This window comes from Flavobacterium sp. UBA6135 (assembly GCF_002428305.1).
Lineage (GTDB): Bacteria > Bacteroidota > Bacteroidia > Flavobacteriales > Flavobacteriaceae > Flavobacterium.
In genome coordinates, this window is sequence record NZ_DIVJ01000037.1 from 1 (window position 1) to 57,671 (window position 57,671).

At 34.3% G+C, this 57,671-nt stretch carries 48 protein-coding genes, 2 pseudogenes and 1 riboswitch (1 of these 51 running past the window's edge); of the genes and pseudogenes, 30 read left to right on the plus strand and 20 right to left on the minus strand.

From position 1 onward, the window contains the following. Positions 1-106: 106 nt before the first annotated feature. Together B3L86_RS09250 and B3L86_RS09255 are read right to left on the minus strand one after the other, a co-directional pair. A pseudogene (locus B3L86_RS09250) lies at positions 107-496 on the minus strand (ankyrin repeat domain-containing protein); the annotation flags it as partial. A 4-nt stretch (positions 497-500) separates the two neighbouring features. After that, on the minus strand, positions 501-908 hold the full coding sequence (locus tag B3L86_RS09255) for an OB-fold protein (protein WP_291118061.1): 408 nt from the start codon (positions 906-908) through the stop codon (positions 501-503). 72 nt (positions 909-980) lie between these two features. Here B3L86_RS09255 and B3L86_RS09260 point away from each other — a divergent pair, with 72 nt between their 5' ends. Then, positions 981-1,340: a hypothetical protein gene (locus B3L86_RS09260; protein ID WP_291118063.1), complete on the plus strand. Its 360-nt coding sequence runs from the start codon at positions 981-983 to the stop codon at positions 1,338-1,340. A 13-nt stretch (positions 1,341-1,353) separates the two neighbouring features. Further along, positions 1,354-1,893, plus strand: a complete 540-nt coding sequence (locus tag B3L86_RS09265) for a YceI family protein (protein ID WP_291118065.1) — start codon at positions 1,354-1,356, stop codon at positions 1,891-1,893. A gap of 49 nt (positions 1,894-1,942) precedes the next feature. Here the strand turns inward: B3L86_RS09265 and carB are convergent, their stop codons facing one another. Then, positions 1,943-4,795, minus strand: a complete 2,853-nt coding sequence (carB, locus tag B3L86_RS09270; RefSeq protein ID WP_291118067.1) for a carbamoyl-phosphate synthase large subunit — start codon at positions 4,793-4,795, stop codon at positions 1,943-1,945. A 112-nt stretch (positions 4,796-4,907) separates the two neighbouring features. Further along, positions 4,908-5,069: a 50S ribosomal protein L34 gene (rpmH, locus tag B3L86_RS09275; RefSeq protein ID WP_026710894.1), complete on the minus strand. Its 162-nt coding sequence runs from the start codon at positions 5,067-5,069 to the stop codon at positions 4,908-4,910. A gap of 158 nt (positions 5,070-5,227) precedes the next feature. Here rpmH and B3L86_RS09280 point away from each other — a divergent pair, with 158 nt between their 5' ends. From B3L86_RS09280 to B3L86_RS09335, 12 genes are all read left to right on the plus strand, one after another. Then, positions 5,228-5,743 carry a DUF2892 domain-containing protein gene (locus B3L86_RS09280; protein ID WP_291118070.1) on the plus strand — a complete coding sequence of 172 codons (516 nt, stop codon included), beginning with the start codon at positions 5,228-5,230 and terminating at the stop codon, positions 5,741-5,743. A 412-nt stretch (positions 5,744-6,155) separates the two neighbouring features. Beyond that, positions 6,156-7,961 carry a T9SS type A sorting domain-containing protein gene (locus tag B3L86_RS09285; RefSeq protein ID WP_291118072.1) on the plus strand — a complete coding sequence of 602 codons (1,806 nt, stop codon included), beginning with the start codon at positions 6,156-6,158 and terminating at the stop codon, positions 7,959-7,961. A gap of 897 nt (positions 7,962-8,858) precedes the next feature. Next, on the plus strand, positions 8,859-11,978 hold the full coding sequence (locus tag B3L86_RS09290; protein WP_291118075.1) for a glycosidase: 3,120 nt from the start codon (positions 8,859-8,861) through the stop codon (positions 11,976-11,978). Positions 11,979-11,996: 18 nt separating this feature from the next. Continuing rightward, entirely contained in the window at positions 11,997-13,412 is a 1,416-nt protein-coding gene (locus B3L86_RS09295; protein ID WP_291118079.1) for an Ig-like domain-containing protein, read from the plus strand. Between the two features lie 149 nt (positions 13,413-13,561). Then, positions 13,562-14,260: a glycoside hydrolase family 16 protein gene (locus tag B3L86_RS09300; protein WP_349679489.1), complete on the plus strand. Its 699-nt coding sequence runs from the start codon at positions 13,562-13,564 to the stop codon at positions 14,258-14,260. A gap of 53 nt (positions 14,261-14,313) precedes the next feature. Next, entirely contained in the window at positions 14,314-17,766 is a 3,453-nt protein-coding gene (locus B3L86_RS09305; protein WP_291118082.1) for a hypothetical protein, read from the plus strand. Beyond that, entirely contained in the window at positions 17,766-19,016 is a 1,251-nt protein-coding gene (locus tag B3L86_RS09310) for a glycosyl hydrolase family 17 (RefSeq protein WP_291118086.1), read from the plus strand. The genes B3L86_RS09305 and B3L86_RS09310 overlap by 1 nt, the downstream gene beginning before the upstream one ends. Positions 19,017-19,088: 72 nt before the next feature. Beyond that, positions 19,089-20,531 (plus strand): glycoside hydrolase family 30 protein, encoded by a 1,443-nt coding sequence (locus B3L86_RS09315; RefSeq protein ID WP_291118330.1) that lies wholly within the window; start codon positions 19,089-19,091, stop codon positions 20,529-20,531. 10 nt (positions 20,532-20,541) lie between these two features. Beyond that, the gene (locus tag B3L86_RS09320; protein WP_291118089.1) at positions 20,542-22,125 is read left to right on the plus strand and encodes an MFS transporter; all 1,584 of its coding nucleotides are present in this window, start codon (positions 20,542-20,544) and stop codon (positions 22,123-22,125) included. A 12-nt stretch (positions 22,126-22,137) separates the two neighbouring features. Then, entirely contained in the window at positions 22,138-23,073 is a 936-nt protein-coding gene (locus B3L86_RS09325) for a glycosyl hydrolase family 17 protein (protein WP_291118092.1), read from the plus strand. Positions 23,074-23,137: 64 nt separating this feature from the next. Continuing rightward, entirely contained in the window at positions 23,138-24,832 is a 1,695-nt protein-coding gene (locus tag B3L86_RS09330) for a family 16 glycosylhydrolase (protein WP_291118095.1), read from the plus strand. A gap of 140 nt (positions 24,833-24,972) precedes the next feature. Next, a complete protein-coding gene (locus B3L86_RS09335) occupies positions 24,973-25,677 on the plus strand; it encodes a TlpA family protein disulfide reductase (protein ID WP_291118098.1) in 705 nt (234 codons plus the stop codon). Here the strand turns inward: B3L86_RS09335 and B3L86_RS09340 are convergent, their stop codons facing one another. From B3L86_RS09340 to B3L86_RS09350, 3 genes are read right to left on the minus strand one after another with little or no spacing between them, the layout of a single operon-like run. After that, positions 25,678-26,052 carry a sulfite exporter TauE/SafE family protein gene (locus tag B3L86_RS09340; RefSeq protein ID WP_349679490.1) on the minus strand — a complete coding sequence of 125 codons (375 nt, stop codon included), beginning with the start codon at positions 26,050-26,052 and terminating at the stop codon, positions 25,678-25,680. A gap of 10 nt (positions 26,053-26,062) precedes the next feature. Further along, positions 26,063-26,950 (minus strand): lytic transglycosylase domain-containing protein, encoded by an 888-nt coding sequence (locus B3L86_RS09345; protein WP_291118101.1) that lies wholly within the window; start codon positions 26,948-26,950, stop codon positions 26,063-26,065. 47 nt (positions 26,951-26,997) lie between these two features. After that, positions 26,998-27,657, minus strand: a complete 660-nt coding sequence (locus B3L86_RS09350) for an alpha/beta fold hydrolase (RefSeq protein WP_291118104.1) — start codon at positions 27,655-27,657, stop codon at positions 26,998-27,000. Positions 27,658-27,833: 176 nt separating this feature from the next. On the opposite strand from B3L86_RS09350, the gene B3L86_RS09355 reads away from it, so the two are divergent. Both B3L86_RS09355 and B3L86_RS09360 read left to right on the plus strand, forming a co-directional pair. Then, complete coding sequence (locus B3L86_RS09355) at positions 27,834-28,115, plus strand: GNAT family N-acetyltransferase (RefSeq protein WP_291118107.1); 282 nt, start codon at positions 27,834-27,836, stop codon at positions 28,113-28,115. Continuing rightward, positions 28,112-28,738 (plus strand): class I SAM-dependent methyltransferase, encoded by a 627-nt coding sequence (locus tag B3L86_RS09360; RefSeq protein WP_291118110.1) that lies wholly within the window; start codon positions 28,112-28,114, stop codon positions 28,736-28,738. The genes B3L86_RS09355 and B3L86_RS09360 overlap by 4 nt, the downstream gene beginning before the upstream one ends. A 10-nt stretch (positions 28,739-28,748) precedes the next feature. On the opposite strand, the gene mtaB is transcribed toward B3L86_RS09360, so the two are convergent. After that, positions 28,749-30,086, minus strand: a complete 1,338-nt coding sequence (gene mtaB / locus B3L86_RS09365; RefSeq protein WP_291118113.1) for a tRNA (N(6)-L-threonylcarbamoyladenosine(37)-C(2))-methylthiotransferase MtaB — start codon at positions 30,084-30,086, stop codon at positions 28,749-28,751. A gap of 91 nt (positions 30,087-30,177) precedes the next feature. Here mtaB and B3L86_RS09370 point away from each other — a divergent pair, with 91 nt between their 5' ends. Next, positions 30,178-31,782, plus strand: coding sequence for an ABC transporter substrate-binding protein (locus tag B3L86_RS09370; protein WP_291118116.1), 1,605 nt, complete (start codon positions 30,178-30,180; stop codon positions 31,780-31,782). Between the two features lie 111 nt (positions 31,783-31,893). Here B3L86_RS09370 and B3L86_RS09375 read toward each other — a convergent pair whose 3' ends face one another. The 4 genes from B3L86_RS09375 to rmuC form a co-directional block, all read right to left on the minus strand. Next, on the minus strand, positions 31,894-33,069 hold the full coding sequence (locus B3L86_RS09375) for a GlmU family protein (protein ID WP_291118119.1): 1,176 nt from the start codon (positions 33,067-33,069) through the stop codon (positions 31,894-31,896). Between the two features lie 80 nt (positions 33,070-33,149). Continuing rightward, on the minus strand, positions 33,150-35,183 hold the full coding sequence (locus B3L86_RS09380; RefSeq protein WP_291118121.1) for an FG-GAP-like repeat-containing protein: 2,034 nt from the start codon (positions 35,181-35,183) through the stop codon (positions 33,150-33,152). Positions 35,184-35,195: 12 nt separating this feature from the next. Beyond that, a complete protein-coding gene (locus B3L86_RS09385; RefSeq protein WP_291118124.1) occupies positions 35,196-36,287 on the minus strand; it encodes a hypothetical protein in 1,092 nt (363 codons plus the stop codon). 114 nt (positions 36,288-36,401) lie between these two features. Further along, positions 36,402-37,778: a DNA recombination protein RmuC gene (rmuC, locus tag B3L86_RS09390; RefSeq protein ID WP_291118127.1), complete on the minus strand. Its 1,377-nt coding sequence runs from the start codon at positions 37,776-37,778 to the stop codon at positions 36,402-36,404. 110 nt (positions 37,779-37,888) lie between these two features. Between rmuC and B3L86_RS09395 the strand changes: the two genes are divergently transcribed. Next, complete coding sequence (locus B3L86_RS09395; protein ID WP_291118130.1) at positions 37,889-39,499, plus strand: class I SAM-dependent methyltransferase; 1,611 nt, start codon at positions 37,889-37,891, stop codon at positions 39,497-39,499. Here B3L86_RS09395 and B3L86_RS09400 read toward each other — a convergent pair. The 4 genes and pseudogenes from B3L86_RS09400 to B3L86_RS09415 form a co-directional block, all read right to left on the minus strand. After that, positions 39,496-40,266 carry an ABC transporter ATP-binding protein gene (locus tag B3L86_RS09400; RefSeq protein WP_291118133.1) on the minus strand — a complete coding sequence of 257 codons (771 nt, stop codon included), beginning with the start codon at positions 40,264-40,266 and terminating at the stop codon, positions 39,496-39,498. The two genes, B3L86_RS09395 and B3L86_RS09400, sit on opposite strands and share 4 nt — an antisense overlap. Positions 40,267-40,312: 46 nt before the next feature. After that, a complete protein-coding gene (locus B3L86_RS09405; protein WP_291118135.1) occupies positions 40,313-41,326 on the minus strand; it encodes an iron ABC transporter permease in 1,014 nt (337 codons plus the stop codon). 52 nt (positions 41,327-41,378) lie between these two features. Continuing rightward, a pseudogene (locus B3L86_RS09410) lies at positions 41,379-41,879 on the minus strand (DUF1016 N-terminal domain-containing protein). A gap of 64 nt (positions 41,880-41,943) precedes the next feature. Further along, entirely contained in the window at positions 41,944-43,074 is a 1,131-nt protein-coding gene (locus B3L86_RS09415) for an ABC transporter substrate-binding protein (RefSeq protein WP_291118138.1), read from the minus strand. Positions 43,075-43,322: 248 nt separating this feature from the next. Continuing rightward, positions 43,323-43,575, plus strand: a riboswitch (cobalamin riboswitch). A 77-nt stretch (positions 43,576-43,652) separates the two neighbouring features. Between B3L86_RS09415 and B3L86_RS09420 the strand changes: the two genes are divergently transcribed. Next, on the plus strand, positions 43,653-45,581 hold the full coding sequence (locus B3L86_RS09420) for a TonB-dependent receptor plug domain-containing protein (protein WP_291118141.1): 1,929 nt from the start codon (positions 43,653-43,655) through the stop codon (positions 45,579-45,581). 31 nt (positions 45,582-45,612) lie between these two features. Here B3L86_RS09420 and B3L86_RS09425 read toward each other — a convergent pair whose 3' ends face one another. Beyond that, entirely contained in the window at positions 45,613-47,073 is a 1,461-nt protein-coding gene (locus B3L86_RS09425; protein WP_291118144.1) for a S41 family peptidase, read from the minus strand. A gap of 108 nt (positions 47,074-47,181) precedes the next feature. Here B3L86_RS09425 and B3L86_RS09430 point away from each other — a divergent pair, with 108 nt between their 5' ends. The 4 genes from B3L86_RS09430 to B3L86_RS09445 are packed head-to-tail and all read left to right on the plus strand — an operon-like array spanning position 47,182 to position 49,197. Continuing rightward, entirely contained in the window at positions 47,182-47,697 is a 516-nt protein-coding gene (locus tag B3L86_RS09430) for an RNA polymerase sigma factor (protein ID WP_291118147.1), read from the plus strand. After that, positions 47,678-48,118, plus strand: a complete 441-nt coding sequence (locus tag B3L86_RS09435) for a hypothetical protein (protein WP_291118150.1) — start codon at positions 47,678-47,680, stop codon at positions 48,116-48,118. Before B3L86_RS09430 ends, B3L86_RS09435 begins: the two co-directional genes overlap by 20 nt. Before the next feature lie 5 nt (positions 48,119-48,123). Next, positions 48,124-48,657 carry a DUF4252 domain-containing protein gene (locus B3L86_RS09440; RefSeq protein WP_291118153.1) on the plus strand — a complete coding sequence of 178 codons (534 nt, stop codon included), beginning with the start codon at positions 48,124-48,126 and terminating at the stop codon, positions 48,655-48,657. Positions 48,658-48,660: 3 nt separating this feature from the next. Further along, positions 48,661-49,197 (plus strand): DUF4252 domain-containing protein, encoded by a 537-nt coding sequence (locus B3L86_RS09445; RefSeq protein ID WP_291118156.1) that lies wholly within the window; start codon positions 48,661-48,663, stop codon positions 49,195-49,197. A gap of 67 nt (positions 49,198-49,264) precedes the next feature. On the opposite strand, the gene B3L86_RS09450 is transcribed toward B3L86_RS09445, so the two are convergent. Next, complete coding sequence (locus B3L86_RS09450) at positions 49,265-49,516, minus strand: type B 50S ribosomal protein L31 (protein WP_188362402.1); 252 nt, start codon at positions 49,514-49,516, stop codon at positions 49,265-49,267. Positions 49,517-49,753: 237 nt separating this feature from the next. On the opposite strand from B3L86_RS09450, the gene B3L86_RS09455 reads away from it, so the two are divergent. Genes B3L86_RS09455 through B3L86_RS09485 form a run of 7 tightly spaced genes read left to right on the plus strand, consistent with a single transcriptional unit; the run spans position 49,754 to position 56,315 of the window. Beyond that, entirely contained in the window at positions 49,754-50,266 is a 513-nt protein-coding gene (locus B3L86_RS09455) for a DUF4199 domain-containing protein (protein ID WP_291118160.1), read from the plus strand. 47 nt (positions 50,267-50,313) lie between these two features. After that, complete coding sequence (locus tag B3L86_RS09460) at positions 50,314-51,273, plus strand: glycosyltransferase family 2 protein (protein WP_291118163.1); 960 nt, start codon at positions 50,314-50,316, stop codon at positions 51,271-51,273. 39 nt (positions 51,274-51,312) lie between these two features. Next, complete coding sequence (locus B3L86_RS09465) at positions 51,313-51,801, plus strand: ORF6N domain-containing protein (protein WP_291118166.1); 489 nt, start codon at positions 51,313-51,315, stop codon at positions 51,799-51,801. Positions 51,802-51,805: 4 nt separating this feature from the next. Continuing rightward, positions 51,806-53,533 carry a phospho-sugar mutase gene (locus B3L86_RS09470; RefSeq protein ID WP_291118169.1) on the plus strand — a complete coding sequence of 576 codons (1,728 nt, stop codon included), beginning with the start codon at positions 51,806-51,808 and terminating at the stop codon, positions 53,531-53,533. Continuing rightward, positions 53,534-55,360: an ABC transporter ATP-binding protein gene (locus B3L86_RS09475; RefSeq protein ID WP_291118172.1), complete on the plus strand. Its 1,827-nt coding sequence runs from the start codon at positions 53,534-53,536 to the stop codon at positions 55,358-55,360. Positions 55,361-55,406: 46 nt separating this feature from the next. Then, a complete protein-coding gene (locus B3L86_RS09480) occupies positions 55,407-55,604 on the plus strand; it encodes a hypothetical protein (protein WP_291118175.1) in 198 nt (65 codons plus the stop codon). A 9-nt stretch (positions 55,605-55,613) separates the two neighbouring features. Continuing rightward, complete coding sequence (locus B3L86_RS09485) at positions 55,614-56,315, plus strand: DUF2971 domain-containing protein (protein WP_291118178.1); 702 nt, start codon at positions 55,614-55,616, stop codon at positions 56,313-56,315. On the opposite strand, the gene B3L86_RS09490 is transcribed toward B3L86_RS09485, so the two are convergent. Next, complete coding sequence (locus tag B3L86_RS09490) at positions 56,312-57,037, minus strand: hypothetical protein (protein WP_291118180.1); 726 nt, start codon at positions 57,035-57,037, stop codon at positions 56,312-56,314. The two genes, B3L86_RS09485 and B3L86_RS09490, sit on opposite strands and share 4 nt — an antisense overlap. 44 nt (positions 57,038-57,081) lie before the next feature. After that, a protein-coding gene (locus tag B3L86_RS09495) for a TonB-dependent receptor (RefSeq protein ID WP_291118183.1) crosses the window boundary here: on the minus strand, positions 57,082-57,671 show its 3' portion. It continues 1,876 nt past the right edge of the window; the window shows 590 of its 2,466 coding nt (coding positions 1,877-2,466); the start codon falls outside the window, past its right edge — the gene reads right to left on this strand; it ends in the stop codon at positions 57,082-57,084.

A 57,671-nucleotide genomic window follows, 5' to 3' on the forward strand; every position in this document is an offset into this window, starting at 1 on the left:
GATGTCTCGGGCGAAGGCGTGCAACAGGCGCTGCTCAAGATTCTCGAAGGCACGACGTGCAATGTTCCTCCGCAGCATTATGTTCTAATAGCAATTGAACAAACCTTACATTTCTGAATTGAACCGCATACATTAATGCTGTTGTACCTTTTTCATCTGTAACATTAGGATTTGCTCCTCTGCTTAACAATGCTTGAGCTAAATCTGTATACCCTTTTACTGCAACAGCCATTAAAGGTGTTCCCATTGAACTTTGTGCATTAACATCTTTTACATTTTCAATTAAAAATTTTGCTACTTCTACATTTCCACGATAACACGCTAAAATTAAAGGTGTAAATCCCTCTTTTGTTTGATCATCAATAGCATTTGGATTTTCTTTTAAATAAACTTTCATTTCCTCTAAAGTTCCGTTTCGAGCTATTGAAAAAACATCACTTTGTGAAAATACAAAATTGGAATAGACAACAAAAAGCAATAAAATAAGTCGCTTCATATATTTATTTTTTAATACGAATACATTGATCCATTTTTAATTCTTCTAATAAATCATCAAACCCAACAAATCTTCCTTTAAATGTATGCTTCTCTCCAACATTTAATATTTGAAACTCAATTTTTTCTCCATTTAACAATAACTGCTCGTTAAGAACTATTATTTGATTTTCTAAATCTAATGTTGTAATTGTTCCGTATATCTCAATAGTTTTGTTGGCGTATTTGGCGTTTGAAGTTTCTTGATTGATCAAAAATTCTTGAAATAATTCACTTACTTCTATAGAATAAACAGCCTCTTCAGAACTTATATTTCGGTGGTTTTTATAAACATAATTATATGCAATTGCTGAAATTATAGCCAACAAAACAACATATAATAATAACACGTTTTTAAATTTATTAGATTTCATATTAGAACAAATTTATTCATTTATATTAATATATTTTTAACTAAACAGTTAATTCTTTAATTTTACATCAAGATGAAAACAAAATACCTTATTATTATTGCCTTTAGCCTGCTGTTACACGGTTGTTCTTCAGAGAGTATTTCTGACTTAATTGATGTGCCAACAGTTGATATTATAACTTATGAAGCTAATGTGAAAGTCATAATCAACCCAAATTGTCTCAACTGTCATGGAGCTACACCTTCAAATGGAGCACCAATGTCATTAACAACGTACGAAAATGTTAGAGATGCGGTTTTAAACAGAGGTCTTTTGGATAGAATTTCAAGAGTTGAAGGAGCTCCGGGAGCTATGCCATTGGGAGGACCTCGTTTACCGCAAAATCAAATCAACATAATTGAAAAATGGAATATTGACGGATTATTAGAATAAAATAAATGAAATCATGAAAACAAGGTTACTCGGAATCCTTTTGATACTAACCCAAATTGGATTTGCTCAAGAAAAAATAATTACAAAATCAGGAACCATTTTATTTGAAGCTTCCGTACCTTCTTTTGAAGAAGTTAAAGCAAAAAACGAAAGTGTTTCTTGTGTAATCAATACAAAAACCGGAGAAATTGCATCATTGGCTTTAATGAAAGGATTTCGATTTAAAATTGCTTTGATGGAAGAACATTTTAATGAAAATTATGTGGAGAGTGACTCCTATCCAAAAGCCACTTTTAAAGGGAAAATTGAAAACTTTGATTTTAATAAAATTGACCAAAACGTTAGAGAATACAATGTGAAAGGCACCATGGAAATGCACGGAGAGCGTAAGGAAATTTCAATAATTGCAAAAATTAAAAAAACTACAAACGGATTGGAATTTGTATCAAATTTTGATTTGAATGCTGATGATTTCAACATTAAAATTCCAAGTATTGTAAGTAAAAAAGTTTCGAAAAAAGTAAATGTCGACTTAAATTTTAATTTAAAATAAAAGTAAAAGCCTCTAAAAAAGAGGCTTTTCTATAACAAAAACATAAAAGCTATTTGCTTAAATACATTTTTCTTCTGGAATACAATTCATAAAACTGATCGTCTTTCAAGTCGTCAATAAATAAGATACTTTCGCCTGTTGATTTCATTTCGGGACCTAATTTTTTGTTTACGCCGTGAAACTTTCCAAATGAGAAAACAGGTTGTTTAATGGCATATCCTTTTAATTGTGGATTGTAATCAAAATCAGTTACTTTGTTTTCTCCCAACATCACTTTTGTAGCATAATTTACATAAGGTTCACCATATGCTTTTGCAATAAAAGGAACAGTTCGTGAAGCTCTAGGATTTGCTTCAATGATATAAACCGTATCGTCTTTAATTGCAAACTGTATGTTGATTAAACCAACGGTCTTTAATGCTAAAGCTATTTTCTTTGTATGATCTTTAATCTGTTGCATCACAAACTCCCCTAAATTAAATGGTGGTAAAGTGGCATTACTATCTCCGGAATGCACACCACAAGGCTCGATGTGTTCCATGATTCCGATGATGTATACATTTTCTCCATCACAAATGGCATCAGCTTCAGCTTCAATTGCTCCATCCAAATAATGATCTAAAAGCAATTTGTTCCCCGGAATATTCTTCAACAAGTCAATTACATGTTCTTCCAACTCTTGTTTATTTATGACAATTTTCATGCCTTGGCCTCCCAAAACATATGAAGGTCTAACCAACAAAGGGAAATCTAAAATATCAGCTAAAGCAGAAGCTTGATCTGCATTTTCTGCAACACCAAACTGCGGAAATGGTATTTTTAATTCTGATAAAAGTTCCGAAAAACGACCCCTATCTTCAGCTAAATCTAAGGCGTCAAAGCTTGTTCCCAGAATTTTAATTCCATAACGGTCTAATTTTTCAGCTAATTTCAGAGCAGTTTGTCCTCCTAATTGAACGATGACACCTTCCGGTTTTTCATGACGAATAATATCATAGATATGTTCCCAAAAAACAGGTTCAAAATATAATTTATCAGCCGTATCAAAATCGGTTGAAACCGTTTCCGGATTACAGTTAATCATAATGGTTTCATAACCGCATTCTTTTGCCGCTAATACCCCGTGAACACATGAATAATCAAATTCAATTCCCTGACCAATTCGATTTGGACCTGAACCTAAAACGATTACTTTTTTTCTATCTGTTACCACACTTTCGTTGTGCACGTATTTTTCACCGGTGGTAGTTTCAATTTCTGCTTCAAAAGTGGAATAGTAATAAGGTGTTAGAGCTTTAAATTCTGCCGCACAAGTATCCACTAACTTATAAACTCTATTGATAGAAAGTTCTTCTCTCTTTTTATAAACCTGACTTTCTAAACAACGCACCATGTGTGCAATTTGTCTGTCTGCAAAGCCTTTTTGTTTAGCTTCTAAAAGCAATTCTCTTGGTAAAGTATCAATTGTATATTTAGAAATCTCTTTTTCTAATAAGAACAATTCTTCGTATTGTTTCAAAAACCACATGTCAATTTTTGTGATTTCATGTATTCTACTGAGTGGAATTCCCATTTGAATGGCATCGTAAATAACAAAAACACGATCCCAACTTGCATAGGTTAATTTTTCAATGATTTGGTCATAGTTCTTGTAGCCTTTTCCATCAGCTCCTAAACCGTTTCGTTTGATTTCAAGAGATTGAGTGGCTTTGTGTAAAGCTTCTTGAAACGAACGTCCAATTCCCATTACTTCGCCAACTGATTTCATTTGAAGACCCAATGTTCTATCGGCTCCTTCAAATTTATCAAAGTTCCAACGTGGAATTTTTACAATCACATAATCTAAAGTAGGCTCAAAAAGAGCTGATGTTGATTTTGTAATTTGATTTTGCAATTCATCCAAGTGATAACCCAAAGCTAATTTTGTTGCAACTTTAGCAATCGGATAACCTGTTGCTTTTGAGGCCAAAGCTGAAGAACGCGAAACACGAGGATTGATTTCAATTGCTACAATATCTTCCTTTTCATCAGGAGAAACAGCAAACTGTACATTACAACCGCCTGCAAAATTTCCGATGCTTCGCATCATCAAAATAGCCATATCTCGCATTTTCTGAAATGTTTTATCAGACAAAGTCATAGCAGGTGCCACAGTAATACTATCTCCGGTATGAATTCCCATTGGGTCCATATTCTCGATAGAACAGATGATTACAACATTATCATTTTTATCTCGAAGTAATTCCAATTCATATTCTTTCCAACCCAATAAAGCTTTATCAATCAATACTTCATGAATGGGAGATGCTTCCAAACCACGGGTTAACAACTCATCAAATTCTTCTTTATGATGTACAAATGCAGCACCTGAACCTCCTAAAGTAAATGAAGGTCGAATCACTAAAGGAAAACCAAATTCCTGAGCAATTTCTTTACCTTTCAAGAAAGAAGTAGCAATTTTAGCCGGTGCAGCACCCACTCCTATTCGCTCTAACAATTGTTTGAATTGTTCTCTGTCTTCTGTAATATTGATAGCATTGATATCAACACCAATTAATTTTACATTAAAATCTTTCCAAATTCCTTTTTCATCAGCTTCCAAACATAGATTCAATGCTGTTTGACCTCCCATTGTTGGTAAAACCGCATCAATATTTGGATGCTTTTTCAAGATATGAATAATCGATTTTGTGGTTAAAGGCAATAAATAAACATGATCAGCCATTGACGGATCGGTCATAATTGTTGCCGGATTGGAGTTGATAAGTATCACTTCAATTCCTTCTTCACGAAGTGAACGTGCAGATTGTGAACCTGCATAATCAAATTCACAGGCTTGACCAATTACTATTGGGCCTGATCCGATAATTAATACTGATTTAATAGAATAATCTTTTGGCATTGTGTATGTAGTTTGTTGTTTTGTAACTATTTAGTTGTTGTTTGAGTTGACAAGTTATAAAAAAAAGGCGTTACTAAAAAAAGTAACGCCTTCATTTATGATTTTTCAATCATTATTTCTTATGTCTTGGTTCGCAAGAAACAGTCAATTTGTGTCTTCCTTTAGCTCTTCTACGAGCAAGGACTTTTCTACCATTTGCAGTAGCCATTCTATCCATAAACCCGTGTTTATTTCTTCTTTTTCTTTTCGATGGTTGAAACGTTCTCTTACTCATTACTGATATCTTTAAATCTTATTATTTTAAAAAAGGATTTCGGTCTCTCAAAAACCGAGTGCAAATATACAAAGACTTTTTTTTCCCACAAGCAGTTTTATAAAAAAAATTTAATTTCCTTTTATTACCTTTGCAGACAATCAAAAAAAGTCTTTATTATGTTTAACAAAAATATTAAATTAGTCATCACCGCCTTATTAATTGTTGCTTCCTTTTGGCAATTTTATGATCGCAACATCGGAAACGGAATATTTTTATTATTATTAACTGTATTTCCAATTTTCTTGTATTTCAAAAATGAATTCATATTATTATCTTTTTTACGTTTGAGAAAGCAAGATTTTCCGGGAGCAAAAAAATGGTTGGATAAAATTAAAAATCCTGAAACTGCTTTGGTAAGAAAACAACAAGGTTATTATAATTACCTTCATGGTTTAATGGTTTCACAAACCAATCTGAATCAAGCTGAAAAGTTTTTCAAAAAAGCAATTGAGTTAGGGCTTTCTATGGATATGGATTTGGCTGTAGCCAAATTAAATCTAGCAGGTATCGCCATGTCAAGAAGACGAAAAATTGAAGCAACCAATTTATTAAATGAAGCAAACAAGCTTGACAAACAAAAAATGTTGAAAGAACAAATTACTATGATGAAACAACAATTGAAAAAAATATAAGATATGTGATTTTTTAAAACTAAAATCGATTTGAAAACTAATTTCAAATCGATTTTAGTTTTAAAGTAGGACTAAAAAATAGCTTAAATAAAAATCAGATTAATTAACAACATTTAATTTTCTCAAATAATTTTTAAAATTAAATAGTAATAGAAACAAAGAAATCGTTGTAGTTCAATAAAAACAAACAAAAAACACCTATACATTAACTATACAACATTAAAAAGAATAGTTACAACAATAAGAATTAAAATATAAGATTCACAAGTAATTATTAGTCAATTAAAGCATTTTCAATGCATCAGAAAAATAAATTGTAATGTATAGTTTGTATATATTAGTATGTAGTGTTTGTACAATAATTAATATTTAATTTTGGAAATAACAATTATTAACTGAAAAATTAAATATTATGAAAAAAATTACTCTTTTTATTTCATTATTTACATTTGGATTAGGATTTGCACAAAATCTAATTACAAATGGAGATTTTGAAAATGGTACTACAGGTTGGTCAGGAAACCAAGCTACAGCACCAAACATTGTCACAGTATCGGGGAACAGTTATTTTTCACACAATGTAGTTGCAGCTGGCAATCCTTGGGATGCAAACCTAAGCTATGTTTTAAATATTCCTGCGTCAGGTGTCAACTACACACTTACTTTCACTGCTTGGTCAAACACAAATAGAGTTCTAACAGCAGGAATAGGTTTAAACCAAGACCCGTGGACAAACGTTAACCAAAATGTAAATCTTACGTCTGTTCCTCAAACTTTTGTGTTGAACTTTACTTCAAATTTTGCTAGCCCAACAAGTAGAATTATTTTCGACATGGGACAAGCTACTGGTTTTGTCAACATTGACAATGTAATACTTGAATTAGCCCCATCTACACCAACACAATTAGATCTTTTATTAGGATTTGAGTCTTCAGAAAGTGGAGGCATTAATGGTGCCCCATTTGGTAATGGGCCAGAACCAACTATAGAAGCTGGAACAGGAACTAACACTTCTCAAGTACTAAAAATTGTTGGAAATCCTTCAGGCGAGCCTTGGCAAGGCATAAATTTAAATTTAACGTCTTTAGTAAATTTAACTGAATCGAAAACTATGACTATGGATGTATTTTCAGATTCTCCAATAACATTTTTAGTTAAAGTCACTGGTGGTGTTGGTGGTCCGGGTATTGTTGCAGCTTCTGCTTCACACCCTGGCGGAAGTACATGGCAAACTATCTCTGTTACATTTGATACTGCATTAGACGGACAAGCTGCACCTGCAAATGGTACATACAATGGCTTTGTCATTCACACCTATTGGGCACCTGGTGCAGTTGGATTCTTTAACCCAACTGTTCCTACTCCTGCAAGAACTTTTTATGTAGACAATATTAGAGGCCCACTTGGAACACCTCCAGTAGAACCAGCACCTACAACTGCTGCACCAACGCCTCCTGCAAGACCTGCTGCTGATGTAAAGTCAATTTTTAGTGATGCTTATGCACCAATATCTGAAATTGGTTATACCGGTGAAGATAATACATACAACAACTCGTGGTGTGGAGCTAATACAACTTTAGTTCAAATTCAAGGAAATAACACCCACAAAGTAACAGGTCTAGGCTGCGAAGGCATTACCTTTTTAGCAGGTAGGTTTGATGCAACTACTTTTACACATTTCCACATGGATATTTGGACAGATACACCAACATTGGATAAAAGTTTTAATGTGAAATTTTCTAACTGGAATGGTGGAGCCGGAGAAGCAAATGCCATTGAGTTCTCGGTAACTAATGCAAACTTTTTAACCAATCCAAATCCCGGAACATGGATTTCACTGGATATTCCTTTAACAAATTTTGCTCCAATTATCAATGCAAACAGAAATGATATTGTACAGTTTGTTATCACATCTGATTTAGGAATTGTATATTATGACAATCTTTATTTACACAAAAACACTACATTAGGTGTTACAAGCTTTGAAACTTCAAAAATTAAGATGTATCCAAACCCAGCTACTACAAACTTCACAATTGATGCTCAAGAAGTAGTTGAAAAATTGGCAGTCTACAATTTGTTAGGACAAGAGGTGATTTCTTTAACCCCAAACAGCCAGCAAGTTGCAGTAGACATATCAAGACTTCAGGTTGGCGTTTATGTTGTTAAAGCAACGATTAATGGTTCTGTTTCAACTTCTAGAATAGTTAAAGAATAAAAAAATAAATTTTTATAATTCAAAGGCTGTCATCAACACTGACAGCCTTTTTTTGTCTGCTATAATATCAAGCTACAAGAGTTTTAGGCTTTTACTTTTCACTTTTGAAATGATTACAATTATATGTGATTATCGTTACTTGATAAACGACTATAAATTTCATAAATACATTTGATGCAGTCCACTAAGACATAACAAGACCCAATGGTTATATTTGATAAATGGGCCATCTAAATAGCAAAAATTGTACAATTCTTTATAGTTTAGTTGTAATGACTCATAGTTTGAATTGTGCAGTGCATTAATCTATAATACACTTTTACTGATTGTCAAATCCTTATAATCTACAATCAAAGCGTTATTTTTCAAATAAAGTAATTTCATCGATAAATTTTGCCTGTTGAGTTTACAAAAGATGATGTATATAATATGTTTCTACTTTAAAAAACTATACATCACCTCAACATTAACGTTTGAATTCACTATATTTCTATAACAAAAACAACATGCCTTTTCTAAAAAAATATGCAATTTAATCTTCATGATTTTTTCTACTGACAGTTGATTTTCTCAATTATCAATCCTACTTCATTTTTTAAACAAAGTGAAATTTCCTTCCTATTTATATGACTTCAAAGAACATAAGTGTTAATTTTAGTTAATATTCCCGAAGACCATTATTTATTCTGTCCTGCTATTCATAGTTACAATCCAATTGGGTTTTCATTTTTTTAAAGCTTAAAAACAACGCATACAGCTACATTTTAATAAAATGTATATTTTTTGTTGAGGTCGGTTTAGTAATAATGTAATAATTCATTAGTATTTTTATAGAATCGAAAATTTAACTAACAACTTTTTACATATTTCATTAATCTTTTTAATCAAACAAACCAAATGAAAAAAATAAATTTATTACTCCTATTTTGGTGTTATTCACTTTCTATTTTTTCTCAAACTGAAAAGGTACACGTTGACACGAATAATGCACAAATGAAACTTAAAGTCGATGGGAAAGATTTTATGGTTAATGGAATGAATTGGGATTACTTCCCCATAGGAACCAATTATACTTATAGTTTGTGGAACCAATCTGATGCTTTAATTCAAGAAGCTTTAGATGAAGAAATGTCATTACTAAAAAACATGGGCGTAAACTCCATTAGAGTTTATACCGGCATTCCAAAAAAATGGATTGAATACATTCATACCAATTATGGTATTTATACCATGCTAAACCATTCATTTGGACGATATGGTTTAACTTTAGATGGTGTTTGGACTCCAAATACAGAATATAGTAATGAAAAAACCAAAAAACTGCTTCTAGACGAAGTGAAACAACTGGCGACTGATTATAAAGACACCAAAGGACTGTTATTGTTTTTATTAGGAAACGAAAATAACTACGGTCTTTTTTGGGATGGAGCTGAAACCGAAAACATTCCGATTCAAGATAGAAAATCTACTGCTAGAGCACGAGCGATGTATAAATTATTCAATGAAGCTGCTGTTGCTATGAAAGCCATTGATGCTAATCATCCAATCGCTATATGTAATGGTGATTTACTTTTTTTAGACTTGATTGCTGAAGAATGTAAAGACATGGATATTTTTGGCACAAACGTCTACAGGGGCGTATCTTTTGGTGATTTATTTGAAAGAGTTAAAAAAGAATATGGCAAACCCGTTTTGTTTACAGAATTTGGTGCTGATGCTTTCAATGCAATCACTAATCAAGAAGATCAAAAATCGCAAGCTTTCTATTTGAAAGGAAATTGGAGAGAAATCTATGAAAATGCCGCAGGCTTAGGTAAAACAGGAAACTCACTTGGGGGATATACCTTTCAATTTAGTGATGGCTGGTGGAAATACGGCCAAACAAAAAATTTAGATGTTCACGATACAAACGCTTCTTGGTCTAACGGTGGTTATCAAAAAGACTACATCGAAGGCGAAAATAACATGAACGAAGAATGGTTTGGGATCTGTGCAAAAGGACCAACTAATGAAAAAGGATTGTACCAATTGTACCCTCGTGCAGCTTATTATTTATTGAAAGATTTACATCAATTTAATCCTTATGCTTCTGGAGCCAATTTAGAACGTGTTGGCCAACATTTTGGAGATACTGAAATTATGGATGCAGTTTTAAGAGCTAGAGCAGATAAAGCCGCTCTAGGTAGCACTGCTAATCAAACATTAAGAATAAGCAACGTGAGAGCTGAATTCACAACATTTAACACAGGCGGAAGTCTTATTACAACACCAAAAACGGATGATCCTGAAACAAATGGATATCCTAACAAATTAGGATTTGATCACATGGAATCTTATTTCATTGGTGTTGAAGGAAATCCATCTGCTAATATGAGAGCCAATATCAATGTAAATATTTTAGGCCGTGTGGCCGAGAATCCAATCAACGAGATTTTTTATGAAAACAGAGGTCGAACTCAAAATGTTGTTACAGAAGACGGAACTGTCCTAACCAATGACATCAATAGAGTTCAAGTATATAATGCTTCTTACAATTGGAACGCTAAAGATTTTGACTTAAGAGGATTTTATAGAGTAGGTCATTATCATTGGGGCTATGAAGGTGATTTCTTTGGGTTATATCCTGAAGCCAATTACGGGCCGAATTTAGATATCTATAACGGAGAAACTTTAGGGTTTGAAATTGATGGCAAAAGAAGTCTTAATGGATTTAAAGCCGCTTTTGGCCCACAATTATGGTGGGGAGCCAACCCTGCTTATTTATTAAAATACAGTCGGAAATTAGGAATTTTTGACGCAACTGTAGTTTACCATGAAGATATTGCCAGTGCTTCATCAGCATTGACTTCTATAGCATTTCCAATGCCAAAAACACGTAGAGCAACCGTTCATTTTAAAACAAAATTTGATGCATTTGGTTTAGAATTGGGAGGTATTTGGGGTGGAGAACCTTTGAATGGTAGAGAATTTCAAATAATGGATGGAGATGTAGTAAAAGTGGACAGAATTAACGAAAAAGACAACTGGGGTGGAAAAATAAAATTAACCTATTCGGAAGGACGATTTAATGTTTATACACAAGGTGCAATACAAGGATTAGTGGCTCAAGGTGGAGCTGATAATACACAAACCTTCACAGGATGGCGTTTAAAAGATAGCGGAAGCGGAAATCAAATGAACGTTTTGGCAGGCTTGACTTATAATGTAAATTCCAATCTACAAATTGCTCCCAACTTTTTATGGCAGAAACCTTTAGTTGAAGCCATGCCAAACGGTGTTGATGCACCGGGAAGATTGAGAAATATTTTAGATGATCCTTTTATAGTAAGAGCAAATAGAGAAACTGTTGGTGGTGAACTTTTACTAACTTTTGACCCAACTCCCGCAACTTGGATGTATGAATGGAATAATGACATGGTTGAAGATGCAAAATTTGCTTTTAGTACCGGATTTGTTTATCGTCATTTACCAACAACACAAGATGCTGCTATTGGATTTTTAGCAGACAGATCCTCATTTGCATTTGAAAGATCTGCCCCGGCACAAGATTTATGGGAATCTAACACTAGAATTGTATCTAAAATAACACCTGATTTTGGTTTGATTGCCAATATTTATTTTGGAAATGGTCAGGCAAATGGTGATTCAGATAGAACCATTAACAGAATGGGGTATGATTTAAGAGTAATTTACAGAAAAGTAAAAGTAGTTTCTTCTCTTAAATTCAACGATTGGGGACCATTCGATTATCATAGAGATTTTAACTTAACCTATCCTTTACAAAGTGCTCTAGATATTTCTACTTCAGTTGGCAAACCAAATTGGTTTATTTTACCAGACACTAGAATTGGAATCATGGGTATTTGGCGTACACTTGACCAATATTCTCCAAGATACTTACCGACTTTTGTGCCAGAAAACACCTTCCCAGCAGTACCCGTATTGAGTCCGGTTGGATTTGGACACGGTAATGAATGGGAAATCAGAACCTACATTCATATAAATATTGGAAAATAATTTTAAAAAAATTGAAAAATGAAAAATAGAAAAATTAATTATTTTAAAAGCACATTCCTTTTAGGAATGGTTTTAATTACCGGTCTTGGTTGTGAGAGAGACTTGTCAGATGATGCAATTGTTGCAACTTATCCTAAAACAGCTGAAATTTTTATTGATGCTCCTGTTGCTATGGGCTCTAATTTTTACTTCCCATATGGAGGTTCAAAACCAACTGCATGGTCAGTAGATAATCAAACCAGTTATAAAGGTTCAGCTTCTATGCGTTTCGATGTGCCCAATGCAAATGATCCGGAGGGATCCTATGCAGGAGCTATCTTTAGAGTAGATGGAGCAGGTCGGAATTTAACCAATTATGACGCACTTACTTTTTATGTAAAAGCTTCTCAAGGTGTAACTATTGCTGAATTCGGTTTCGGTGAAGATTTTATTGATAACAAATATATGGCCACCATAACTAATGTAAGTGTTGGTACAAATTGGACAAAAATTATAATTCCTATTCCCGATGCCTCTAAATTATTACAAGAAAGAGGTATGTTTAGGTATGCAGCAGGTTCTCAAGGAACCAATGGTTATGGTTATACTTTTTGGATTGATGAAATGAAGTTTGAAAAACTAGGAACTATCGCACCGGGTCAAGCTTCTATTATGAATGGAAATAATGTCTCAGAAAATACTTTTGTAGGTGTAAATTCTTCTGTAGATGGCATAATTTCAACTTTCAATTTACCAAATGGAATTAACCAAGTTGTAAATATAAGTACGGCTTATTTGGATTTTTCATCTTCTAACCCTAACGTAGCCAGTGTTGATTCGAACGGTGTCGTGACTTCTTTGAGTCCAGGTACAGCTGTAATAACTGCTACCATTGGCGGCAACCCCACCACTGGAAGTTTAACCATTAATTGTGTTGGTACATTTGTACATGCTCCAACTCCAACAAGAAATCAGGCTAATGTAATCTCTATCTTTTCTGATGCTTACACAAATGTTCCCGTAAACTATTATAACGGATATTGGCAACCATGGCAAACTACTGTCTCAAACGATTTTTCTGTTAATGGTGATAATATTCTAAACTATACCATTTTCAATTTTGTGGGTATTGAATTTAGTAGTCCGACTGTAAATGCAAATGCGATGACTCACATTCATTTAGATGTATTTATACCGGGACCAATTGCACCTGGTAGAGAACTAAGAGTAATTGTAGTTGATTTTGGAGCAGATGGTGCCTTTGGAGGTGGAAATGACACTAGACATTCTACAACATTTACAGCTCCAACTTTAGTTTCACAAAATTGGATTTCAATCGATATCCCATTTGCAAACATGCCAAACTTATTGAGCAGAACTAACTTGGCTCAGATTATATTAGAAGGTGGAGATGGTTCCGTTATCTATGTTGATAATATCTATTTCTATAATTAATCCATTTTTTCAAATACTTTAAAAAATACAAAATGAAATTCTTACAAATAGTAAATAATAAAAGGTTCCTTTTTGCTTGTTCAGTAGTTTTACTAATGGCTTGCTCCGTTGATGAAAAACAAAAAATCATAACCAAAACAAGGCTTGTTATGCAAGAGGAATTTGATGTAAATGGTGCTCCCGACCCAAATTTTTGGAGTTATGAAATAGGTAGAGGAAATAATGGCTGGGGAAATAATGAGTTACAGTATTACACCGACAGACCCGAAAATGTTGTGGTTGAAAATGGTATGTTAAAAATCACAGCACGTCAAGAATTATTTTTAGGTGCTTCTTATACCTCAGCAAGAATAATAACCAAAGGAAAGTTAGAGCAAAAATATGGTCGCATTGAAGCTCGTATAAAATTACCATTAGGAAAAGGTCTATGGCCTGCATTTTGGATGCTGGGTTCAAATTTCGATACTGTAGGTTGGCCTCAATGTGGTGAAATAGATATTATGGAATACTTAGGTAATCAACCCACAAAAATTCTTGGAACCGTTCATGGACCAGGTTATTCAGGAGGTGAAGCTGTTTCTAAATACTACACGTTACCAAACAGTAGATTTGATACCGATTTTCACATATTTGGTATCGAATGGGGTGAAAACTACATTAACTATTATGTTGATGATGTGTTATACAACCAAATTACACCAGCAGATGTAAATGGTGAATGGGTATTTAATCAACCTTTTTATATTATCCTCAATATGGCCGTTGGCGGCAATTTACCGGGCCCACCAAATGGTGAAACTTCATTTCCTCAAACCATGTTAGTTGACTACATAAGAATTTACGAATAAAAATCTTAAAGTAAATTGTATTTCTATTAATTATGAGCCAAAGCCGGTATATTATGAATGTTGAAGAATTAAATATAGATAAGAAATCAATTTCTATGGAAATGGTTGTTATCAAAGGTGAAAACTATTATAAAATAGAAAACTCCGATGCCATGAGACCCTTTTTCATGAGCATCGTGAGTGATTCTAATCATTGGTTGTTTATTTCTAGTAATGGCGGATTAACAGCGGGTAGAAAAAACGCAGAATTTGCCCTCTTCCCCTACTACACCGATGATAAAATCACAGAATTTGCCGATATTACAGGGAGCAAATCGATTTTTCAAATTCAGTTGGAAGACACTACTTTAATTTGGGAGCCTTTTTCCGAACGATTCAATGAGAAATACAACATCAGCCGAAATTTATACAAGAATACCTACGGCAATAAAATCATATTTGAAGAAATTTTTCATGATTTGCAACTCACGTTCAGATACCATTGGAATTCGAGCAATGCTTTTGGCTTTGTGCGAACTTCAGAAATCATAAACGATTCAAACAAAAATTATAAAATTTCACTGTTAGACGGAATTCAAAATATTCTTCCTCATGGTGTAGAAAGCGGTTTGCAAGCAACTACCAGTAATTTGGTAGATGCTTACAAACGTAGCGAATTAGAAGTTAATAGCGGACTGGGAATTTTTGCTCTAAGTGCAATTATCGTAGATAAAGCCGAGCCCAGCGAAGCTCTCAAAGCCAATATCGCTTGGTCGTTAGGTTTAGAAAATCCAACGTATCTGCTTTCTTCTAAACAAGTTGCTGCTTTTAGAAAAAATCAAAAACCTACCACAGAAACAGATGTAAAAGGCGAAAAAGGAGCTTATTTTGTTTCTACTGATTTGAATTTAGAAAGTAATGCTTCTAAAAGTTGGAAAATCATCGCCAATGTCAACCAAAATCAAGCTCAAATAATTGAATTAGCTGAAACTATTTCTACCGATAAATCACTAGAACAAAAAGTGGTTGATGATGTAAATCTTGGCACACAAAACCTCATTGCCTTGAATGCAACAGCGGATGGTTTGCAATTTACAGCCGATTCCAGAAAAGATTCCCGTCATTTTTCCAATGTGTTGTTCAACATCATGCGTGGCGGAATTTTTGACAACAATTATCAAATTGAAAAAAAGGATTTTACAGCCTATCTTTCCAAAGCCAATAAATTTGTTTTCGAAAAACATGCTTCGTTTTTAAACAATCTTCCTGAAACCTTTGACTATAAGTTCATTCAAGAATTTGCAAATCAAAGCGATGATGCCGATTTAATTCGTCTTTGCACCGAATATCTTCCACTGAAATTCAGTCGAAGACACGGTGATCCAAGTCGTCCATGGAATAAATTTTCCATCAATACAAAAAGCGAAATTGACGGTTCAAAAATATTGGATTACGAAGGAAACTGGCGAGACATCTTCCAAAACTGGGAAGCTTTAGCTTTTGCATTTCCTGATTTTATTGACGGAATGATTCATAAATTTTTGAATGCTTCCACTTTTGATGGCTACAATCCGTATCGCGTAACCAAAAGCGGTTTCGACTGGGAAGCCATTGAACCCGACAATCCATGGTCATACATTGGTTATTGGGGCGATCATCAAATCATCTATTTATTGAAATTTTTAGAGTTTATCGAAAAATACCAACCCGGAAAATTAAATTCTTATTTCGACAAAGATTGTTTTGTTTACGCTGCCGTTCCTTACATCATTAAATCGTATGAGGAAATAGTTCAAAACTCAAAAGATACCATTGCTTACAGCCATGAATGGGAAGCAAAAATCAATACGAGAAGAAATGCTATTGGTGCAGACGGAGCCTTGTTGCGAGACAATAACGACGAAATTTATCATGTGAATTTTATCGAAAAAATTCTGGCTACAGTTTTGGCAAAAATGTCAAACTTTATTCCTGAAGCCGGTATTTGGATGAACACCCAACGTCCGGAATGGAACGATGCGAACAATGCGTTGGTTGGAAATGGTGTTTCAATGGTAACCTTATATTATCTGAGAAGATTCTTGAAATTCTTTGAACAATTACTGGAAAATTCAAACCAAGAAACCATTAAAATTTCAAATGAAATGGTTGAATTTTATCATGCAATCAGAGAAAATCTTTTGGCATTTCAACCACATCTATCTTCTTCAATTGATAATGAAAATAGAAAAAAAATATTGGATGCTTTAGGAAATGCAGCCTCCGATTACCGTCATCAAATCTACAACAGTGGATTTTGGGGTAAAAAGAGAACGCATTCCATGGCGGGTTTAAAAACATTTACAAAAGTAAGTTTAGATTTTATCGATCATGCCATTAAAGCCAATCAGCGTCAAGACAAATTGTATCATGCCTATAATTTGATGTCGATTGAAAACAATGGCATTTCAATTTCCTATTTATCTGAAATGTTAGAAGGCCAAGTAGCCGTTTTAAGTTCCGGATTTTTAAACGGGAAAGAATCACTTGAAGTATTGAATTCATTGCGAAATAGTTCGTTATATCGTAAAGATCAAGAAAGTTATATTTTATATCCAAATAAAGAATTACCTAAGTTTTTAGAAAAAAACAGCATTCCAAAAGAAAGAGTTGAATCGTCAGAATTATTGAAAAAACTGCTACAACATCATAATTTTCAATTGATCAATAAAGACATCAAAGGTGGTTATCATTTTAATGGAAATTTCCATAATGCTAATGATGTAAATAATGCTTTAGAACAATTAGAAAAAGAAGCAGAATATAAAGAATTGGTTCAAAAAGAAGCAGAAACAGTTTTAAACATTTTTGAAGAAGTCTTTAACCACAAAGCTTTTACCGGTCGTTCCGGAACATTTTACGGTTATGAAGGTTTAGGTTCTATTTATTGGCACATGGTTTCAAAATTGCACGTTGCTGTTTCAGAAGTTTGTGAAGCTGCAATTGAAAACAACGAAAGTCAAGAAATTATTGATGCTTTAATCGCTCATCATTATGAAATTGGCGAAGGAATTGGTGTTCATAAATCACCGGAGGTTTACGGAGCTTTTCCAACCGATCCGTATTCGCACACACCATTCAATAAAGGAGCACAACAACCGGGAATGACCGGTCAAGTAAAAGAAGATATTCTTGCCCGAATTAGCGAACTAGGTGTAAAAATGAATGAGGGAAAATTACAATTTCAACCATCTCTGTTACAAAAAAAGGAATTTTTATCCCAAGCTACTGAAGTGACTTTTATTTTGGAAAATGGCAATAAAAAAGTAATAAAGCTTGATGAAAATTCGCTGGCATTTAGTGTTTGTCAAGTGCCGATAATTTATAAAATTGACACCTCAAATGCTCTGACTGTTTTTTATAAAAACGGAACAACAGAAGCATTTCAAACTTTGGAATTAGATAAAAAAACCAGTGAAAAAATAGTCCACAGAACAGGTGACATTGAATCTGTATTAGTTTCATTAACCGAAAATAATTTACGATAATGAAAAAGTTGATTTACATCATATTACTCATGGTTCTATCATGTAATCAAAAAGACAATAACAATTTAGTCTCAAAAGAAATTACGGCCCAAATGATTTTAGGAAACGCAAACTATCAAGCTATTTGTTACGGTGGATATCGCACAAATTCTCGCGAAATCCAGCCCACAGTATCAGAAATAAAAGAAGATTTAAAAATACTATCCGCCATAAACATTAAAGTTTTACGAACGTATAATGTGCATTATGAAGAAGTTTCAAATCTGTTGAAAGCTATTACCGAATTAAAAAAAGAGGATGAAAAGTTTGAAATGTATGTCATGCTTGGTGCTTGGATCGATTGCAAAAATGCGTGGACAGACTTGCCTCCTATTCACCACGAAGAAAGCGATCGCAATTCCATTGAAATTGCAGAAGCGGTTCGATTAACCAACCAATATCCTGAAATCGTTAAAATTATCGCCGTTGGTAATGAAGCGATGGTAAAATGGGCTACCAGTTATTATGTAACGCCAAATATCATTTTAAAATGGGTGAATCATCTTCAAAATTTGAAGAAAGAAAATAAATTACCGAAAGAAGTTTGGATTACAAGCTCCGACAATTTTGCTTCTTGGGGAGGTGGTGACAGCGAATATCATGTGGAAGAACTGAATCAACTATACAAAGCTGTTGACTATATTTCGATGCACACCTACCCGATGCACGACACCCATTACAATCCCGTTTTTTGGGGAATAAAAGAAAATGAACAACAGTTGTCTGACAAAGAAAAAATTGATGCTGCCATGCTTCGTTCAAGAGATTATGCCATAAGTCAATACGAAAATGTTGTTAAGTATATGAAATCAATCGGGGTAAAGAAACCCGTTCATATTGGCGAAACAGGTTGGGCAACGCAATCCAACGAACATTATGGCAATGATGGTGCAAAAGCCACTGATGAGTACAAATCGGCTCAGTTTTATAAGTTGATGCGTGAATGGAGCAACAAAGAAAATATTTCTTGTTTCTATTTTGAAGCCTTTGATGAAAACTGGAAAGACAGTGCCAATCCACTGGGTTCTGAGAATCATTTCGGACTGATTAATTTACAAAATCAAGCCAAATATGCACTTTGGAATGAAGTGGATAGCGGAACTTTTAAGAATTTAACCCGAAACGGAAAACCAATTACAAAAACCTATAGTGGTGATGAAAAAGCATTATGGTTGGATGTAAAAGTCCCTTCATCACTATTAAAAAACTAAGCAATGAAAGACTGTTTCAACATAAAATTCGATTCAAAATTTTTAACCATTCCGTTACTTATCACCTTTTTTATGGCAAGTTGTTCCGATATAAAAGAATTAGAAATTGAAGTTTATGAAACTTCTGAGGCAGGAAATTCATTGACAAAAATTACTCAATTTTCAGCAAATGAAAATCCGATAATCATCAACATCAATCCGGAAGAAACATTTCAAACCATTACCGGTTTTGGTGGATCATTTACAGAAGCTTCGGCTTATCTACTTAATAAACTTAGCAAAGAAAACAGAAAGAAAATTTTGGATGCCTATTTTAGTGAAGAAGGTGCAAAGTACTCTTTAACCCGAACACACATTGCATCATGTGATTTTTCATTGAGTAATTATACTTATGCCAAAGTAGAAAACGATTTGTTGATGGAACATTTTACCATCGAAGATGATAAAGACGATTTAATTCCGATGATTTTAGAAGCAAAAGCGATTTCTAAAGATGGATTTAAAATCATTTCTTCCCCATGGTCTTGTCCTCCTTGGATGAAAGACAACAAAAATTATGTTGGTGGAAAATTAGTACCCGAATTCAACGATGCTTTTGCCCTATACTTTTCAAAATATTTAGAGGCTTATAAAAAAGAAGGCATCGATATCTGGGGAGTTACTGTGATCAACGAACCGCATGGAAACGGAAACAACTGGGAAAGCACTCATTTTTCACCCGAAGAAATGACACTTTTTGTGCAAAATCATCTCGGACCAAAATTAGAAAAAGACGGTTGGAAAGATGTAAAAATCTTTGGCTACGACCAAAACAGAGCTGGTTTACCGGAATGGGTGGATGCGATGTATAAAAACGAAGAAACCTCAAAATATTTTGCCGGAACCGCCATTCATTGGTATGAAAGCACCTATGATTTTTTTCCGGATGCGTTGCAATATGCTCATAAAAAAGCACCCAATAAATATTTAATTGAAACCGAAGGTTGTGTAGATTCTGAAATTCCACATTGGCAAGACGATGCTTGGTACTGGAAAAAAGAAGCCACCGATTGGGGTTGGGATTGGGCCAGTGCAGAAGACAAACACTTACATCCAAAATATGCTCCTGTGAATCGTTATGCAACTGATATTATTGGCTGTTTGAATAATTGGGTAGATGGTTGGATTGATTGGAACATGGTTTTGGACCGTCAAGGCGGGCCAAATTGGTTTAAAAACTGGTGTGTTGCTCCAGTGATTGTTGACCCTGAAAAAGATGAAGTGTATTTCACACCATTATATTATGTGATGGCACATTTTAGCAAATTCATGCGTCCGGGTGCCGTTAAAATTGGATGTACAATCAGCAATGAAGAGTTGATGACTACAGCAGTTAAAAATCCGGATGGCTCCATAGCAATAGCAATTTTTAATCCGACTGACAAAGAACTTTCAATTGAACTAAATTTTAATAACCAGAAAAAAAATAGCTCCATTAGTGCAAAAGCATTACAAACTGTAGTTATTAAACCTTAAATAAAAGTAAATGGAAAATCCAAAAACAACTGTAGAAAAAGCTGTTTCAAATGGCAGAAATAAAGTGCCGTTTATTCAAAAATCAGCTTTTGGAGCGGGACATTTAGCACTTAATTTATTACCTGGTGCGTTAGGTGTTTTTAGCTTTTTTCTATTGACTGCATTTGGAATGGATCCTCTTCTAGCTGGTATTTTAGGTGGCTTACCCCGTCTGTATGATGCAATCACTGATCCTGTTATGGGGTTTATTTCGGACAATACCAAATCCAAATGGGGTCGACGTAGACCCTACATTTTTGTGGGAGCTATCTTGAGTGGAATTTTTTACATTCTATTATGGCAGATGAGTCCGGAAAATTCTCAAATGTATAATTTCTGGTATTTTTTAATCTTCTCTTTAATCTTCTTAACGGGTAATACCATTTTTGCAACACCGTTAGTAGGTTTAGGATACGAAATGACTAGTGACTATAACGAGCGAACTCGTTTAATGGGATTTGCTAATACAATTGGGCAATTTGCATGGATGATAGTGCCTTGGTTTTGGGTAATAATTGCCAACCCTAAGATGTATGAAAGTCAAGTAGAAGGTGTAAACCAATTGGCTATTTATGTGGGTGTAATTTGTATGGTTTTAGGTGTCCTACCCGCAATATTTTGTAAAGGAATTGATTCCGCTCACATGGAAAACAGAAAAAAAATTTCCTTTAAAACAATTGGTTCTAGTTTTAAAGAATTGATCGTGGGCATCAAACAAGTTTCCAAAAACAAACCCTTCATGAAACTTTGTGCAGCTACTTTTTTAGTATTTAACGGTTTTCAAATTGTAGCCTCTTTCAGTGTGTTTATCATTGTTTTTTATATGTATAACGGAAGTTATGAAGGTGCAGGAACTTGGCCTGCTTGGTTTGCCACTATCAGTGCCGTGTTGACGGCATTTATGGTTATTCCAATTATAACCCGCATAGCAAATAAATGGGGTAAAAAAAATGCATTTATCATTGCTTCGTTTATATCGATTGTTGGTTACTTACTAAAATGGTGGGGATTTGATACGGGCTTAAATCAATCCTTTAATAAAACTGCAGTAGCTCAGAGCATGACAAACGGTATACAATCATTTTTTACCACTATTGGTCCAACCCTTGAAAAATTAAACATGTCATGGTTTAGTGTTGATGCAACGCAAGGAGTGCCCTGGTTAATTTTTGTTCCTATTCCATTGTTAGCTTTTGGTTTGGGTAGTTTATTCACCTTAATGATGAGTATGACAGCCGATGTATGTGATTTGGATGAACTTGAAAACGGAATGCCAAGAAAAGAAGGAACTTTTGGAGCCATTTATTGGTGGATGGTAAAATTAGGTCAAGGACTTGCCTTAGTTATAAGTGGCTTGGTTCTAAAAGTAATCGGTTTTGATGGCAGTGCAGCCACTCAATCTGCAGAAACCATGTATAGTTTACGATTAGCCGACATTATCATTCCCTCACTGACGGCGGGTATTGCAATTATCGTCATGTGGAAATACAATTTGAACGAAAAAAGAGCTCGAGAAATTAAAGAAGAATTAGTAGCCCGAAGAGGTGAAATATAAAAAAAACGAACTATGTCATTTAGAGAAGGCCACTATTTTTCATTAGATGAAAATAAAAATTATTCAGAAAACGAAAATACCCATCATGAAATTCAAATTACGGAGTACACCTCACAAAGTTTATCCGAATTATGGCTGAAAACGCTAGAAAATGGAATGCACGGAATTTGTTTTAGTATGTATGAAAATGAGCAAAAACCCGGCGATATCATTTATGGTGAACAAGTAAACAGACGCATTCAAATTTTGAAACCTTATACCAAATGGGTGCGTTCTTTCTCATGTATTGAAGGAAATGAATTCATCCCAAGAATTGCACACCAAAACGGGATGAAAACGCTGGTTGGTGCATGGCTTGGAAATGATTTGGAAAAAAATGAAATCGAAATAGAAGCTTTAATTTCACTAGCCAAAGAAGGCTGTGTAACCATTGCCGCGGTTGGCAATGAAGTGATGTACCGAAACGATTTGACCGAAGATCAATTATTGGAATACATACATCGTGTAAAAGAAGCTCTTCCAAACATTCCGGTTGGTTATGTGGATGCGTATTATGAATTTTCACATCGTCCGCGAATTACAGAAGCTTGTGATGTGATTTTAACCAATTGTTATCCTTATTGGGAAGGTTGCCCAATTGAACATGCCTTTAATCACATGAAAAGTATGTTTGAATCAGCTAAACAGGCCGGAAACGGAAAACGTGTCATCATCACCGAAACCGGTTGGCCAAGTCAAGGTGGTTCGCTCAAAGGTGCTGTAGCTTCACATGAAAATGCAATGAAATATTTTATCGATACCCAAAAGTGGTCCAAACAAAATGATATTGAAATTTTCTACTTTTCCTCTTTTGATGAAGCATGGAAAGTGGGTCCCGAAGGTGAAGTTGGAGCTTACTGGGGATTATGGGACAAAAATGAACAACTGAAATACCAAACTAAAAAATAAAAAAGTAATTACGGCTTTTTTATGAATTAAACCTATAAACGCAACGTAAATTTGCACATTTACCATGAAAAAAATAATCCATTTTACTCTCTTTGTATCCATATTTATGACAGCACAATTTAGTAAAGCTCAAGTAGATGTTGTGTATAACACTTTAGTTTGGTCTGATGAATTTGAAACGAATGGACCCATAAATCCAACCAAATGGCACCATCAAACACAATTGCCTAATGGTGGAAGCTGGTTTAATGGTGAAGTGCAACATTACACCAACCTCATTACAAATTCTAACGTTACGAATGGTAATTTAAATATTGTGGCAATAAAAGAACCTTTCACCAATCAAGGAGTAACCAAACAATATACTTCGGCTCGATTAAATTCGAAATTCGCTTTTCTATATGGTCGTGTTGATATCCGAGCAAAAATTCCAACCAATCAAGGAACTTGGCCTGCATTATGGATGTTGGGTAAAAACGTAAACGAAACAGGTGGTTTTTTTAATGCTGAATTTGGAACCACCAATTGGCCGGCTTGTGGTGAAATTGACATCATGGAACACGGAATTACACCTTCACAACCTGCGGGTTTCATACAAAGTGCCATTCATTCGCCCTCTTCCTTTGGAAACACCGTGAATCATGGCGGTACAATTGCTTCAAATTTGGGAAATGATTTTCATGTCTATTCTGTGAATTGGTCTCCGTTTCAAATTACATTTCTTCTTGATGGTGTTGCATTTTACACCTACAATCCTGCGGTTAAAAATGCAAGTACTTGGCCATTTGACGCGGAACAATATTTATTATTAAATATCGCTATGGGCGGTGTTGCCGGAGCTATACCTTCTAATTTTACGCAAGCCACAATGGAAATTGATTATGTGAGAGTCTATCAAAACACACAAATTGACACCGAAGCCCCAACCAATTTTACTGCAACTGTGGGAAATGTAACTAGTTCTTCAGTTCAATTACTACTAAATGCTTCAGACAATTCGGGGAATGTGGTATATTCTATAAATTATAACGGTCAAAATATAACAACTGCAAGTGCTTCGGGAGTTCAAAAATCAGTAATCATTCCTAATTTAATGCCTACAACCAACTATAGTTTTTCGGTTTCAGCTAGCGATGTAGCAGGTAATGTGTACGCTAACAATCCGATTAACTTAAATGCCACAACACTAGGCGTTGTTGGATGTACAGGAACAGATAATGAAGCACAGCAAGGCTCATTCTCAACCGGATATAATTATGCATTTGAAACCATTGGAAACGATGTAAAAATTACTTTTGAATTACTTGACACTGATAAAGTTGGTGTGGTTGCTTTTTTATGGCGACAGACCCCATTTACAGAATATCAAATGACAAATATTTCAGGAAACACATACTCTTACACCATTACGAATCAAACAATTGGTGCTACTATAAGTTATGCAGTTAAGTTTGCTTATGCCGGTGGTTTATCCGTTACAAAATACTTCACTTATGTTGTAGGTGACAATTGCTTACTAACTATTGACACCTTTGAATTGGATCAATTTAGTTTTCAAAACCCTGTAACAGATTTTATTAACATAAATACTAGTGTAACAATTGATAAAGTGGAAATTTATACTTTGTTGGGTAAATTAGTTTTAAGTTCATCAACTACTACTGAGTCCATTGATGTTAAAAACCTTGCGAAAGGGTTGTATTTACTAGCAGTGTATCAAGGAAACAAAAAAAGTATTAAGAAAATGATTGTGAAATAATACCTTTGAATCAACGACAAAAAAACTTTTATTATTTGCACTATTTAGTACTTAATCACTTATTAACAGGTTGTTAACCGATAAAATTTGGTTTTGTTAATAAAATTAAATAGCTTTGTTTGAATCAAATTACTTATAATATGAAAAAAATTATTCTCATATTAGTAGTTGTTGCCTCAAACCTAAACGTATTAGCTCAATCTAATCAAGAGCCTCCTAAACTATTCACGGAAGCTGTTCGTTCAAATTTTCTCAAATACAAATACCAAAGTAACGAAGCCTATCGATTGGGAGATTTTGAACGAGGTCAATATTTATTCGACAGTCTTGTTAACAATCAACTGGTAGGATCAAAGTTTAATGACTTCACTTTAAAAAGAGTTGCTAACAAAAAACTCAAAATCAGTAAACTTAAAAAGCCAATTTTTCTGGTTACTTATGCCTCATGGTGCATTCCCGGTAAAGGAGAAATTCCGGCGTTAAATAAATTAGCTAAAGAATACAACAAAGAAGTTGAATTTATAGTGATTATTTGGGGAAAGAAAAAAGAAGCAAAGAAATTTAGCAACAAATTCAGTTCAAAAATTGAAATTTGTTATGCACATAAAAATTACAAAAACGATAATGAAATTGTACAAAGTATGAGAGAAACGCTTGGCTTCCCAACATGTTATATGATTGATGAACACTTACAAATTGTTGATATTAAACGTGGTGCTGCTCAACCGGAAATGAGAACCCCAATAAAAAAAGCAATTGAAATAAATTATAACATATTTCAAGAAAGACTTTCTTTGATAACATCGCCTGATGCAATTAAAAAAACCATTTTGGCAAAACAATAATTATTTACCAAAAATCAATTTTCCGGCAACTAATAATAATACAAATCCGAAAATCTTTTTTAGAATTTTCTCATCAATTGAAACAGCAAATTTACTGCCGATATAACCCCCAATTATAAAACAAATGGCTATAATTGCTGGATAACGCCAATCTACAAAACCTTCTTTATAGTAATTCAATGCTGCAAGTGCCGTAACGGGAACAGCCAAAACCGCCAAACTAATTCCTTGTGATTGATGTTGTGACATGCCCATTAACAATAACAATGGAATCATGATAATCCCACCTCCTATTCCAATTAGTCCGCTTAAAAACCCTGCTAATAGTCCAATAATTAGTAAGAGAATAATAGTTGTAGCTGTCATTTTGTTCATGATTAACTGATTAATATCCTTCTGTAGGTATTTCTAAAACATACAATTTCTTGGACTTGTTATCCAATTTTTTATCTCGAAGCCAAGGATTATGCAACTTCAATATTTTATAATTAATTCCCAACCCTTTCGCAAAAACGGCTAAATCAGTAATGGTTGAATCAACTTCAATTTTTTTTGTCTCAATTGGATGATACAATTGCTCAGTAGGAATATCAAAACCATATTTTACAGGGTTTTTCATAATTTCTTTCAATGCTAAAATTCGAAAAACATAACGTGAAGTCTCTTCGGTTAACAACAAGTCATAATAATCTGAAACTTTTTGGTTTTCAATTTGTTTGTTAATTCCTCCCATTCCACCATTGTAAGCAGCTGCAGCTAATGTCCATGAACCAAACTTGTTTTTAGCCTCCAAAAGATATTTACATGCGGCTTCAGTAGATTTTTCTAAATGATACCGCTCATCTACTAAATCGGTTACTTCCATCCCTTGTTCTTTAGCCGTTTGCGGCATGAACTGCCAGACACCTCGGGCTCCTGCCGGTGAAACTACATTAACAAGTCCGCTTTCAATTACGGCTAAATATTTAAAATCATCGGGAATGCCATATTTTGCCAAAATAGGTTCTATTATTGGAAAAACACGATTCGCTCTCTTCAAAATAAGCGTAGTTGTAGAATGAAGATGGGTATTAATGACCATTTCTCTATCCAATCGCTCTCTAACATCAACTATATGTAAAGGTGTTTTTTCATTTGCAAAATCTATGGCTGAAGGCAAAACAAAACTTTCTACTTTATCCAATAATACTACTTTTTTGGATGTACTATAAACAAAAAGTCCGGTTGTACATACTAAAAGGATTCCAATAACAATTTTCTTAATAGGGTTCATAGGGCATTTTTTTAGGTTACAATAAAACTACAAAAATCTATCCACTTTTATTCATTTAAAATTATTTTAGGTAAATTTTCATTTAACCATTTAAATTTATTCAAAATCATAATGTGTGTTCCGCCTTTTACAACGATAGCATCTTTGATATATTTTATAGGAAATATTTCATCAGCATCTCCATGAATATGAATTACATTTGGATCCACATCAATTCGATCCCACAAAATTATGGTTTCAATGGCCCAGTCTAGATATGTTTTATCGCGAACAGACAAATAGCGTTCATACAATTTTAAACGTTGGGTTACAGTATTTCCAAAAGCATATTTAGCCAAACTTTCAATGTTTTGAACCAACCCTGTGGGTAGCAACTTATAGGCTTTTGTTGTTTTTGCCACTTTCATACGTCGGGGAAATTCCAGACATGTTTTAACACTCGAAATTATTAGTAACTTTCGCACTGTCATTATTTTTGCCATTTCCTGAACTAAAATACCCCCAAATGAAACACCTACTAATACCGGATTTTCATGTTTTATTTGTTCCGCCAAACGTTGTGCATAGTCCGTAAGAGATTCTTTTTTCTCTGGGATGAGCCATTCTAACAAATGAATTTCAAATTGGTCTTCCGGCAACTCAATTCGTTCGAAAATTGAAGTACTGGCAGCTAAACCAGGCATGAAATAAACAGGAATTTTTTCCATAAAAAATATTTATGTCATAAAATTAAAATTTTAATAGTAATACAGAAGGGAATGCAATGTTAATTTAGCACTAAATTAGTATATCCATTACATTAACACTTTCTATACTTTATAAAAAATAAAAAGACGTATCTTTGCACCAACAATAAACTCAATTTCCGAAATCCAATAATACCATGGAAATTAAAGACAATCAACTCCTAAGACAATTTGAAATAATGACACCAGACGGTTTGCTAGTGCTGGAATATGCTATTCAAGAGCGTAAATTATTTTTAACAAAATTACACCATCCGGAACATTTGGAAATAGACATTTGTAATGAATTCATTAAAACAGTTTTAGCGTTTGCGGAAGAAAAACGTTTTAAGGTGGTGCCAACCCATCCAAAAATTGCTCATTTTTTTAGAAAAAATCCGATTTATAAAGAGTTATTACCTCCTGGCATTAAATTATGAAATGTCCTTTATGTACGAGCGAAGCAAATCATTTTTATACCGATAAAAAACGTGAATTCAATTTTTGCAGCAACTGCTTTGCCGTATTTTTAAATCCGAAGAATTATATTTCTGAAGCCGAAGAAAAAAAGCACTACGAACTTCATAACAACGACGTAAACGATGCTGGTTATCAGCAATTTGTTTCGCCAATCGTTGATGAAATTAAAAAAGATTTTACTCCAAAACACAAAGGACTAGATTTTGGTTCCGGAACCGGACCGGTCATTACCAAAATGCTTAACGATGAAGGTTTTTCCATTGTAGAATATGATCCATTTTTTGCAAATAATCCCAAAGTTTTAAAGAAAAAATACAATTATATTGCTTGTTGCGAAGTGATTGAGCACTTTCATCATCCATACAAAGAATTCAAAAAATTGTATGATTTACTTTTACCCGGCGGAAAATTATACTGCAAAACCGATTTCTTCTCGGAAAAAAATAATTTTGATACGTGGTATTATAAAAATGACCCAACGCACGTGTTCTTTTATCATCCTAAAACAATGGAATGGATTAGTAAAAATATTGGGTTTTCTAAGTTTTATGTTGATGGGAGAATGACGGTTTTTGAGAAATAAAAAATCATTATTAAACAACTACAACATCCCTCACAAACTCCATCCTCACCGAACCATCTTCATCAATTTTTGTCAATTTGATTTCGTGAAGTGTATTTGATAATTCTGGATTCCAAGGGGTTTTTACTTTCACATAATTTTCGGTAAAACCGTGAATATAACCTTCTTTATTTTCAGCTTCAAATAAAACGGTTCTGATAGTTCCTAATTGACTTTCGTAGAAGGCTCTTCTTTTCTTTACCGATAATCCACGAAGCATTTTACTTCTTTTGGAGCGTACATTCGAAGGAATTACATTTTCCATTTCAGCTGCTTCAGTATTATCTCTTTCTGAATAGGTGAAAACGTGCAAATAAGAAATGTCCAAATCATTCAAAAAATGATAGGTCTCTAAAAAATGCTCATCTGTTTCTCCCGGAAAACCAACAATTACATCCACACCAATGCAAGCTTCGGGCATCACTTCACGGATTTTATTCACGCGATCTACATACAATTCACGCAAATAACGACGTTTCATTTTCTTTAAAATGTCATTACTTCCCGATTGCAACGGAATATGAAAATGCGGCACAAACGTTCGGCTTTTTGAAACAAAATCAATCGTTTCATTTTTCAACAAATTAGGTTCAATGGAAGAAATTCGCAATCGCTCAATGCCTTCTACTTCATCCAAAGCCTGAACCAATTCTAAAAAAGTATGTTCGTGTTTTTTGTTACCAAATTCGCCTTTCCCATAATCACCAATATTTACTCCGGTTAACACAATTTCTTTGATGCCTTGTTGCGAAATTTCCTTGGCATTATTCAACACATTTTGCAATTCATCACTTCGTGAAATGCCACGTGCCAACGGAATCGTGCAATACGTACATTTGTAATCACAACCGTCTTGCACTTTCAAAAATGCACGCGTTCGATCGCCAATTGAGTAACTTCCGACATAAAAATTGGCTTCTTCAATCTCGCAAGAATGCACTTCGCCCATATCATTTTTACTCAAATCATTGAGATAATCAGTGATTTTGAATTTTTCGGTGGCTCCTAAAACTAAATCAACACCATCTACAGCGGCCAATTCTTCGGGTTTCAATTGAGCATAACATCCAACGGCAGCAATAAACGCTTTGTCATTGTGTTTCAAGGCTTTCTTTACAATTTGTTTGAATTGTTTATCGGCATTATCCGTAACCGAACACGTGTTAATCACATAAATATCAGCAACTTCTTCAAAATCAACGCGTTCAAAACCTTCCTGTTGAAAATTTCGAGCAATAGTTGATGTTTCTGAAAAATTCAGTTTACAGCCTAACGTATAAAAAGCGACCTTTTTTTGGTTTGATGTCATATTCTGCATTTCCTAAAATTGGAAAAAGGGTTTCTTTACTTATATTTACCCTATTAAAAAGAGTGCAAATTTACACACAATATTCGGGAAAATGAAATCATTACTTCGCTATCTATCACTATTTTACATTTTTATAGTATTGATTTCCTGTGGGAAGAAGAAAACGGAAGCAAATGACAACCTCGTTTTCAGATACAATGAAAGTGCGAACATTGCCACTTTAGATCCGGCTTTTTCCAAATCACAAAACATCATTTGGGCTTGCAATCAATTGTTTAACGGATTAGTTCAGTTGGATGACAGTTTGCACATTCAACCTGATATTGCTAAACGTTGGACGATTTCGGAAGATGGAAAAACCTATCAATTTATACTTCGCAGTGATGTTTATTTTCACAAGCATCATTTGTTTGGGAAAGATTCTACACGAAACGTAAAAGCCAGTGATTTTGAATACAGTTTGAACCGATTAAAAGACGAAAAAATCGCTTCTCCAGGAGGATGGATTTTACAAAATGTAGAAAATTTTGAAGCAATAAACGACACCCTTTTCGAAATAAAATTAGCCAAATCTTTTCCGGCTTTTTTGGGATTATTATCTATGAAATATGCGTCGGTGGTACCAAAGGAAATTATTGAAAGTCCAAAATATGATTTCAGAACAAAACCCATTGGAACCGGACCGTTTCAATTTAAATTTTGGGAAGAAAATGTCAAATTGGTGTTGAGAAGAAACCCTATTTACTTTGAAAAAGACAAAAACGGAAAACAATTGCCGTACTTGGAAGCCGTTGCCATCACTTTTTTACCCGACAAACAAAGTGGCTTTTTAGAATTTATTCAAGGAAAAATTGATTTTGTTTCCGGATTAGATCCTTCGTATAAAGATGAAATTCTGACGCAAAAAGGCGAATTGCAACCGAAATATGCCAACGATGTGAATTTGATTAGTGGTTCCTACCTCAACACGGAATATTTAGGTTTTAGAATGGATGGTTCGAATAAAACGATTTTGGACACACGCATTCGTCAAGCGTTGAATTATGGTTTTGATCGAGCTAAGATGATTACGTATTTGCGAAACAATATGGGAATTCCGGCAACAAGTGGAATAATTCCAAGCGGAATGCCGAGTTTTAACAACCAAAAAGGCTATGACTTCGAACCCGAAAAAGCCAAATCGTTGGTAGCCGATTATATCAAAGAAACCGGTATTAAAAAACCAAAAATCGTTTTAAGCACTAATGCGACTTACATTGATATTGGTGAATTTTTACAACGCGAATGGCAAAAAATGGGTTTGGAAGTTGAAATTGATGTGAATCCGCCATCGACATTACGACAAGCGATTGCAACCGGAAAAGTGACCTTTTTTAGAGCGAGTTGGATTGCCGATTATCCCGATGCGGAGAATTATTTATCACTTTTTTACAGTAAAAACTTTGCCCCAAATGGACCTAATTACACCCATTTTTCAAATGCAGCATTTGATGCTTTGTATGAAAAAGCTTTTTTAGAAACCGATGATGCCAAACGATTTGCATTGTATCAACAAATGGATAAAATCATCATTGAGGAAGCTCCGGTTATTTTACTTTTTTATGATAAAGTAGCGAGGTTTACACGAAAAAATGTGGAAGGTTTGGGGATTAATCCATTGAATTTGTTAAGTTTGAAGAGGGTTAAGAAGATTTAACCGCAAAGAGGTCGCAAAGGTTTACGCTAAGAACGCAAAAAAATTAATTTCTCGCAAAGACGCTGAGAAAAACTTTGCGTCTTTGCGTCTTTGCGAGAAACTAAAAATAAATTATTCCTTCCTCCACTTCTTCGTCTCCTCAAACACATGTTCTAAAATTCTCGCATCTTCTTCTGTAAATTCTACATGACGGCGAGACATGACTATTCGAGCAGTTTCAAAGGCTTTTTTAGTGATATAAGTTGAAAAACCTGCTGCTCCACCCCAACTGAAACTCGGCACAAAATTACGTGGAAATCCGCTACCAAAAATGTTGGTTGAAACACCTACAACCGTTCCGGTGTTAAACATGGTGTTAATGCCGCATTTGCTGTGATCGCCCATCATGAGTCCGCAAAACTGCAAGCCGGTTCTGGCAAAACCTTCGGTTTCATAACTCCACAAACGCACTTCCTCGTAATTGTTTTTTAAATTGGAATTGTTGGAATCGGCACCAATATTGCACCATTCACCCAATACGGAATTTCCTAAGAATCCATCGTGTCCTTTGTTAGAATAACCAAACAACACGGAGTTATTAACTTCCCCACCAATTCTACTATGAGGTCCAACGGTGGTGGCTCCATAGACTTTTGTAGCTAATTTTACTTGAGCTTCTTCGCATAAGGCAAAAGGACCACGAATAACAGAACCTTCCATGATTTCGGAATTATAACCGATATAAATGGGTCCGGTTGAAGCATTTAAAGTAACAAATTCAAGCTTTGCCCCTTTTTCAATAAATATATTTTCAGGATTGATAACGTTGACACTTTTAGGAATGGGTTGCGAAATTCTATCTTCGGTTAACAATTCAAAATCTTCACGGATGGCGGCATCATTCTTAGCAAAAATATCCCAAGTGTGTTCAATGCGTAAACCTTCTTCGTTATAATCGATGATTTCATAGGTGTCAAAATCTACTTCTTCTTGCGTATCGTTCGTATAAAAAGCAACCACTTCTTCGCCTTTAAAAATGGCTTGGTTTTTTTCTAAAGCTATAATCATTTCCACCAACACTTCATTGGGAAGAAAGGCTGCATTGATTAGAATGTTTTCTTCCATTTCAACCATTGGATATTTTTCAGACAAATAATCTTCGGTGATGGTGGTGGTGGTATAGCCTAAATATTTCTCCCATTTTTCGCGAATGGTTAAAATTCCGATACGAATATCTGCCACCGGACGTGTAAATGTAAACGGTAAAAGTGCATTGCGAACCGGTCCGTCAAAAAGTATGTAGTTCATAAGTTAGCCAATTTGAAATTCAAAGGTACTAAAAAGCCTTCTGAAAAGAAGGCTTTGCTAATTTGTAATTCAGAAAATTGTTAGTTTTTAATGATTTTTTGAGTGGTTTTATTTCCATCACTATCTGTGATGGTTATCAAATACGCACCACTAGCAAGACTTCCTAACGATACCGAATCTGAATTTAAAGTTGGTTTCAACACTGATTTTCCGTTCAAATCAAACAATTCAATTCTTGCAATTGATTTGTCCAAAGAGGATTGAACAGTTAACCTATCAGAAACCGGATTGGGATAAAGTATAAACTCGGTTGTGTTGATTTCATTTACATTCAAAGTAGCTCCTTCAACTACATTCAACACTTGGTTAGTGGCTGGGTTTACAATAGTGTCAACAACTCCCGAGGGCCATCTAACGATAACTTGCGTAATTGCTGTTGCAGTTCCGATTCCAAAATGAGCATTTAACGAATTCATATAACGGAAACCATCCCCACTTCTGATGTCGCGAATTTGTTTTCCCCATGCTCCGTAAATTTCTACACGGGCTCCAATTCCTTGTTTATTACTTAAAACACCATCTAAGGTGATTTTTATCCATTTATTAGCATTTCCATTATTGATACGAAGGTTGTTTCCGTTCATAACATCAATAAAACCATCGTTGTTTAAATCGCCCAAAGCACCTGCTGAAAATCCGGTACTTACCGGTGAAAACGTCATGTTCCCATTGTTATACATAATTGTGTTACTTGCACCACAAAAAACATCAATAAAACCATCGTTATTAAAATCTTGTGCTACATATTCTGTACTAACTCCATTAAAATTATGAAACCCTGAATTTGGTGTTACATCAGTAAAGGTCCCATTTCCGTTATTTCGCATCAACCGGTGTCCGCCGGCACTAAATGAACTTGCTCCAACTAAAGCATCCATGTAACCATCGTTATCAAAATCGCCCCAAGCTGAAGACCAAGTTTGAACACCGCTAGCCATATTGGCTGAAGAGGCAACATTAGTATAAACACCACTTCCGTTTTTCTTGTGTAATTCGTCAATAGAAGCCGGAGATCCCGCACCTCTACATTTTGCTATAAACAAATCAACTTGAGAATCATTATCATAATCCACCCAAATGGAACCATAATTACCTCCATCGGCAACATTTCCTAAACCGCCTTGATTGAAAACTAAATTTCCGTTTCCATCATTTAGATAGTAAACGTTTGGAGCCACATCATGACAAACAAAAGCATCCAAATGTCCGTCGTTATTGATGTCTACAAAATTAGTGCGTTGCGAAAATACATATTGTGGAAACGTTATTTTTTCAAAAGCAGTTCCGGTTGCATTAGATTTCATAAAAGTAACGCCACTGCCTCCACCATATAATAAATCGGTTCTTCCGTCACCATCAAAATCTCCGGCTGCCAAACTCCAAGTAGGTAGATTCTCAGCAGAAGGAGTTGGAATATTTACAACAGTAAAACCTCCTAGAGCATTCTGATAATGAATATGAACATTCGCTGATGCTACTGAAACAATATCATCCAATTTATCACCATTCATATCAACAACTCCGTTTTTATAGGTGCCACCAATAGAAACTACTTGAGTAGTAAAACCAACCGGAACAGCTATTTGTGTCACAGGAATTTCAGGTTCAGGAGCGGCATTCTCAATCAACTGAAAAGTGATGTTGTTAGCTAATGCTCCCCAACGGTTATCAAAAGCAATAATATAGGTTGTACCTGCTGTTACAGTAAACGTAGCGACAGATAAAAATCCGGTACCACTATCATCATCGCCAGCCACACAAACCAATGAAGCACAAGTTCCCGAATAAACGTTAAAACGAGTATCTTTTCCATTATTTATGGGTAAATCAGTAGTTACCGTTACGCTTAAATCTTCATCCGGAGTATAACTATACCACAAAGCAGCAGTAGCAGTACCAGAAGTTGTACAATATACTGTTGGACCAACCCCATTAACTATCCCTATATTGAAAGACCCTGAGGTGATTTCAAGAGCTGTAGCACATGAGCTTTGTGCTTTAATAATTCCAGATGTTAAAAATAATAACATCAAGAAAAAGTAATTTTTTTTCATTTTTTTTAAATTTTAATTACAAGGATTTAATGTTTGTATCCATTGTTCAATTAATTCAACACCTTCTTTATGAATTACAGATCTACCGACAATTGGCATTCGTAATGCCTCATCTGTGGTGTTCATTCTAAAGTGCAAAACTGATCTTTCAGTATTATTTGGTGTAACAATAAAAGACATAATATCATTTATATTTTCATCCGGTGGAACACAAATTCCTATATTAACTGGATTAGACGATTCGCTAAAAGCAAAACGCATAGGTCTGTAATCACAATGACTATTTTGTTGATGACAATGAGCACAATTGATATCAATATAAGATCTTACTCTCAAATCTAAAGGCTTTGAAACATCTTTATAATTAACAACGGTTGCTATGTTTGAAGGAATGGATGCATCCAAATAACCCATTTCAATCCATTTTGACAATTGATTTTTTGAACCTTCTTTGAAAGTGTATAAACTATTCAGGTTTTGAGGTTTTGGCCCAATTGGAATAGCCGTTTGCAATGATTTATGACAGATTAAACATTCTACTTCAGAAGGAATTCTGTAATTCACATTTTGAGTGATACCGGCTTCATCTTTCCATGATACGGGTGTGTAACTTCCCTCCATTTGAAGTGATGCCTCAGTTTGATCAGCATTCCAGACATATTCAGCAAAAATCCATCCGGACTCTTTTTTGACTAACAGTCGGGTTTCAATGATACGATGGCCATTTCCCGGTTGAACATTTTCGTAATAAAAATTCTTTATTAAAACAGAACCGGTAGGAAAATCTAATATTTCTCCATCAGAACTATAAGTAGCCTTAGTATTTTTTGGCATCCATACAAAACGCTTTTTCAAAGCATAATCTGTAAACAAAGAGCTAATAGGTTCATATGGTAAAACACCTAATGAAGGCTCTTGATTTTTCATATCACCTTCAAAAAATTTATATTCAGATAGTGTAGCATAAGGTACTTGAGCTAAATCTAAAACAACAGGTGATCCTAAATCAGGAACATCTTGATAATCATCGTTTGACGAACAAGAGAATACAATGACCACCATCACAGTAGTAAGTAGTGAAACTAATAGGAAATTCTTTTTCATGCCTTTTTGGAAAATTCAAACCAAATGTAATAAAAAATAAGAATCTTAACAAAAATTTTTGATTATTAGCTACTTATCTGTTGTTTTTAAAAGGATTATATAAATTGAAATGCTTTATGAGTTCTCAATTTCACTGCTAAAATCTTCACCGGCTCTTTTTAAAATAGTTTCAGGTAGTACTTTTTTTGCCTTAGCTCCCATTTTGCGTAATCGTTCTACACTTCCAACCAAATTCCCTTTACCTTCTACTAATTTACCCATTGCATTGCCGTATTCCACTTTTGCTTCGTCCATTTTTTTGCCTATTTTAATTAAGTCGGAAACAAAACCTTCAAATTTATCATACAAAGCTCCGGCTTGACGGGCAATTTCTAGTGCATTTTCTTGTTGCTTTTGATTGGTCCACATGCTGTCGATGGTTCGTAAAGTAGCCAATAAAGTAGTTGGTGTAACGATGACAATATTTCGCTCAAAGGCTTTGTTATACAAGGAATTATCATCATTCAAAGCAATGGCAAAAGCGGATTCAATCGGAATAAAAAGCAATACAAAATCCGGACTTTCCATTTGATACAAATCGTGGTAATTTTTATCACTTAATTGCTCCACATGGCGTTTAATGGAATTGATGTGTTCTCTTAAAAATAAACCTTTTTGGATTTCATCTTCCTCGTTGGTATACCGTTCATACGCCGTAAGCGAAACTTTTGAATCAACAATCATTTTCTTTCCATCAGGTAAGCTAATCACCACATCGGGAAAAACTCGGCTACCTTCCTCGGTTTGAAAACTTTGTTGCACGTGGTATTCACGACCTTTTTCTAAGCCGGATTTTTCGAGAACGCGTTCCAAAATTAATTCGCCCCAATTTCCTTGCATTTTGCTGTCACCTTTCAACGCTTTGGTCAAATTGAGGGTTTCTTTGCTCATTTGCTCGTTCATTTCTTTCAACCCAACAATTTGCTGACGAAGAGCAGCGTGATAATCAATACTTTCTTTGTGCGTATCTTCGACTTTCTTTTCAAAATGCTGGATTTTTTCCTGCAAAGGCGATAAAATATTTTTTAAATTTTCCTTGTTTTGTTCGGTGAATTTCACCGTTTTTTCTTCCAGAATTTTATTGGCTAAATTTTCAAATTCTTTGGTGAATTTTTCTTGTAGTTCTTCTACTTCTTGCTTTTGTTCCTTGTTGCGTTGCCAAAGGTTTTCAAAATCGGCTTCTTTTTTCGTCAATTGCATCGATAAGGAATCTTTTTCACGACGAATTTCTTCTTTGTCTTTTCTCTCTAATTCTAAATTTTTTGAGAATTGGTTTTGCTCTTCCTGAAAACGAATTTTCAATTGGTCAATTTGTAATAAAAGTCCATTCACACGTTCTTCCAAACCTGATTTTTCCGATTTGGATTGAGCTGTAAATAATAGTTTTCCGATATAAATTCCGATGGCTAAAGCAAGAATAAATACAATGGTAAAAAGAATAATGTCTGACATTTGGCGATGATTTTTTAAAAAGTAAAAATACGCAAAAGAAAAATGCATATCCAAAGAACTCTTTCAATTTGAATGAAATAATTTTTATCTTTAACAAAAATAGGTTCAGTATGCAAGACAAATCTTTACTTCGAAGTCAGCTTTTTCAACATTTAGACGGATTAGTAACCGCTCCCGTGGCTTATGCTTTATGGGAAAAAGGTGTTTTGAGTTTCTTATTATCCGAAAAATCAGTTTCATTGAAAGAGTTGTCAACGCAATTCAAATCCAATGAAGGTTATCTTAATGTGGCGATGCGGGTTTTGGCTTCGCAAGGCTTTATCGAATTTAATGTGGATAACCAATCGAATGAAGTTACCTATTCGATAAATTCAAAAAGTAAAATAGCTTTTGATTTATTTCCGTTGTATAAAGATGTGGTGGAATTATCCAAATTTGCAGGAAATTTTCATAATCGGGTTTTTCAGGAAGAACCTTTTTTACGTTTAAAACCATTGTTTGAAAAATATAAAAACAATTGTGGAATCACTTTTTCGGATGATGAATTAACACTTTATATTCAGAAACAAGTTTTAAGACATATTGAAGGAAATTTAGTGGGTTCAACTTTAGTTCGATTAGGAATGAACGGTATGTTTCATAAGTATTTTATGGAAACAAGTTTTAAACCGGAAGAATTTCATAAACAACCGGAACATTTTACTCAAATTTTGAACTTTTTTGTCCATTTAGGATGGTTCACCGAAAAAAATGGCTTTTATCAATTTACCGAAAACGGGTTATTTTTTGCCAAGAAAGTGGCAGCTTATGGCGTTACGGTTTCCTATTTGCCGATGTTTCGAAAAGTAGAGGAATTGATTTTTGGCAATCCAAATGTGCTGCGAAATGTAGGTTTAGGCGAAGACGAATTGCACGTGGATCGCGAAATGAACGTTTGGGGAAGCGGTGGTGCTCACGCAACGTATTTTAAAATTGTGGACGACATTATCATTGAATTGTTTAACCGTCCGATTGAAGAACAACCAAAAGGAATTTTGGATATGGGATGCGGAAATGGAGCATTCATTCAGCATATTTTTGAAGTGATTGATCGACAAACGTTACGGGGAAGAATGTTAGATGATTATCCGCTGTTTTTGGTTGGTGCCGATTATAACCAAGCAGCGTTGAAAGTCACAAGAGCCAATTTAATTAACGCCGATATTTGGGCAAAAGTAATTTGGGGCGATATTGGTCAGCCCGATGTATTAGCCAAAGATTTAAGTGAAAATTATAACATTCAACTGAACGATTTGCTCAATGTTCGAACCTTTTTAGACCACAACCGTATTTGGGAAAATCCGAAAATAAAAACCGAAAATCGCATTAGTCATTCTACCGGTGCTTTTGCTCATCGTGGCGAACGAATTTCAAACAACGATGTGGAAGATAATTTATTGGAACATTTAAAAAAATGGTCGCCTTTTGTGGCAAAATTCGGTTTGCTTTTAATTGAATTGCATACCATTTCTCCTGAACTAACGGCAAGAAATTTAGGCAAAACAGCTGCTACGGCGTATGATGCTACACATGGATTTTCTGATCAATACATTGTAGAGATTGAGGTGTTACACAAAATTGCTGCCGAAGCCGGATTGCATCCTGATGAAAAATTATTTCATAAATTCCCAAATACGGAGTATGCCACAGTGAGTATAAATCTTTTGAAAGGAAAGAACTAAATGATTACAAATTTTCCTTTTGTTACATCAAATTGAATGTGTTCATTGGTAAACAGTGAGGAAAAAACACCTTTTGAAATTAAATTGCAAGGCTCATCTTGTATGACGGTTTTGCCATCCATCACAATCATTTCATCACTCAATTGAATGGCTAAATCAATGTCGTGAGTGGAAAATAAAATACATTTTTGGGTTTCAGTAGTTAATTTTTTCAAAAGTTTAAACAAGGATACTTTATGAAGTAAATCCAAATGTGTTGTGGGCTCATCCAAAACAATCAAAGGCGTATCTTGTGCTAAAGCTCTGGCTATTAAAACTTTTTGCAACTGTCCATCACTAATTTCGTAATGCTTTTGATGAATTAGATGATTGATTTCTGTCAATTCGATGGCTTTATTAATTTGGATTTCATCTTCATTTGATAATTTTCCGAGCCAATTGGTATAAGGCTGTCTTCCCAACGCAATCAATTCATAAACGGTTAAATTGCTGGGTGGTAATTTTTCGGTTAACACCACACTTATTTGTTGGGCTAAGGCCAAAGGTTCAAAAGATTCGATTGATTTCTCATTCAATAAAACAGTTCCTGAAAGTGGTTTTTGAATTCCGGTTAACGTTCGCAATAAAGTCGATTTTCCAATACCGTTGGCTCCTACTAAACCGATTAATTTTCCGGGTTCCAAACTAATTGCAACGTCAGAAGCTACCGTTTTGGAAGCTCCTTTGGAAGTGTAGCCGATGTTGAGATTTTTGGTTTGGAGAATCATTTTTTGAGGGTACTGAGGTTCTGAGATGTAAGGTACTAAGGTTTTTTTAAATCATTATTTTTCGTTTTCTAACTAAAAGCCAAACCACCACCGGTGCTCCAACCATCGAAGTAATAGCGTTGATTGGTAAGGTATAATCGCTGCCGGGAAGTTGAGCGATGCTGTCGCAAACCAACATCAAAATGGCTCCGATTAATAATGTGCTCCAAAATAAAATGTAATGATTACTGGTTTGAAAAAGCAATTTCGCTAAATGCGGAACAGCTAATCCCACAAAGGCAATGGGTCCGGCGAAAGCGGTGATACTTCCGGCTAAAATACTGGTGGCAAAGATGATAATTAATCGCGTTCTCTTGAAATTTAATCCTAAACTTTTGGCATAATTTTCTCCTAATAATAATGCATTCAAAGGTTTGATGCTGAAAATACTCAACACTAATCCCAAACCACAACATATAGCTAAAATTAAAATGGAATTCCACGGTAAATTAGCCAAACTTCCCATGGACCAAAAGGTGAATTTCTGTAATTCTTGAGCAGTGCTGAAATAACTCAACACACTGACAATCGCACTGGTAAAACTACCAAACATCAATCCGACTATTAAAATCGCCATTGTATCTCGTAATTTTTGAGAAACGACCAAAACGGCTAATAAAACTAAAAAACTCCCTAATGACGAAGCCAAAACAATTCCGTAATCGGAAACTAAAAAAGAGGGTAAAAAACCGGCTCCCATGATGACAAAGGCAACACCTAAACTTGAACCTGAACTTAATCCAAGTACATAAGGGCCGGCTAATGGATTTCTGAATAACGTTTGCATCAATAACCCGGATATCGACAAGCCCATTCCTACTAAAATGGCTGTGATGGCTTTGGGTAAACGGAAATTCCACAAAATAATTTCCCAAGAAGTTTTGATTTCGTTTCCAATAATCGAATTAAAAATTTCGGTTGTTGGAATGGAAACCGAACCTAAACTAAGGTTAAGTAAAAACGTTCCGATTAAAGCGAAACTTAAAAAAATGAAAAGTATTTTATGTTTTTGAGTTGGCAATTTTTTAAACCATTAAGGGATTAAGAGATATTAATTTGTATAGATTTTGATTTTAAACTAATATTAATAGTTTTCTTTGTTTTGTCTCAACAGTGTTGAGAGTTTTTGAATTACTTATTACTGTTCGTTCGAAAAGACTGGATGAAATCTGTCTGTCAAGTTCTCGAAAACTGTAATTTTCTTGTTTTGCAAGTTTTAAATAAAACTCTTGCTCTTCAATAGTTTTACATCTTGAAAATATTGCTAAGTTGTGTGACCAACTAATTTCTCTCACCGCTGGTGTGAGTTTTGGAAAATCTTTATAAGTCTCATAAAACTGTTTCATTCGTCAAATATTCTTGTCGGAGAATCCTTTTATATCTGGTTCAGTTTGTTGAATGTAATTGGCTAATTCTTTTACAACAGTGTCGCCCCATTCTGACTTTTCAATTTTTTTACTGATAAATTCTCCAATGTTCCAATAAAGATTTATTAATTCGGCATTTACAGCTTTAATCGCATTTGAGCGAGATTGTTTTATAATTTGAATGATGTCTGTAAATCGATTGTCCATTTTTAATTGATGTAATTCAGATTACTTACAAACTTAACTATTTTATGTCATATTGGTAATTGAACTATTTCAATTTCTCAAAAAAATACAATTCATAATCCTCCATTAATTCCGGATGTAAAATTTTAATTAAATCTTTCAATACCAAATCAGGTCGATTGGAAGCCAATTCATAATAAATTACGCCACCGGTTCTTCCTTTTTTGGAACTAAAGGAATACACATTTTTGTTTTGAACGGCTTTGAAATGTTTGTAGTTTGGATTCGCTTTTTCAAGTTGTTCGAAGGAAGTAAATTGTCCGGGACCAATCCAAAAATCGGCATCATGGGCTTTTTCTAAAACGGTTTCAAAAGATAAAGATAAACTTCCCGTTCCTTCGGATGCTGCCCATAAATAATTGCCGTTTGCATTGTCAAGAAATTGTGCTGCCCAACTTTTCCCTTGAGGCAAATACCATTGATCTTGGTAAATAGCTCCACTCAAAATGGTTGGTTTTGAAGTGGCTTTTTTGGCTAATGCAATGCCTTCCAAATAATCGTTTTCGATGGTTTTGAAAACTTGATCTGCTTTTTCTTCTAAACCGAATAAAACCCCAAAAAGTTGAATCCATTCGGAACGTCCGAGCGGATGTTGTTCTGTCCAATCGCCGTTGTAAAGAATTTTTAGTCCGTTTTGTTGCAAATTGTCATAGGTTTTCTTTTCGCCATCTACGCCAAAACCGATAATAACATCGGGTTGCATATCGAGTAAAACTTCGGTGTTTAAACTTTGGTTGGTTCCGATTTCGCGGACTCTTCCGGTTTCGATCAACGCTCTGGTTTTTTCGGAAGAAATATAATCGGTGTTGGGAAAACCCATTAATTTGCTTTCTACTCCTAATAATTCTAAAGCCGGAATATGTGTGGTTGATGTGACTACGATGGATTGTATCGGAACTTGAATCGCTTTATACTTTTGTAAACTATCGGGAATTGTTGCTGATTTTTGATGTAGAATATAGGTGAACTTTTTATCAGCTGTTGGCCATGGATTGGAAACGGTTACAATGGAAAAATCAGCATATTTTTGAATGGAAAGTCCGGTGGCATAACGAATGTAATTTTGGGATGAATGATTTTCTTGACTGTTTTTCTGCTTTTCTTGACAGGAAAGAAATAGAAAAGAAACTATGGAAAGTAAAAGGTAGTTTTTCATGGAATGCTTTTTTGCAAAGGTAGCCGAATGTTTTAAATTTATCTGAATGTTTTTTAATGCACTATCCCCTAGCCCGGATTGAAGTGGAAAGCCTTTTGCAGGATTGTTGCATTTTTTCTTGGCAAAAAAAAGCGACCAAAGGAAGCTCTTTTTTTGCCTTAGAAAAAAGCAACAAGACAAAAAAGCTTGAAACGGAAAGCCGGAATAGCTTCTGAAAAATTTTATGAATTGTTTACTTTTAAATGTTTACTTTTGCTTCGAATTTTGGTTGCAACGCTTTTTTAAAGCCGAGCATTAAAAGGGAATCAGGTGAAAAAGTAGGCAGTAGCAGTTTTCAGTTAACAGAAAACAAATTACGCCAATCTAAATCCTGAGCTGTACCCGCAACTGTGAGCTATCAAGCTTGTTGTTATTCTTTATTATGCCATTGTTCGCCTAGGCGAATGAGAAGGCCAACAACAAGACGCAAGCCAGGAGACCTGCCATATTCACGAGTAACAAACTTTCGGGAAAAAAGGTTTGGGTATGGGCAAATTCTATACTTTTCTCCCATTTTAGTAAATTATTTTTTAATTAAAATGAATCAAAAATTCAGTTGCTGTACCGCAATTTTGGCGTTATGGGGAACGTGTGCTTTTGCACAACAAGACACGATTGCATTGAGCGAAGTCGTGATTTCAGACACCAAATTTGCACAGTCCAAAGAAAAATCAGGTAAAATTATTGAAAAAATCACCGCCAAAGATTTGGAGCGAAACACCGGACAATCGGTCGCAACGATCTTGAGTCAAGCCGTTGGTTTGGAAGTAAATGGAAACCAAAGTGCGAACGGAAAAAACCTCAGCTACTTTATTCGTGGCGGAAGAAATCGTCAGGTTTTGATTGTAATTGATGGTATTCCGATGACGGATGCCTCAGGGATTAATTTTGAGTATGATTTGCGGTTGCTTCCGGCGGAACAGGTGGAAAGCATTGAAATTATGAAAGGTGCTGCCAGCACGTTATATGGAACAGGAGCGGCTTCGGGTGTGATTAACATTACACTGAAAAAATCGGCCAAAAAGGAAGTTTCAGGAAATGCGTACATGCATTTTGGTACGCAAAATACCACTGAAAATTTTAAAGCGAATCAGCAAGATTTTAATCAAGGTTTTGGTCTGAACGGAACCGTTGACAAAATTGATTATTATGCTTCACTAAACAGCACCGAAACCAAAGGAATTTCGCAAGCAGCCGGAGAAAATTTTGAAGAAGATCGTTTTTCAAGAGTGAATGCATTGGCGAAAATTGGTTTTCAAGCTACCTCAAAATTGAAGTTGGATTTCTTTAGTAATTACGATAGAATGAAAACCGATTATGACGGACCGTTTGATAATTTCAGCAGTCCGGATGTGTTGGGAAATGTTTCGCTGTCGGAACAATTCCGATTTGGATTTAATCCGAAATACAAGTATAACAAAGGTGAGTTCATTGTTAATTCCGGTTTTACTTTGTTGGAGAGAAGTTATGATGAGTTCAACTCGTGGTCTTCTACATTGGAAGAGTACACCTATACATCAAGAAGCGTGGTGGTTGATGCGGTCAACAAATATACATTCAACAAAAACTTTTTTGTAGTAACGGGAACACAATTTCAGTTTCACGATATGAACACACAAACACCATTTGATGTGATTGAACGAGAAACTGCAAATTTTAATTTGATTGACCCTTATCTAACGGCGGTTTACAATTCTAGTTTTGGATTGCATATTAATGCGGGAGCAAGAATGAATTTGCATTCGGTTTATGATAATCAATTGGTTTATAATTTTAATCCGTCCTATCATTTTAAAAAATTTCCTTTAAAGATTATTACGTCGTATAGCACGGCATATATCACACCGAGCCTATACCAATTATACTCTCCATATGGGAATTTAGAATTGACTCCGGAAGAAAATGCAACAGCTGAAGTGGGTTTTGAAACCACTTTTTCAAATAAAAAAATCACGTTTAGTGCGGTTGGTTTTTACAGAGCAGAATCCAACTCGATTGGTTTCTTTTTTAATCCTGACACTTTTGATTCGTATTATGTGAATGTGGATGGAGAAAATAATGTTCGTGGTTTTGAAACTACATTAAGTTATCAAGTTTCATCTAAATTAAGACTCAACGGGAATTATACGTTCACGGACATTCGACAAGAATTGAATCGTTTGATTCCAAAACACAAAGGAAATGCGGCAATAGATTTTCAAGCCAATGACCGAACTTTAGTAAGCTTAAACTACCAATATGTTGACGGCAGAAGAGATGCTTTTTTTGACGGAGGCACTTTTGCAACAACTGATGTTTTCTTAGATTCTTATCAATTAATTAACGGATTAATTAAATATGACGTATTGAAAAACAGAATGAGTGTTTTTGGTGCTGTGAATAATATTTTAAACGAAGAATTTGTAGAAACCGTAGGATATAACACCAGAGGTAGAAATGTAAAACTAGGTTTCACCTTCTTATTTTAAAGAAAAAGGGCTCTAAAATCGAGCCCTTTTTTTATTGTAATACTTGAAATAATCCTTCAGGAATATTTTCGAGATACATTTCGTTGCTTAATTTTCGCATTGATTTACTATTTTCAACTTGTAAATTTTTAGATTCGATGTATTGGTTCCCAAATCTACCATTAGCCAAAATATGATTAATAGCTGTATTTAAATAAGGCTCGTTTTGATCTCCTAAAACTCCAAGATTTTCAACATTTTCAAATTGTACAATTGTTGGATTCAAGCCATTTTGATAGTCACCATTGCCATTTTTATCAGCAATTTTAAGCACCAAAGGCTGCATAGCATAACGATGGTTTGGGTTTCTGTTACTTGATCCAAACGTTGGCGAATCATATAATGTAATAGAACCATCGTTTTTTCCGGTTGTTATTGTGCCTATTTGCACCACATCAATATAGGGTATTAAACTATTGATAATTAATTCGCTTGCAGAAGCAGTAATACCGGTAGTAAGCACATGTACTTTGTTTAAATTCAAACTATTAATGGTATTTCCATTTCCAATTGAATTAGTAAAACGATTAATAAGTTGTTCCGGATTTTGTTGATTAAAGAAATCCATAACCTTTTGATTCCAAACTTGACGAGCAAAAACCTGACCGTTAAACTGACCTGTTATCATACTTGCTAAACGAGTGGCTGTATTTACAGAACCCCCGGAATTATAGCGTAAATCTAGAACTAAATGCGTGACATTTGCAGCTTTCAATTGAGCAAAAGCTTGATTTAATTGTACTTCATAGTTAGAAAAAAATCCGTTGTACATTAAATAGCCAATTCGTTTGTCATCCACTTCAATCACATGGGTTAAATAAACAGGATTTTCGTTGTATTGCGTTTTGGTTAGGTTGATAGAGATTCCGTTAGGCGTGATATTTCCTCCATCATAGTCGGCAAATTGTAGCGAATAAGTATCTTGTCCAAAAGCGGCTCTCCAAATTGATTCATTGGATGCAGTCATTGGAATGTTATTTATTGCATAAAAAATCATTCCCCGGGTAACACTTTGATCAGAAGCACTTGTGTTTGGCAAAATGTATCGTACATAACCAAAAATATCGGTCTGCGTATCGTCTTTGTATCGAAGACTAAATTCTATTCCGTTTGTCTTGAAGCCACCTTGCAAAGCATTTTCCAGTATTCTGTAATCACTAAACATCACACTGAATCGATCAATGGATGGAGCAACTCTTAAATCAGCAAACAACGCTTCGGGAGTTTCATAACCTTCTAAAAAAGTATTCAAATCACGTTGCGTTTGAAATAAATCATCGGCTAATTTAGGTTGATCGGCTTGCCATAGATAATAAAGATTTAAACCTTTCCAGATAAAGTCTTTTACTCTTAAATTTGAAGGTACTTGTGAAACATCATCCCTATCTTCACAGGATAAAAATAACACGCCAAATACACTTAACAGTAAAATTGATTTTAAAAAATTATTCATAGCTTTTATTTTTAGAAACGTAAATTTAGCAACTTTAGTTTTATTTTAGATTTATTTGTAACAAAAAAAAGTATCATTCGTCTTGACTATATAACCAATAGGAAAAACATGAACCAAAATGAGTTCGTAACTATCATTCAACCTTTTAAAGACAAAATGTTTCGTCTTGCAAAAAGGCTATTGGTTAGCACCGAAGAAGCAGAAGATGCAACGCAAGAAGTTCTGGTAAAATTATGGAATAAAAATCAGGAGTTGAAACAATTCAATAGTATTGAAGCCATGGCAATGACCATAACAAAAAATTATTGTTTGGATCAATTGAAATCAAAACGAGCTTCAAATTTAAAAATTGTGCACAACAATTATACCGATAGAGAAGCCGGATTACAGCAAAGAATTGAAGATCAAGACACCCTGAGTTGGGTAGAAAAAATCATCAACGAGTTACCGGAACAACAAAAAATTATCATTCAAATGCGTGATATTGAAAATTGTGAGTTTGAAGAAATTGCAACAATTCTGGAAATGAATGAAACCGCAGTGCGAGTAGCATTGTCGAGAGCAAGAAAAACAATTAGAGAAAAAATTACAAATACCCACCATTATGGACTGGCAAAAAATTGAACAATTAGTAGACAAATACTTTGAAGGAAACACTACAATTGAGGAAGAGGCAGCATTAAAAAACTACTTCTCTTCTAATGAAGTTGTAGAACACCTGAAACAATACCAACCGTTATTTAGCTATTTACAAATTGCTAAAAATGAAACCGCTCCAACAAAATCTAATGTTAAACCCAAAATCCAGTTCAAAAAATGGATTTCAATTGCAGCAGTTTTTGTTTTCATAGCAGTTTTAACAACGGTTTTGAATTTAAAAACAAATGAGTCAGAAGATTTAGGCACATTCAATGATCCGGAAATTGCATATGCTGAAACCATGAAAGCTCTAAAGTTGCTTGCAACGAATGTAAATCATGGCATGGAATCTGTAAACTATATTAATGAATACCAACAATCAAAAAATTTAATCTTTAAAAACTAGAAAAAATGATAAAATTCGTAACAACCGTAGCTCTATTTCTTGTAACAACAGTACTTTTCAGTCAAAGCGTATTTGACAAGTTTGAAAATGATGAAAATGTAACCGCCGTTACTGTAAACAAAAAAATGTTTGAAATGATGGGCAAAATGAAAATGGATGCTTCAGACAAACAAGCCCAACAGTTCATGAGTCTTGTAAAAAAATTAGACAATTTAAAAGTATTTGTAACTTCAAATGCGAAAGTGACCAATGAAATGAAAACAACCACTGATCGCTATCTAAAAAGTGGCAATTTGGAAGAATTAATGCGTATTAACGACAGTGGTAAAAGTGTAAAAATTCATATTAAACCCGGAGCAAAAGACACACAAGTAAAAGAATTGTTTATGTTTATTGAAGGCGGTCCAAAAGATAAAGAAACCGTTTTACTTTCATTAACAGGTGATTTTGATTTGAATGACATTTCATTACTTACCGAAAAAATGAATTTGCCGGGTGGTGATGATTTGAAAAAGGCTTCAACAAAAGGAAAAAAATAAGCCATGAAAGTTTTAAAAGTTTTAGCTCTGATACTAACGGCAACTCTGGTTTGGAGTTGCCAATCAGAACCAACGTTACAAAAATATTTTGTAGAAAACTCAGAATCATCTGATTTTATAGTAATTGATTTAGTCACTAACATGTTAAAAATCAAAACGGAAGAGCTGTCAGATAACGAAAAAGAAGCTTTTCAATCGTTAAATAAATTAAACATTTTAGCTTTTAAAAAATCGGATTCTTTAGAAACAAAATACAATTTAGAAAAAACTAAAGTTGTTGAAATTCTGAAACAGGAAAAATACGAACAATTGATGAAAGTAGGTTCCGGCAGTAGTGGAGCCACTATTTATAGTGTTGGTAATGAAAATACCATTGATGAATTTGTAATTTATGGCAATAGTAAAGAAGCGGGTTTTGCTGTTGTTCGCATACTTGGAAATAGTATGAAACCCGAACATTTGATGACGCTAATTGAAGTAATTAAGAAAGCTGATATTCAATCGGAGCAACTGAAACCGCTTGAAGCTTTATTAAAATAAAAAAAACCTCATAAAAAAATCCCGTTTACGATTGTAAACGGGATTTTTTATATTTATAAAAACTAAATTATTTAGCTCTTGTAGCATATTTAGTTTTGAATTTATCAATACGACCTGCAGTATCAATTAATTTAGACTTACCGGTATAAAATGGGTGAGATGTTCTTGAAATCTCCATTTTAAACACAGGATATTCAACTCCTTCGTGTGTGATTGTTTCTTTTGTTTCAACTGTAGATTTAGTAATAAAAACATCCTCGTTTGACATGTCTTTAAAAGCAACTAATCTGTAATTTTCCGGGTGAATTCCTTTTTTCATTTTTCTAAATTATTTTTTTGTTATGAGGCAGCTGTTCTGATGCTTTTAATTAAAAAGGTATAAACTGGCTACAACTTTTAAATCTTCATTTTTTTATTGAGGTGCAAATTTAAATATATTTCAAGAACTGGCAATAACTTTTTTGAATTATTTTTTCTAAAGACGAATTAATTTACAAAATGTAACATTTAATGAATTACAACTACTAATTTTGGAATAACCTAAACTTAAAAAAACATGGAAACACAAAAACAATCAATCAAAAGTTTAATTTTTACCTACGGATCTATTTTAGCTTTACTGTCAATTCTTGTAGCTGTTGTAAAATATGTGATGGGAAGACATCTTGAAAGCAGTGCCATAGACAGTATTTTAGGCCTTATTCTTTTAATAGTATTAGTTGTTTATCCTATTCTTCAATACAAAAAACAAAACAATGGAAGAATAAGTTTAAGTGAATCTCTAAAAATTGGCATGGGAGTGGCCGCTGTAGCTGCTGTGTTTTCTGTAATTTATTTTATCATTTTTGCGAACTACATAGAACCAAACTTTGTGGATGATGTATTAAATGCTGAATTATCCAAACAAATTAAAGCTAACCCCAGCATGTCGTCAGAAGATTTAGCAAAAGGAATGGAAATGGGAAGAGGTTTTGTTCTTCCAATGTTGTATGGTGGAATTATTATTGTTAATTTATTTTTAGGTTTCCTAACTTCATTAATCACAGGATTAGCAATTAAAAAAGACTAAAATTGAATTGTTCTTTGTATTTTTGAACGCTACATAGACATTCAAAAATGGACATATCCGTTGTTATACCACTTCTAAACGAAGAAGAATCGATAACTGAACTACAAACCTGGATAGAAAAGGTATTGTCAGCTCACAATTTTTCATATGAAATTATTTTTATCGATGATGGTAGCACCGATAATTCTTGGCAGGTCATTGAGGTTTTATCAAAAGAAAATTCAAACGTAAAAGCCATTCGCTTTCTTAAAAATTACGGCAAATCACAAGCTTTGCATGCCGGCTTTGCTAAAGCTCAAGGCGATGTCGTAATTACTATGGATGCCGATTTGCAAGACAATCCCGAGGAAATTCCGGAACTATATGATTTAATCATAAATCAAAAGTTTGATTTGGTTTCGGGATGGAAGAAAAAGAGATATGATTCCGTCGTTTCCAAAAACTTACCTTCAAAATTATTCAATTGGGCAGCCCGAAAAACATCGGGTGTTCAATTGAATGATTTCAATTGTGGACTCAAAGCCTATAAAAATATCGTAATTAAAAACATTGAAGTTTCCGGAGAAATGCATCGCTACATTCCGGTTTTAGCCAAAAATGCAGGTTTTTCTAAAATTGGTGAAAAAGTAGTGAAACATCAAGCCCGAAAATACGGTGAAACAAAATTCGGAATGGAACGTTTTATCAACGGTTTTCTGGATTTAATCACCATTTGGTTTTTGTCCCGTTTTGGAAAACGACCCATGCATCTGTTTGGTGCCTGGGGTGTGTTGATGTTTTTAATCGGGTTTTCTACTGCAGGTTATATTGGAATTTCAAAACTATATAAATTGTACAATGATTTACCTTATGATTTAGTAGCTAATAGTCCGTATTTTTATATCTCTTTAACCACGATGATTATTGGAACACAATTATTTTTAGCCGGATTTTTAGGAGAAATTATATTGCGAAGTAAAGAATCAAATGAAAATTATAAAATTTCAAACCAATTAAATATGAATTAAAAAACTCAAAGCCATTAAAAATTTATAAACGCCAAAATCATGAAATTAGAAATTATCCAACAACAGATCATCGAGTTACGAGGTCAAAAAGTAATGCTCGATTTTCATTTAGCCGATTTGTATGAAATCGAAACAAAAGTTCTAAAACAAGCTGTCAAACGAAATATAAATCGTTTTCCAAATGATTTTATGTTTGAACTCAATAAAGAAGAGTTTGAAAGTTTGAGGTCACAATTTGTGACCTCAAAAAGAGGTGGCTTGCGTTATATGCCATTTGCCTTTACAGAACAAGGTGTCGCCATGCTTTCCAGTGTTTTAAATTCGGATAAAGCAATCGCCATAAACATTGCCATCATGAGAACATTTGTTTCGCTAAGGCAATATGCAATGAATTACAAAGAATTAAGTGATAAAGTAACTGAAATAGAAAAGCAATTTCCTGACATCTATAAAATTTTAAATTTTTTGATGGATAAAGAAAAGGCAACTTCATCAAAAGAACGAAATAAAATAGGATACAAAAAATAATATTATGCACATTCCTGAAAATATCTTAACGAAAGTAAACGAATGGTTAACCCCTGTATTTGATGCGGAAACGCACAAAATAATCGAAGAAATGATGACTTCTTCACCGAAAGAATTGGAAGAAAGTTTCTATAAAAATCTGGAATTCGGAACGGGTGGAATGCGTGGAATCATGGGCGTTGGAACCAACAGGATTAATAAATATACACTTGGAAAAAACACACAAGGGCTTTCCGATTATATTCTAAAATCGTTTCCAAACGAAGAAACCAAAGTGGTAATTGCCTATGATTGCCGTCATAACAGCGACACATTAGCTAAAGTGGTGGCCGATGTTTTTTCAGCCAACGGAATTAAAGTCTATCTGTTTTCGGCATTGCGACCTACTCCTATTTTATCTTTTGCTTTGAAATATTTAAACTGTCACGCCGGAATTGTTTTAACCGCATCACACAATCCACCGGAATACAACGGATACAAAGTATATTGGCAAGATGGCGGTCAATTAGTGCCACCACAAGACGAAGAAATTATCAAAGTAATTGAAGCATTAAAATACAGCGAAATTAAATTTTCCGCCAACGAAGATTTGATTGAATATATTGATACCGAAGTGGATCAAGCTTTCATCAAATCATCTATCGAAAATGCAAGCTTTACTACGCCAAAAACGGCCAAAGAAAATTTAAAAATTGTTTTCACATCATTGCACGGAACTTCCATTACTTTAGTTCCTGAAACCTTGGCTAAAGCAGGTTATACGGATGTAAATATTGTGAAAGAACAAGAAGTTCCCGACGGAAATTTCCCAACCGTAAAATCACCCAATCCTGAAGAACCCGAAGCATTATTGATGGCAACCGATTTGGCGGAAAAAATCAATGCAGATATCGTTATCGGAACCGATCCGGATGGGGACCGATTAGGAATCGCCGTTCGAAATTCAGAAGGAAAAATGACATTATTGAACGGAAACCAAACCATGGTCATCATGACCGCATTTTTATTGGAACAATGGAAACGTGCAGGTAAAATTACAGGAAATGAATTCATTGGTTCAACGATAGTTTCAACGCCAATGATGACAGAAATTGCATCCGGTTATGGCGTAGAATGCAAAGTGGGATTAACCGGATTCAAATGGATTGCCAAAATGATTAAAGATTTTCCCAACCAAAAATTCATCGGTGGTGGCGAAGAAAGTTTTGGTTATATGGTTGGCGATGCCGTTCGCGATAAAGATGCGATTGCCGCTACCCTACTCGTTTGCGAAATTGCCGCTCAAGCAAAAGCCGCAGGAAGTACTTTATACCAGGAACTTCTAAACTTATACGTAGATTTTGGTTTTTATAAAGAATACTTAATTTCATTAACCAAAAAAGGAATTGAAGGAGCCAATGAAATCAAGCAAATGATGATTGATTTACGCGAAAATCCGTTGAAAGAAATCAATAATCAACGAGTGGTTTGTGTTGAAGATTATCAAAACTCTACCGTTTTAAATTTATTTACCAATGAAATTGAACCCTTACATCTTCCAAAATCGGATGTATTGATTTATTATTTGGAAGACGGAACCAAAATTTGTGCTCGTCCGAGTGGAACAGAACCTAAAATTAAATTCTATTTTAGTGTGAATGAACCGCTGGATTCCATAGAAAATTTCAAAATAGTGGAAGCTGAATTAGATCAAAAAATTAAAAACATCGTAGCAGAAATGCAACTTACATAAATGAATTATTTCAAAAAAATATTTCGCTTTGCGAAACCTTATAAAAAATATGCCTACCTGAATATTTTCTTTAATATTCTCTATGCTTTATTTAGTGCCTTATCGTTTGTGGCTTTAATGCCAATGATGAGTGTTTTATTCAAAGAAGGCAATAAAATATATGTGAAACCACAATACGAGGGACTTTTCAAAATTGGAGACTATTTTGAAAATTACATGGCTTATTTCATTACAATTTCTAACGAAAAAAGTGGGGCTCATTATACTTTGACAATAATGATTCTAATAATCATTTCCATGTTTTTATTAAAAAATATGTTCAATTATTGGGCAATGTATTTTATAACGTATTTGAGAAATGGGGTTTTAAAAGACATTAGAAATGCGATGTATCAAAAAACAATGGACTTACCTTTAGCCTATTATTCAGAAAAGCGAAAAGGAGATTTGATGGCACGAATTTCATCTGACGTGTTGGAGATTCAACATTCATTTCTTTCCATCTTGGAATTGATTGTAAGAGAGCCCTTAACCATTCTCTTTACAATTATTACCATGTTTACAATTAGTGTAAAATTGACAATTTTTGTCTTTATTTTTATTCCTATTTCGGGATTTATTATTTCCAGAGTGGGAAAATCATTAAAGAAAAAATCAGATAGAGCTCAAAAAGAACAAGGTTATTTTCTCTCTATAGTTGACGAAACTTTGAGTGGGTTAAAAGTGATTAAAGGTTTTAATGCTGAAACGTATTTCTTTAAAAAGTTCCAAACTTCAACAGATCGTTTCTATAACATGTCAAATTCAATTTTACATCGTCAAAACTTATCTTCACCAATGAGTGAATTCTTAGGAATCTTAGTAATTGGTGTTTTATTATTATATGGCGGAAGCATGGTTTTGGTTGATAAAACGTTGACCGGAGCTGCTTTCATTGTTTATATGGGATTGGCTTACAATATTCTTACTCCTGCAAAAGCAATTTCCAAGGCATCTTATGGAGTTAAGAAAGGAGATGCCGCTGCTGAAAGAGTTTTAGCTGTTTTGGAAGAAGAAAATCCGATTATTAGCAAACAAGGTTCGGTTATAAAAAACACCTTTGAATCTGCTATCTCCATTGATAATATCAACTTTAGATATGAAGAGGAAAACGTTTTGAAAAACTTTTCGTTGACCGTCCCTAAAGGCAAAACCATTGCCCTAGTGGGTCAATCAGGTAGTGGAAAAAGTACCATCGCCAATTTGTTAACCCGTTTTTATGATGTAAACGAAGGAAGTATTAAAATTGACGGTACGGATATCAGGGATTTCAATTTACAATCTTTACGTGGTTTAATGGGATTGGTGACACAAGATTCTATTTTATTCAACGATACAATTAAAAACAATATTCTTTTAGGAAAGCAAAATGCTACAGATGATGAAATCATTGAAGCATTAAAAATTGCCAATGCCTATGAATTTGTGAAAGATTTACCTAATGGAATTGACACCAACATTGGAGATGCAGGCGGGAAATTATCAGGAGGTCAAAAACAACGTCTTTCCATTGCTCGTGCTGTTTTGAAAAATCCTCCAATTATGATTTTGGATGAAGCAACCTCCGCATTAGATACAGAAAGTGAAAAATTTGTTCAAGTTGCGTTGGAAAACATGATGCAAAACAGAACATCAATTGTGATTGCTCACCGCCTTTCTACCATTCAAAAAGCGGATGTCATTGTAGTCATGCAAAAAGGAGAAATCGTAGAACAAGGAACACATGATGAATTGTTAACCAAGAATGGAACGTATACTAAATTGGTGATGATGCAGTCGTTTGAATAGGTTACGGGTTGCGGGTTATAAATTAATAAACTTAACAAATAAGATAATGACAAGAACAACATTTACTATCATATTTATGATCATTGCATTTGTATTCCTTTATGCAATGGCTCATTTCGAAAAATTGGATTTGCTTGGAAAATTTAGTTTTATTCTAATTTTAGCTGGCTATACTGCCGGACAATATTCAACAAAATTTCCAAAAGAAAAAGAAAAAGAAAAATCGAACAATCCAAAAATCTAAAAATCCAAAATGTACATCCATAATCCAAATATAATTCTCCCAACAGATCAAGATACGATTGTGTGGAAATACTTGGATTTGTCTAAATTTTTGGATTTGTTGCTTTCAAAAAAACTATTCATGTCAAGGTCGGATAAATTTGAAGACCAATATGAAGGCACTTTTAGCGAACCTACTTATGAAGAAATTCGTAAAATTGCCGAAAACAATCCGAAGTTTTTAGACTATTATAAATCACATCGCGAAAAAATTGTGATAAGCAGTTGGCATATTAACGAATATGAATCATTTGCCATGTGGCAAATTTTTACCAAAAACAATGAAGGTTTGGCCATTCAATCCACCGTAAAACGTTTGCAGGAAGCATTAAAACCGGAAAGAAAAACCGAGCAATTTATTGGCGAAGTCAATTATATTGATTACAAAAAAGAACACATTCCGTTTAATGATACCTTTTTCCCATTTTTATTCAAAAGAAAAAGTTTTCAATATGAAAGAGAAGTTCGCATCATTTCCGATGTAACGAAAAACAACATTACTGTGAATGATGGTGTGAAAATTGACGTGGACATCAACCAATTGATTGAGAAAATATACATCCATCCCAAATCAGAAAACTGGTATAAAAACCTCGTCATCGAATTAATGGAACAACTCGGATTTAATTTTACTATTGAAAAATCAGATTTGGAAAGTGATATTCTGATTTAATTTTCTACTGGATTATAAGTCTCCACTGTCCATTCTTTTGCTAAAAGATCTACAAATTGATAATGAACAGCATCGTTTTTATCAAAAGCTCCATTTTTATTGATGTCTTCGGTTGTTCTAAAATACAATCTGTTTTTTACATCAACAATAGTCCAATCAATCAACTCATGAAAAGCTACCGATAATTTGGTAAAATTTGAACCATCAATATTACTAATATACAAAGACTTAATGTCATTCGAATCTAAATTCCCATCGCGATTAGTATCCATATCAACTAAAGAGTAAATCAAAAGTTGACGTTTCGTTTTTTCTGCAAATGCAAAAGGATACGTAACCGTTTGAATTTGTACTTTCTTAGTGGTTAAAAGATGTAACGTAGTAGAATCTTTATGTTGAAAATTTATGTTTTCAAGATAACCGGTCAATTCATATCGGTTGTAATTGGAAATGGAATAACTAATGGTATTCACCTTTCCTGAGCTATAACTTCTTGAATTGTTTTGATACACTCGAATATCACCTAAGGGATGAATCAAATAAGAAGTGCCTTCAAGATAAATGGGCAAATCCGCAATCCTAATGTTGGAAGAATCAATTTTTGATTCTTCAACGGTAGGTTTATTGGCCTCATAAATCACTTTAGGTTGTTCTTTTTCTTTGGCACAACCAATAGTCAAAAGTAAAACAAAGGAGAAAAAATATTTAACTAAAGTGTTCATAATACTACTAGATAGGCATCAAATATACTAAAATTAATCAACTTTTATAAACGGGCATTCAACTTAATATTAAAAACGCGTGTGGTCATATAATTAGGAATGCCATATTGGTTTTTGGATTCCACATCTCTTACCCATGTGTTTGTAATCGCATTTTGATTGTTGAACAAATTGAAAATTTCAAAACCAAGGGCTACATCTTGAAATTTCTTCAACCAATGTCCCTCAGGTTTCAAATGATTATTTTCGGTTAACACATAAGAAAAACCAACATCGGCTCTTGCATAATTTCGCAAACGTTGTTGGTAATCATAAACATCAGCATAAGATGGAGCACCGCCAGGCAAACCGGTATTGTATATCAAATTCAAATAAAGTTTCAAACTTGGAATATTAGGCACATAATCTTGGAACAAAATCCCAAATTTCAATCGTTGATCGGTAGGTCGGGCAATAAATCCTCTGTTGTTTTGGTTTTCTTCTGTTCGTAAATAACCAAAACTAAACCACGATTCTGTTCCGGGAACAAACTCACCGTTCAAACGCAAATCCAATCCATAAGCATAAGCAGTTGCATCATTGGTGGCCTTGTATCGAATTCTAACATTGTCAAGGGTGTACGTGTTTACATTTG

Bases quoted from the DNA above. Each gene is read 5' to 3' on its own strand.
- B3L86_RS09370 (WP_291118116.1), top strand. From the start codon at position 30,178: ATGAAATCATTACTTCGCTATCTATCACTATTTTACATTTTTATAGTA.
- B3L86_RS09330 (WP_291118095.1), top strand. From the start codon at position 23,138: ATGAAAAAAATAATCCATTTTACTCTCTTTGTATCCATATTTATGACA.
- B3L86_RS09385 (WP_291118124.1), bottom strand. From the start codon at position 36,287: ATGAAAAAGAATTTCCTATTAGTTTCACTACTTACTACTGTGATGGTG.
- B3L86_RS09450 (WP_188362402.1), bottom strand. From the start codon at position 49,516: ATGAAAAAAGGAATTCACCCGGAAAATTACAGATTAGTTGCTTTTAAA.
- B3L86_RS09400 (WP_291118133.1), bottom strand. From the start codon at position 40,266: ATGATTCTCCAAACCAAAAATCTCAACATCGGCTACACTTCCAAAGGA.
- B3L86_RS09420 (WP_291118141.1), top strand. From the start codon at position 43,653: ATGAATCAAAAATTCAGTTGCTGTACCGCAATTTTGGCGTTATGGGGA.
- B3L86_RS09355 (WP_291118107.1), top strand. From the start codon at position 27,834: ATGGAAATTAAAGACAATCAACTCCTAAGACAATTTGAAATAATGACA.
- B3L86_RS09305 (WP_291118082.1), top strand. From the start codon at position 14,314: ATGAATGTTGAAGAATTAAATATAGATAAGAAATCAATTTCTATGGAA.
- rmuC (WP_291118127.1), bottom strand. From the start codon at position 37,778: ATGTCAGACATTATTCTTTTTACCATTGTATTTATTCTTGCTTTAGCC.
- B3L86_RS09460 (WP_291118163.1), top strand. From the start codon at position 50,314: ATGGACATATCCGTTGTTATACCACTTCTAAACGAAGAAGAATCGATA.
- B3L86_RS09485 (WP_291118178.1), top strand. From the start codon at position 55,614: ATGTACATCCATAATCCAAATATAATTCTCCCAACAGATCAAGATACG.
- B3L86_RS09435 (WP_291118150.1), top strand. From the start codon at position 47,678: ATGGACTGGCAAAAAATTGAACAATTAGTAGACAAATACTTTGAAGGA.
- B3L86_RS09465 (WP_291118166.1), top strand. From the start codon at position 51,313: ATGAAATTAGAAATTATCCAACAACAGATCATCGAGTTACGAGGTCAA.
- B3L86_RS09475 (WP_291118172.1), top strand. From the start codon at position 53,534: ATGAATTATTTCAAAAAAATATTTCGCTTTGCGAAACCTTATAAAAAA.
- B3L86_RS09300 (WP_349679489.1), top strand. From the start codon at position 13,562: ATGCAAGAGGAATTTGATGTAAATGGTGCTCCCGACCCAAATTTTTGG.
- B3L86_RS09280 (WP_291118070.1), top strand. From the start codon at position 5,228: ATGTTTAACAAAAATATTAAATTAGTCATCACCGCCTTATTAATTGTT.
- B3L86_RS09265 (WP_291118065.1), top strand. From the start codon at position 1,354: ATGAAAACAAGGTTACTCGGAATCCTTTTGATACTAACCCAAATTGGA.
- B3L86_RS09335 (WP_291118098.1), top strand. From the start codon at position 24,973: ATGAAAAAAATTATTCTCATATTAGTAGTTGTTGCCTCAAACCTAAAC.
- B3L86_RS09290 (WP_291118075.1), top strand. From the start codon at position 8,859: ATGAAAAAAATAAATTTATTACTCCTATTTTGGTGTTATTCACTTTCT.
- B3L86_RS09380 (WP_291118121.1), bottom strand. From the start codon at position 35,183: ATGAAAAAAAATTACTTTTTCTTGATGTTATTATTTTTAACATCTGGA.
- B3L86_RS09310 (WP_291118086.1), top strand. From the start codon at position 17,766: ATGAAAAAGTTGATTTACATCATATTACTCATGGTTCTATCATGTAAT.
- carB (WP_291118067.1), bottom strand. From the start codon at position 4,795: ATGCCAAAAGATTATTCTATTAAATCAGTATTAATTATCGGATCAGGC.
- rpmH (WP_026710894.1), bottom strand. From the start codon at position 5,069: ATGAGTAAGAGAACGTTTCAACCATCGAAAAGAAAAAGAAGAAATAAA.
- B3L86_RS09350 (WP_291118104.1), bottom strand. From the start codon at position 27,657: ATGGAAAAAATTCCTGTTTATTTCATGCCTGGTTTAGCTGCCAGTACT.
- B3L86_RS09455 (WP_291118160.1), top strand. From the start codon at position 49,754: ATGGAAACACAAAAACAATCAATCAAAAGTTTAATTTTTACCTACGGA.
- B3L86_RS09255 (WP_291118061.1), bottom strand. From the start codon at position 908: ATGAAATCTAATAAATTTAAAAACGTGTTATTATTATATGTTGTTTTG.
- B3L86_RS09480 (WP_291118175.1), top strand. From the start codon at position 55,407: ATGACAAGAACAACATTTACTATCATATTTATGATCATTGCATTTGTA.
- B3L86_RS09345 (WP_291118101.1), bottom strand. From the start codon at position 26,950: ATGAACCCTATTAAGAAAATTGTTATTGGAATCCTTTTAGTATGTACA.
- B3L86_RS09260 (WP_291118063.1), top strand. From the start codon at position 981: ATGAAAACAAAATACCTTATTATTATTGCCTTTAGCCTGCTGTTACAC.
- B3L86_RS09490 (WP_291118180.1), bottom strand. From the start codon at position 57,037: ATGAACACTTTAGTTAAATATTTTTTCTCCTTTGTTTTACTTTTGACT.
- B3L86_RS09320 (WP_291118089.1), top strand. From the start codon at position 20,542: ATGGAAAATCCAAAAACAACTGTAGAAAAAGCTGTTTCAAATGGCAGA.
- B3L86_RS09360 (WP_291118110.1), top strand. From the start codon at position 28,112: ATGAAATGTCCTTTATGTACGAGCGAAGCAAATCATTTTTATACCGAT.
- B3L86_RS09285 (WP_291118072.1), top strand. From the start codon at position 6,156: ATGAAAAAAATTACTCTTTTTATTTCATTATTTACATTTGGATTAGGA.
- B3L86_RS09425 (WP_291118144.1), bottom strand. From the start codon at position 47,073: ATGAATAATTTTTTAAAATCAATTTTACTGTTAAGTGTATTTGGCGTG.
- B3L86_RS09470 (WP_291118169.1), top strand. From the start codon at position 51,806: ATGCACATTCCTGAAAATATCTTAACGAAAGTAAACGAATGGTTAACC.
- B3L86_RS09295 (WP_291118079.1), top strand. From the start codon at position 11,997: ATGAAAAATAGAAAAATTAATTATTTTAAAAGCACATTCCTTTTAGGA.
- B3L86_RS09375 (WP_291118119.1), bottom strand. From the start codon at position 33,069: ATGAACTACATACTTTTTGACGGACCGGTTCGCAATGCACTTTTACCG.
- B3L86_RS09325 (WP_291118092.1), top strand. From the start codon at position 22,138: ATGTCATTTAGAGAAGGCCACTATTTTTCATTAGATGAAAATAAAAAT.
- B3L86_RS09430 (WP_291118147.1), top strand. From the start codon at position 47,182: ATGAACCAAAATGAGTTCGTAACTATCATTCAACCTTTTAAAGACAAA.
- B3L86_RS09415 (WP_291118138.1), bottom strand. From the start codon at position 43,074: ATGAAAAACTACCTTTTACTTTCCATAGTTTCTTTTCTATTTCTTTCC.
- B3L86_RS09315 (WP_291118330.1), top strand. From the start codon at position 19,089: ATGGCAAGTTGTTCCGATATAAAAGAATTAGAAATTGAAGTTTATGAA.
- B3L86_RS09395 (WP_291118130.1), top strand. From the start codon at position 37,889: ATGCAAGACAAATCTTTACTTCGAAGTCAGCTTTTTCAACATTTAGAC.
- B3L86_RS09340 (WP_349679490.1), bottom strand. From the start codon at position 26,052: ATGAACAAAATGACAGCTACAACTATTATTCTCTTACTAATTATTGGA.
- mtaB (WP_291118113.1), bottom strand. From the start codon at position 30,086: ATGACATCAAACCAAAAAAAGGTCGCTTTTTATACGTTAGGCTGTAAA.
- B3L86_RS09440 (WP_291118153.1), top strand. From the start codon at position 48,124: ATGATAAAATTCGTAACAACCGTAGCTCTATTTCTTGTAACAACAGTA.
- B3L86_RS09445 (WP_291118156.1), top strand. From the start codon at position 48,661: ATGAAAGTTTTAAAAGTTTTAGCTCTGATACTAACGGCAACTCTGGTT.